Below are 56,017 nucleotides of genomic sequence, written 5' to 3'. Positions count from 1 at the left end.
ACTACAGTCGCAGCTATCTGCGTCATCTCGACCGTTGCGGCGAAATGCTGGGCGCCAGACTCAACACCCTTCACAACCTGCGTTATTTCCAGCGACTGATGAGTCGTATCCGCGAGGCCATTGAAGCGCAGGCACTCGATGAATTCACGCGGGCGTTCCATGCCATGCGTTCGGGTGTGACATAATGCGGACCTTTTAATCGAGGGAGATTACCATGGACTTCTTCATCAGCGACGCGCTTGCCCAGTCCGGCGAGCCGGCGGCCGGAATCACCGGTCTCATCTTTCCCATCGCACTCATCGTCATTTTCTATTTCCTGCTGATCCGGCCTCAGCAGAAGCGGGCGAAGGAGCATAAGAAGCTGGTGTCGAATCTCTCCAAGGGTGATGAGATTCTCACCACGGGTGGGTTCGTCGGGCGCGTGACCGATGTCGGCGATACCTACGCCAATCTCGAGCTTGCCGAGGGCATCGAGGTCCGGATGCAGAAGAGCGCGGTCGCGCAGGTTCTGCCCAAGGGCGCGATGAAGGGCAGCCTCGAGAAGGCCGAAGCGGCCGCCAAGGACGAGTCCGGCAAGGGCGGCAAGTCGAAGTAGGCATGATGAATCGGTATCCGCTCTGGAAGTACCTGCTGCTGGTGGTTGTGATTGCCGCCGGCTGTCTCTACGCGCTGCCCAATCTCTTCGGGCAGGATCCCGCGTTGCAGATCAGCACCGCCGAGGGGAGCGCGCCCTCGGAGCAGGCACGTGAGCGGATCCGTCGTCTGCTCTCTGACGAGGGAGTGACCATCCGCGGGACGGAGGTCTCGGAGGATCACCTGCTGGTCCGCCTCGCCAGCGCCGATGCGCAGGTGCGCGCTGCGGACGAGCTGGCTGTTGCTCTTGGCCGCGATTACACCGTGGCGCTCAATCTCGCGCCGGCCACACCGGGCTGGCTGCGTGATATCGGTGGCCAGCCGATGTACCTGGGGCTGGATCTGCGCGGCGGGGTGCACTTTCTGATGGAAGTGGACATCGAGGCCGTCCTCGAGCAGACCCTGGCGCGCTACCGCGACGAGTTCAGGCGGCTGCTGCGGGAGGCGGATATCCGCTACGGCGACATCACACTGCGGGAGACCGGCGTGGCCATGCAGTTCGCTGATGCGGCCCGACGCGATGCCGCCCGGGAGGCGCTCAGTCCGGATTACCTGGAGCTGGAGTTCAACGCGGCAGAGGTGAACGGAACACCGACCCTCGAGGCCACGCTCAGTGAACAGGAACTGCGCGAGGTACGGAACTTTGCCGTCGAACAGAACATGACCACGCTGCGTAATCGGGTGAATGAGCTGGGTGTCGCGGAGCCGGTCATTCAGCGTCAGGGCCTGAACCGGATTGTCGTGCAGCTGCCTGGTGTCCAGGATACGGCGCGCGCCAAGGACATCATCGGCGCGACCGCCACGCTCGAGTTCCGCATGGTCGATTCCGGGAATTTCCCTTACTTCGGTGATGGCGATGATCCGGTCCCGCCGGGGACGGAGCGTTTCCCGGAGCGGGGCGGCGGGTATGTCCTGCTCGAGCGTGAGGTCATCATCACCGGTGATGCCATCACTGATGCCTCCTCGGGCATCGATACCCAGACCGGCCAGCCGGAGGTGAACATCCGCCTGAGTGGTAGCGGCGGTAATGTCATGAACCGGATTACCGGGGACCGCGTCGGCGACCATATGGCTGTGGTCTTCAAGGAGACCGAGGTCCAGGCGCGCCGGGTCGACGGCGAGGTTGTGCGCGAGCAGGTCGAGGTGGAGGAGGTCATCAACGTCGCCCGCATCCAGGAGCAGCTGGGCAGTCGTTTTCGCATCACCGGCCTCGACAGTTCCCGGGAGGCCCGCAATCTCGCGCTGCTGCTGAGGGCGGGTTCGCTGGCGGCCCCCATGCAGATCGTCGAGGAGCGGACCATCGGGCCGAGCCTTGGCCAGGAGAACATCAACCAGGGCCTGGCCGCCGTCATCGTCGGCTTCCTTCTGGTCGTACTGTTCATGGCGGTCTACTACAAGGTCTTCGGTCTGGTGGCCAACCTGGCGCTGCTGGCCAACCTGGTGCTGATCGTCGCGGTGCTCTCACTGCTTCAGGCCACCCTGACGCTGCCGGGTATCGCCGGCATCGTGCTGACCGTGGGCATGGCGGTGGATGCCAACGTCCTGATCTATGAACGGATCCGCGAGGAGCTGCGTGCCGGCAGTAGTACACAGCAGGCCATCGAGGCGGGTTATGGCAAGGCCTTCTCAACCATCGCCGATGCCAATGTGACGACCCTGATCGCCGCCCTCGTGCTCTTCGCCTTCGGAACCGGTCCGGTGAAAGGGTTCGCGGTGACGCTGTCGATCGGCATCGTGAGCTCCATGTTCACGGCGATTCTCGGCACCCGGGCCGTCGTCAACCTGATCTATGGCGGCCGCCGCGGCGTCCGTCTGGCCATCTGAGGAGGCGCTCGTGGATTTCTTCAAACGCGAGCCGAATATCGAATTCATGGTCCATCGCGGGCGTGCCGCGGTTTTCACCGCCTTGCTCGTCGCCGCGGCCATCGCCTTTCTGCTCTTCAGAGGGCTCAACCTGGGGCTGGACTTTACCGGCGGTACCCTGGTCGAGGTCGGTTACCCGGAGGCCGTGGATCTCGCCGAGGTACGATCCACGCTGGCCGCTGGCGGCTACGATGACGCTGTCGTCCAGACGTTCGGCACATCGCGGGATATCCTGATCCGCCTGGCACCGGATGCCGGTGAGGGGGATGCCCTCAGCAACGCTGTGCTCGACACGCTGCGCGAGGCGAATCCGGCGGCTGAGTTGCGCCGGGTGGAGTTCGTCGGACCCCAGGTGGGCGAGGAACTCGCGGAGAAGGGTGGTCTGGCGCTGCTCTATGCCCTGGGCGGCATCCTGATCTACGTGGCCTTTCGCTTTGAGTACCGCTTTGCCATCGGTGCCGTTGCGGCGGTGGTGCATGATGTCGTGGTGACCGTGGGGATTTTCGCGGGTATCGGCATGGCCTTCGATCTCACCGTACTGGCGGCGCTGCTGGCGGTGATCGGTTACTCACTGAACGACACCATCGTGGTTTTCGACCGGATCCGCGAGAACTTCGTGCGCGTGCGAAAGGGAACCGCGGCGGAGATCGCCAACCGCTCAATCAACCAGATGCTGCCGCGTACGCTGGTCACCAGTCTGACCACGCTGCTCGTCCTCATCGCACTGGCTCTGCTGGGGGGCGAGCTCATCCGCGGGTTTGCGATCGCGCTGATCATCGGCGTGCTGGTGGGGACCTATTCCTCGATCTACGTGGCGAGCTCGGCGGCGCTCGCCCTCGGCGTCAGCAAGGAAGATCTGGTTCCGCCGCCGAAGGAAGGCGAGGACGCCGAGAATGAGCAGCCCTGACTCCAGTGGTGGTCACGCGGATTTCATAAACAGCTCGTATGATTCGGCAAAACATGGCCATGGGGACACCGCCATGAGTGACGTAGAGCTGCTCAAGCCGCTCCGCTACCGCAGTATCTTCATCTCCGACACGCACCTCGGTTTCAGTGGTGCGAGGGCGGATTTCCTTCTCGATTTCCTCGAATCGGTGCAATGCGACACGCTCTATCTGGTGGGCGACATCATCGACATCTGGGAGATGCGCCGGCGTGGGCTTCGCTGGCCGGACAGCCACAACGCCGTTGTCCAGAACATCCTCAAAAGGGCCCGCAATGGCACCCGGGTCATCTACATCCCGGGCAACCATGACGAAATGTTCCGTGACTATGCGGGGATGTCCATCGAGGGCGTGAGCATCGAACTGCGGGCCATCCATGAGTGCGCGGATGGGCGTCGACTCCTCGTGCTGCACGGCGACGAGTTCGATACGGTGGTGCAGTGCAGCCGGCTGGCCGCCAGGCTGGGCAGCCGCATGTACGCCTGGCTGATCCGTGCCAATCACTGGGTCAACCGAATCCGGCAGGTGTTCAACCGCCCCTACTGGTCACTGGCCGCCCACCTCAAGCACCGCACCAAGAATGTCATGCAGTACATCGCCAACTACGAGGAGGCACTCATTCACGAGGCGCGTCAGGCGGGTGTCGACGGACTGGTCTGCGGGCATATCCATCATGCCGAGATCACCGACCAGAGCGGCGTCCTCTACTGCAATGATGGCGACTGGGTGGAGAGCTGCACCGCGCTGGTTGAATCCCGCGCCGGCCATCTGGAGCTGCTCCGCTGGAGCGATGTCCGGGAGACGCTGAAATCCACTTCCGACGACGTGGCGGACGGGCGCGCCGCCTGAACGCCGATCAGGCGCGGATGCCCTCGACGCGATGCGGGGCGATCGTGCGGACCAGGTCAGCGAACAGCTTGGGGCTGCCGGCAACGATATTGCCGGTGTCGAGGTAACGGTCACCGCCCGCGAAGTCGCCCACGATGCCGCCGGCTTCGCGGATCATCAGTGCGCCCGCGGCCATGTCCCAGGGCTTGAGACCCACTTCCCAGAAGCCGTCGAGCCGTCCGCAGGCCACATAGGCCAGATCCAGGGCCGCCGAGCCGGCCCGACGGATATCGCCGGCGCGGCGGAAGACATCACCGAACATGCCCAGATAGGCATCGTGATACTCCCGCAGCCGCAGCGGGAAGCCTGTGCCGAGCAGGGCGTTATCCAGTCCCGGGCGCGCCTGCATGCGCATCCGCCGCCCCTCGAAAGTGCAGCCACCGCCGCGCCGTGCGGTCCATAGCTCCTGGCGGATCGGATCATAGATCACCCCGGCCTCCAGAGCACCCCGGTATTTGAGGGCGATCGAGACGGCGTACTGGGGAAAGCCGCGCAGGTAATTCAGCGTGCCGTCCAGCGGGTCGACCAGCCAGACGTAGTCGGCCTTCTCCTCGCCGCCACGTTCCTCTCCAACGATCGAATGATCGGGATAGGCCTGCCTCAGAATGGCGTGGATCTCATCCTCGGCCATCCGGTCGACCTCGCTGACGAAGTCGTTCTCGCCCTTTGCCTCGACATGCAGGCGATCAAGGCGATCGATGTTGCGGACAATGATATTTCCGGCGCTGCGAGCGGCGCGCACGGCAACGTTGACCATCGGGTGCATTGGCTGATCCTGAAACGGGCTGCGATCGGCGTGGTATGCCGTAGAATTCACTCTAGCCGTCCATGATAACAGTAAACCTCGGGGAGTTCGTGTTTTGGCCGACTGGCAGGGCAATGACTGTCGCTTCGTCCTGGTGGGGACATCGCATTCCGGGAACCTGGGAGCAACCGCCCGGGCCATGCTCACCATGGGGCTCGAGAAGCTCGTGCTGGTGGGGCCGGAATGCTCGATCGACGAGCAGGCCCTGGCCATGGCGGCCGGTGCCAGAGACGTGCTCGCCGTCGCTGAGCAACACGCCGGACTTGTCGACGCCGTGGGGGATGCCCAGCTCTGCCTGGGGTTGACCGCCCGGCCGCGGCGTGACGGCGTACCGTCGCTGACCCCGCGGGAGGCGGCCGGCATGATCGCCATGGAGCCCGGGCCCGTGGCCGTCCTGTTCGGTCGCGAGCGCACGGGCCTGACCAATGATGAACTGGCCTGCTGTCATCGTCTGGTGCATATCCCCGCCAATCCGGCCTACCCGGCGCTGAACCTCGCGGCCGCCGTACAGATCATGGCCTACGAGATCTTGATCGCGTCGGCGGAACAGCCGGCTGAGGACAATCTTGCCGTGCGCACGCGCAGGGCCGAGGAACGGCTGGCGACGGGTGCCCATCTGGAAGGGCTGCACCAGCAGATGGAATGGCTGGCGGACCATAGCGGCTATGCGGCACGTGCGCCCCGCGAGGTCATGCTGCGAAGGCTGCGGAATTTCATCAACCGGGCGAGACCCACCGTTGACGAGGTCGATTTGCTGCGCGGGATACTCAAGCGCGTTCTGCCGTAGCCATTCTGCTGGCTGCCGCAAGCGAGGGGTGCGTATACTTTGGTTATGTTTCAGCGTCTTCGCGAAGATGTCAGTTGTGTTTTCGACCGCGACCCGGCGGCGCGGAACCACTTTGAAGTGCTGACCAGTTATCCCGGTGTTCATGCGCTGATCCTGCATCGCATGAATCATTGGCTATGGCGCCATGGCCTGCGCTGGCTGGCCCGGTTCTTCTCGCTGATCGCCCGCTGGTTGACCGGTATCGAGATTCATCCGGGGGCGAAAATCGGGCGACGGTTTTTCATCGATCACGGCCTCGGCATCGTCATCGGCGAGACCGCGGAAGTGGGCGACGACTGCACGCTCTATCAGGGCGTGACCCTCGGCGGGACCTCCTGGGAAGGGGGCAAGCGGCATCCGACCCTGCGCGACGATGTCGTGGTGGGCGCCGGTGCCAAGGTGCTCGGCCCCATTGAGGTGGGCGAGGGCGCACGCATCGGCTCCAATGCCGTCGTCGTCAAGGACGTGCCTGAGCATGCCACGATGGTGGGCATCCCGGCCCGTGTGGCCCGTATCGCCCGGGAGGAGACGCCATGCACCGAGGCCGACCAGCGGCGCGCGGAAACGGCCCGGCGGATCGGCTTCGAGGCCTATGGTGCGACCCGGGACATGCCCGATCCGGTGGCCAATGCCATTAATGCGATCCTCGATCATGTGCACTACACCGACGCGAGACTGCAGGAGATGTGCAGCGCCCTGCGGGCGCTGGGCGCGGAGGTCAACGACAGCCGGATCCCCGATATCGAGGATTGTGGCATGCAGGATGACGGCGGACGGGATCAGGCCTCGGGTTCCGACCACTGAACGGGGAGGCTGATGACGCCCTACCTCGACTACGCGGCAACGACCCCCGTCGATCCCCGGGTCTCCCGGTTCATGGCCCGGTTCGAGGGGCCGGATGGCTTGTTCGCCAACCCCGGTAGCGACCATCCCGCCGGCCAGGGTGCGGCAGCGGCCGTTGATGACGCCGCCCAGCAGGTGCTTGGCCTTTTGGACGACCCGGGTTTTCGGGTGATCTGGACCAGCGGCGCCACCGAGGCCGACAATCTCGCCATCGGTGGCCTTGCCCGGGGGGTCGCTCGGCGGGATGGCCGGCGACGTCGATTGCTGGTCGTGGCGACCGAGCACTCGGCGGTGCTGGCAGCCGCCCGGGCGGCGGGCTCCGCGGGCATGCGGGTGCAGACATTGCCAGTATCCGGCGATGGCCTCCTCGGGTTGAGGACGCTGGAGAGCGCCCTCGACGACGATGTCGCGCTGGTGTCGATTGCGCCCGTGAACAACGAAACCGGGGTGATCCAGGACATCGAGACCCTCGCCGGAGCGATTCATGCCGTTGGTGCACGCCTTCACCTGGACGCCGCGCAGGCCGTCGGTCATCTGCCCGAGGATGGGCTTTACCGTCATGCCGATATGGTTTCGCTGTCCGCCCATAAATTCTATGGGCCGAAGGGCATCGGGGCACTCTGCTACCGGCCTGCCCTGCGGCTGGAGCCGTTGCTGCATGGTGGCGGTCAGCAGGGCGGGATGCGGCCCGGTACGCTGCCGGTGCCGCTGATCGCGGGCATGGGCGAGGCCCTGCGGATACGGGCTGATCAGGGTGAGCGGACACGCCAGCGTGGCCTCCAGCAGCGGCTGCGGCAACATCTCGAGGCGCTCGGGGGGGTCGTCATCAATGGCCATGATGATGGCTCGGCGCATGTCCTCAACGCATCATTCGCGGGTATCCAGGGCACGGCTCTGCGTGCCGCGCTGGCGGATCTGTCGGTGGGGTTCGGGTCGGCCTGCAATAGCCGGGGCGGGCCGTCCCATGTCCTCCGCGCGATGGGGCGGCCGGATGCGCTGGCCCATGCTTCGGTGCGCTTCAGCCTCGGACGCTTCACCACCGAGTCCGACATCGACAGTGTGGCGGAGCGGGTGGGCGAGCGGGTCCGACGCCTGCGGGCGATATCTCCCGTGTGGCGTGAACTTCAGGCGGCCGGGTCCATCGAAGATGTCTACGGCGTCACAACCCCGCAGAGAATGGCTTGAAACGATGGACATGACGCTGGAGCCTTGGAATGCCGAGTACCTTGGCGCACCCGGGGCGCCCACGGGTTGGGCGCACGGCGTGGCAGGGCGTGTCGCCGACGGCTGTCGTGTCGACTGCTGGCTGGCAATGGGGTCAGCCGGCATCTGCCAGGCGCGTTTCGAGGTGTTCGCGGGGCCGGACGCCATGCAGGCCGCTTCATGGCTGGCGGGCTGGCTCGTGGGTCGGTCGGTCGACGCCGCGGAGATGGTCACCGGGCTGTGGCTCGCCGAGCAGGCCGGCATGCCGGACGAGGCACGCGTTGAAGGACTTTGCATTGAGGATGCATTGCGGTCGGCGCTGACCGCAGTGGTCGCCGGAGAAGGTGGGAGCGAGATATGACGATACAGCTGACGGAACGGGCCGCCGATCACATCCGCGACGCGCTCACGCGCCACGGCAGTGGCATGGGGCTGCGTCTGGGCGTTCGTACATCCGGTTGCTCGGGTTTCATGTACACCGTGGATTACGCCGATGCCGTGGGTGACGACGATACGCTTGTCGAGCAGCACGGTGTCGCGGTGGTGATCGATCGAAAGAGCCTGCCGTTCCTCGAAGGCATGGAAGTGGACTTTGTCAGAGAGGGGCTCAACGAGCGTTTCAGTTTCCGCAACCCCAATGTCACGGCCGAGTGTGGTTGCGGCGAGAGCTTCTCGGTGCAGTGATTGCCGGCGTTCCGGTGGCTGGGTAGACTAGCGGGCGATTTTTCGGGCCCACTGCGCCATGGCGGGTGGGTTTTGTATTTTCGGGCCGGCGCTGGCGCCGGTTCCCCAGCAGGAGCTGATCAATGGCCGTTGAGCGAACGCTTTCCATTGTCAAACCGGATGCCGTCGCCGGCAACCACATCGGCGATATCTACAATCGCTTCGAGACCGCGGGTCTGCAGATCATTGCCGCACGGATGCTGCATCTGAGCCAGGACCAGGCCGAGGGTTTCTACGCGGTGCACCGGGAGCGTCCGTTCTTCGGCGATCTGGTGAAGTTCATGACCTCCGGACCGGTGATGGTGCAGGTGCTCGAGGGGGAAGACGCGATCCGCAAGAATCGCGAGATCATGGGCGCCACCAACCCCGCCGAGGCGGCGGCGGGCACCATCCGTCACGACCTTGCCGAGACCCTCGACGCGAACGCGGTCCACGGTTCCGATGCACCGGAGACGGCGCGCGAGGAAATCGCCTTCTTCTTTGGTGATGATGAGCTCCACAGCCGCGGCTGAAGACCGCCCGCTGACCCGCTCCGGTCGGGTCAGCCTGCTCGGTCTGGACGAGGCGGGCCTGCATGCCCTGCTTCAGGAGCTTGACGAGAAGCCCTTCCGCAGCAAGCAGCTGCGGCAGTGGCTTCACCAGCGGCGCGTGTTCGACTTCGATGCCATGACGGATCTGGCCAAGGGCTTCAGGGGGAAGCTGGCGGATCTATCGGAGTTGCGCGTGCCGCAGGCGGTTTTCGATCGCGAGTCCGGGGACGGCACCCGTAAGTGGCTGCTGGCGCTGGAGAGTGGCCAGGCGGTGGAGACCGTCTATATCCCGGAGCGCGGGCGGGGGACGCTATGCGTGTCCTCCCAGGTGGGTTGCGCCCTTGACTGCGGGTTCTGTTCCACCGGCAAACAGGGCTTCAATCGGAATCTGACCGCGGCGGAGATCATCGGACAGCTGCATTTCGCGACCCGGGCCCTGGAGCAGGAGGGCCGTGACCGCCGCGTAACCAACGTGGTCATGATGGGCATGGGTGAGCCGCTGGCGAATTTCCGCAACGTGGTGGCTGCCACCAACCTGATGGTGGATCCCTATGCGTGGGCGCTGTCGCGGCGGCGGGTCACACTGTCCACCGTCGGTCTGGTGCCGGCGCTCTACCGGCTGGCGGATGTCAGCAACATCAGCCTCGCCGTCTCACTGCATGCCCCCAATGACGCGCTGCGGGACGAGATCGTGCCCATCAACCGGAAGTACCCGCTGCGGGAACTGCTGCCGGCCTGCGAACACTACATTGGCAACACGCCCCATCACTGCATCTATTGGGAGTACGTGATGCTGGATGGCGTGAATGACAGCCAGGGACATGCACGGCAGCTGATCGACCTGCTGGGCAATATTCCCTCCAAGATCAACCTCATCCCGTTCAATCCGTTTCCGGGCACCCACTACGCGGCATCGCCGAGGGAGCGCATCCAGCGCTTCGCCGATACGCTTCAGCGTGCCGGCTTCATCACTACGATCCGACGCACGCGGGGCCAGGATATCGATGGGGCCTGCGGCCAGCTGGTGGGTCAGGTCATCAACCGTCGCAACCAGGGCAAACGCGGGACAACCACGGCATCCGCCTGATGCGCACCCGCGTGATGATCCTCGCCGCTGTGCTGATGGCCGGATGCGCGGTCAGGCAGGATGCACCCCTCAGCGACGAGGATTCCGCCCGGGCGGCCCGGGCCAACACCGATATCGCCACCCATCACCTGCGCAATGGTGCGCTCGGTCCCGCCCTGGAGAAGATTGAGAGGGCCCTGGATCAGAATCCAGAGCTGATCGATGCGCATCTGGTGGCGGCGGAAGTGCGGGCGAGACTCGATGAGCCGGCGGCCGCGGAGTCGCACTTTGACAAGGCGTTGTCCCTGGATGGTGACAACGGCCCCGCGCTCAACAACTATGCCGCCTTTCTGTGCGGTCGAGGCCATGTCCGTCGAGCCCTTGATCTATGGGACATGGCGGCGGCCAATCCGCTCTATTCACGCCGTGTGATGGCGTTGAGCAACGCGGCCCTCTGCCTGAGTGACGCCGATCGGGGGGTCGAGGCGGCGTCGTACTGGCGTCGTGCGCTATCGCTGCGACCCGAGTACCCGCCCGCGCTGCGGGGCATGACCGAATGGAGCCTCGCGCAGGACCGGGTCGATGCCGCACAACATTGGTTTTCGCGCTACACTGCGGTGGCAGAGGAAACGCCATCGCTGCTCTGGCTGGGGGTGCGGGTCGCCAGAGCCGCTGATGATGCGGACCGTCACGGGCAGTTTGCCCGGCGGCTCAGGGAACGATATCCCGCATCCGAGCAGGCCGCACGCTTGACGGAGTGATATCTCGATGACAGAGCAACAGCGCAGCGGCGATACCAGTAACGCCGGCAGACAGTTGGCCGGACCGGGTCGGCTGGTCCGGGATGCGCGTCTGCGGCGGGATATGACCGTTGACCAGGTCGCCGAGGCCCTGCATCTCGACCGCCGCACGGTGGAGCAACTGGAGGCCGACGACTTCGATGCGCTTCCGCCGCTCACCTTCGTGCGCGGATACCTGCGCGCATACTGCCACCTGCTGGAGCTCGATCCGGAGCCGGTGATCGGCCGCCTCGCCGATGTCGGGGTTACCGACACCGAAAGCCCACTCAGGCCGCATGCCGGCGCCCAGGCAGGTAATGCGCGTACCCCGCGCCCGGTGGGTCGCGGCCCCGGCATCCTCGGATTGGCGCTCGGGCTTGCGCTGTTGATCGCCGGTGTGGTCGCAGCGGGCTGGTGGCTGTCGCGCGCGGAGATCTCCATCCCGTTCATGGAAGCGGCGGACCCGTCGACCGAGGCGACCGGATCGGCCGAGTCGATCGAACCGGTACCCGACGATCGTGTCTCGCAGAACGCTTCGTCATCGGATACCGCGGTGACGCAGGCGCCAGCGGACGTGTCAGCCAGGGAGACAGGCGCATCCGAACCCACCGCCGAGGCGATGGACACCAGCCCCGAACCGGCGAACAACGTGGTCGCCGCACCCGAAACCGAGCCGGCGCCATCCATGGAAGAAACGACGGACAGCGGGGGCGCGGTGGACACGAGCGGGACGACAGCGGGCGTATCCGGCAACGAGGCCACCATGGATCCGTCGGTCGCGACGCCGGCGGCGCCCGACGCTCCGGCCGCAACGGTCGACGCGCCGCCGGCCGAGCCGGATGAACTGGTCTTCCGCTTCAGCGGTGATTCCTGGATGGAAGTCACCGATGACCGCGGCGAACGGCTGCTCTTCGGAATGGCCGAGCCGGGAGAGGAGCGCCTGACGGGCAGGGCACCTTTCGATATCGTCATCGGCAACACGCGCAATGTCACGCTCGAGTATGGCGACCGGGAAGTCGACCTCGATCAGTATGCGCGGGGTAATGTGGCCCGTTTCACGCTGGGTGGTTCCTGACGGAGCCGCCTGGTCATCGTTTCAATCGAACGGGGATAGCTTGGGTACCTCGATACAGAATATCCGCGGGTTCAGTGACGTCCTGCCTGATGAGGGTCCGATCTGGCGGTTTGTTGAAGACACCTTCCGTCACGAGCTCGAGCGGTACGGTTACGCCGAGATACGGTTGCCGATCGTCGAGAAGACGGAACTCTTCTCGCGGTCCATCGGCGAGGTTACCGATATCGTCGAGAAAGAGATGTATACCTTCACCGACCGCAATGGCGACAGCCTGACGCTGCGACCGGAGGGAACGGCCGGCTGTGTCCGGGCCGCCCTGCAGCGGGGGCTGCTGCACAACGCGCGCCCCCGGCTCTGGTATGCGGGGCCCATGTTCCGTCACGAGCGTCCCCAGAAAGGGCGTTACCGGCAGTTTCACCAGGTCGGTGCTGAAGCGTTCGGTGTCTCCGGCCCGGAGCTGGATGCCGAGCTCATCCTTCTCTCGGGGCGTATCCTCCGCGCCCTTGGCATCGACGGGCTTCGGCTGGAGCTCAACAATCTGGGTACGATCGAGGCGCGACGGCGCTATCGGGCCGCACTGATCGAGCATCTCCAGGCGCATGAGGGCTGGCTCGATGACGATGCCCGGCGCCGACTGCATACCAATCCGCTGCGTATTCTCGACACCAAGAACCCGCAGATGGCCGAGGTAATCCGGACCGCGCCGGATCTCGGGGACTACCTCGACGAGACTTCCCGACAGCATTTCCATGACCTGCGCGCCATGCTCGATGCGGCCGGTCAGCCCTACACGGCCAACAGCCGTCTGGTGCGCGGACTCGACTACTACGGCGGTACCGTGTTCGAGTGGATCAGCGACAGTCTCGGGGCGCAGGGAACCGTGCTGGCCGGGGGACGGTATGACATCCTGGTGGAGATGATGGGCGGACGCCCGACTCCGGCCATCGGCTTCGCGGCGGGCCTGGAGCGCCTGGTGGCGCTGGTGGAGGCGGCGGGCAGTGCGCCTGCCGCGCCGTCGGTTCATGCGGCACTGGTGGCGGTGGATGAGGATCTGCAGGCTGACACCGTGGCCCTGGCGGAAAGCCTTCGGGACCGGCTGCCCTGGCTTCGGCTTCAGTTGCCGATCGGTGGCGGGTCGATGAAAAGCCAGCTACGCCGCGCCGACCGGAGTGGGGCCGCGCTGGCGCTGATCCGGGGCGCCGAGGAATCCGCGGCCGGAGAGATCATCATCAAGGACTTGCGTGGCGACGCGGAGCAGTATGCAGTGGCGATCGAGCGGCTGCCGGAGATACTCTCCCCGCTGGAATCAACCTGAGCAGGACGACATCAATCCGTGGCATACGACGACCAAGAACAACTCGAGGCCATTCGCGCCTGGTGGCGGCAGCACGGCCGCACGGTAATCCTCACCGTGGGTGTCGCGCTGGCCGTGGTCATTGGCTGGCAGCAGTGGGGGGCCTGGCAGGACCGGCAGATGGCCGAGGCGGCGTCGGACTATGCCGCCATACTGGAGTCGCTCAATGCCGGCGATCGTGAGGCGGCGGGCAACCGCCTGCAGGTCCTTCGCGAGGGGCACCCGGACAGTCCTTATGCGGCAATGGCAACGCTCGCGGTGGCGACTGCGGCATTCTCCGCGGACGACGCTGGCTCAGCAGCGGACAGCCTTGGCTGGATTCCGGCCAATCAACCCGGGAGCCCGCTGGCGGTGGTCGCGCGGCTGCGCCAGGCCGAGGCACTGAGTGCGGCGGGCGATGATCAGTCGGCCCTGATGGTCCTTGAACCGCCACCCGAGGGCCCCCTGCGCCCCCGATACCTCGAACTGCAGGGTGATCTGGAGGCTGCTCTGGGCAACACCGATGCCGCGATCGATGCGTACCGCCAGGCGCTGGATGAGACTGGCGGTCAACGCCGCTCGCTCCTGGAGATCAAGCTCTTCGAGCTCGGTGGAGCGCCGGCATCATGAAAGGGCGCGTAACAGCGAAAGCCATCGTTACTGCGGCCACACTGGTCATTGCCGGTTGTGGCGGCAACTCGCTCATCCGGGCCGGCGATCCGCCGGCACTGGATTCGCCCGTGCCCGAAGCACAGGTCACTGAACACTGGCAGGCGCAGATCGGCCCCGCTTCCGTGCCCTATCACCGCCTCGAACTCGCTGCGCTCGACGACCGACTCTTCGCGGCCTCCTCGGATGGGGAAGTGGCGGCCTTCGACGCCGGGAGCGGTGAAACCCTGTGGCGTCAGGCGTTTGATGTGGAGATCGCCGGTGCGGTGGGTGCCGGGGAAGACGCCGTGGCCGTGGGTACCGCCAATGCCGATGTGCTGTTCCTGAATGCCGAGACCGGGGAGCTCGACTGGCGGACCCGCGTCAGCAGTGAGGTGCTTGCTCCGCCCGCGGTCGGTCAGGGCAGCGTCGTTGTGCGAACCGGCGACGGCGGCGTGTTCGCGCTGGATGCCGCGAGCGGAGACCAGCGTTGGCTGTACCGACGAAATGTCCCGGCACTCAGTCTGCGCGGTCATTCGGCGCCGGTGCTCGTCAACGGCGGCGTCGTGGCCGGATTCGACAACGGAAGGCTGAGCGCGCTCGATCTGGCGACGGGCAATCCCGTGTGGGAGGCGACGGTCGCCGTCCCGGAGGGCAGAACCGACCTCGAGCGCATGATCGATCTCGACGCCGACCCGGTGGTGAGCGGCCGTGAACTGTTCGCGGGCACCTATCAGGGTCGGCTCACTGGCATGGCCCTCGCCAATGGACAGGTGGCCTGGGCCCGGGATGTCTCCGTACTCGGCGGGCTGAGCGTGGATGAAAGCAACATCTACGCGACCGACGCGCAGGGTCGTATCTGGGCTTTTGACCGTCGCAACGGCGCATCGGTCTGGCGGGTCGATGCACTGTCCGGGATCAGACTGACCGCGCCGGTCCGGTATGGCGATCAGCTGGTCGTCGCCGGTTCCGACGGCTGGCTCTACTGGATTGATATTCGTGATGGCAGACTGACCGCCCGTTACGAGGTTGGCAGGAATGGCATCGCGGCGGCACCGCTGGTCGAGGAAGACAGGCTGTATGTCCTGGACCTGGGCGGTAGACTGCGCGCCCTGACCATTGAGCAAGGCAACTAGGAGGAGAGCCATGCGCATGATACTTCTGGGCCCGCCCGGGGCCGGCAAGGGAACCCAGGCCGCCGGGCTCTGCGAAGCCTACGGCATCCCGCAGATTTCCACCGGCGACATGCTGAGGGCAGCGGTCAAGGCGGGGACCGAGCTCGGCAGGGCGGCCAAGGCCGTCATGGATGCCGGCGAACTGGTCTCGGATGACATCATCATCGGCCTGGTCAAGGAGCGTATTGAGCAGGCCGACTGCGCCAATGGCTTCCTCTTCGACGGGTTTCCGCGCACCATCGCCCAGGCGGACGCGCTCCAGGAGGCGGGTGTGCCCATCGATGCCGTCGTCGAGATCAGGGTCGATGACGAGGCCATTGTCTCGCGCATGGCCGGGCGCCGGGTCCATCCCGATTCCGGGCGCGTCTATCATCTGGAAAACGCCCCACCCAGGGAAGATGGCAAGGATGACGTCACCGGTGAGCCACTGGTGCAGCGCGAGGATGACCAGCCCGATACGGTCCGCCAGCGCCTGGCGGTCTATCACGAGCAGACCAGCCCGCTGGTGGAGTACTACCAGTCGCTCGCCGAGAACGGTGGCCCCGATGCGCCCAGATACGTCTGCGTCGATGGCGAGGGCGATATTGACGTCGTCCGGCAGCGCATCATCAACGCCCTGGAGGGCTGATTCGGGAACCTGCTCACCGGGCCTGCGATCTGACAGGCATGATGCGCGGGTTGCTTTTTCTGGTGCTATCACTGGCGGTGACCGGCGCCAGCGGCCAGACGGTCCATCGCCTCACGGTTGACGGGGCGATCGGGCCAGCGACGGCGCAGTACGTCGTCCAGGGGATTGAGGCGGCCGAGGCGGAGTCCGCGTCGGCCGTCATCCTGCAGATGGATACGCCGGGCGGACTCGACCGGTCCATGCGCGACATCATCAAGGCGGTGCTTGCCTCTCCCGTGCCTGTCATCGGCTATGTCGCGCCATCAGGCGCCCGCGCAGCCAGCGCCGGGACGTACATACTCTATGCCACTCACTGGGCTGCCATGGCACCAGGCACGAATCTCGGTGCTGCGACGCCTGTGCAGGTCGGCGGTATGCCCGGGAATCCCGATCGTGGCGGACGCGATCCGGATGGAGGCGCCGCCGAATCCGGTGAGGCCCCCGCGGATCAATCCGGTGGCGGTGCCTCAGCCACGGAGCGCAAACGGATCAACGATGCCGTCGCGTATATCCGGGCACTGGCCGAACTCCGAGGACGGAATGCCGAGTGGGCGGAACGCGCCGTTCGGGAATCCGTGAGCCTGTCCGCGGAGGCCGCCTACCGCGAGGGGGTCATTGATCAGGTGGCAATGAACACCCGGGCGTTGCTGGATGCCGTCGACGGGCTCCGTCTGATACCGGACGACGGGGAGCCCCTCCGCCTTGCCGATGCGATGATCGACGAGCGCGCTCCGGACTGGCGGCATGAATTGCTGGCTGTCATCACCAACCCGAACGTCGCCTATATTCTCCTGCTGGTCGGGATCTATGGACTGATCTTCGAACTGGCCAATCCGGGTACACTGGTGCCGGGAGTCATCGGGGGCATTTCCCTGCTCCTGGCGCTGTTCGCCCTGCAGGCGCTGCCCGTGAACTATGCCGGGCTCGGTCTGATCGCCTTGGGCGTGCTGTTCATGCTGGGTGAGGCCCTCGCGCCCTCCTTCGGGGCGTTGGGCGTCGGGGGTGTGCTCGCCTTCGGGCTTGGTTCGCTGCTGCTTTTCGATACCGAGGGGCCGGGGTTTGAGCTCTCGATGCTGCTTGTGGCCGGTGTGACAGCAGCCAGTCTGATGATCCTCATGGGCACGGCGATGCTCGCGCTGCGGGCCTTCCGGCGACGCGGCGTCGCAGGGCGGGCCCACCTGCAGGGCGAGCAGGGAGAAGTGATTACAACCCGCCCGGCGCTTCGGGTCCGGGTGGAGGGCGAGCGCTGGCGGGCAAGGTGTAACATGCCGCTGGATGCGGGAGACCGGGTGCGGGTCACCGCAGTCGACGGCCTGACGCTGACGGTTGAGCCGATGGACACAGGGGAGACGAATGACGATGGGGCAGTATGAAACCGCGGTCGCCCGCTTCAGGGAGTGGCTGGATCTCGCGCGGGAGACCGAGGGCATTCTGGAGCCGACGGCGATGACGCTTGCCACGGCAACGGCGAGCGGGAGGCCGAGTGCGCGCACGGTATTGCTCAAGCAGGTGGATGAGGATGGTTTCGTTTTCTACACCAACAGCCTCAGTCGGAAGGGGCGCCAGCTTGCCGCGAACGCGCGGGCGGCGCTGACTTTCTTCTGGGCTCCGCTGATGCGCCAGGTCATGATCGAGGGCACGGTGCAGCCGGTGAGCGACGTCGAGGCGGATGCCTACTTCGCCAGCCGCCCGCGCCTCAGCCAGATTGGTGCGTGGGCCTCGCAGCAGTCCGAGCCGCTGGCCGGGCGGGAGGCCTTCGATGCAAGCGTAGCCGAAGTCGAGGCCCGGTTCGCCGACATGGCGGTGACGCGGCCTCCGCACTGGACGGGCTACCGAGTCCGCCCCGACATGATCGAATTCTGGCAGGGCCGTGAAGGCCGGCTGCACGACCGGGAGCGGTACTATCGCGGTGAGAACGGCACCTGGGAGTGGACGCTGCTCAATCCCTGATCAGGCCCGGCCCTGGTAATCGAGCCAGGGCTGGAGCTGCGCGGGTTCGCCACCGGCGATCACGCGGCCCGGACGCTCAACCTGCCAGGCGGCGCCCAGCGAGTCGGCATGCCCGGCCCAGTGATCGAGAATGGCCTGCATGCCATCCGGATGGACCGGATAGTCATGGGCCAGGGTCAGGAGCTGACCATCCGCCGCCTGGACCAGTGCCGTATAGGCCACCGGACCAAGTTCCGGGGTGGCCTGTTCCGTGACCGTGACGACCGCCGCCGAGGTCACGCCCTGCTGGTCGATGATGGACTGTCGATACCATGGCCGGTCGGCCTCGATTGCATGCGCCTGGGCGATGGAAAGGGCGACCTCCGGATCGGCGGCCGCCGTACCTTTCGCCGGTGCCGTGGCCGTCACCTGAATGCCGTGGCTCTGCAGGCCAGCCATGTACTGTCTCTGCATCCGGACCCAGCGTCCGTAGCCCTCGAGGCTGGTGTCCACGTCCGCCGCATTGCGGGAAGCCCACTCATCGAACGTCATCCAGGGTGTCCAGACCGCCCCGGCACTGCCCATGAAACGGTTGCCCGGTTCGAGCTCGATCCGCTCGACGCTGTCCGGGCGGTACAGGGCAGCCTCGATCAATTGCCACAGCCCGCCGAATTCGGCGTGTTCGAGCTGTACCTTGAGCAATGCCGAGAGATCGTGGAATGTCGCATAGCTCAGATGGACCGGCTCAACACCCATTAACTGCCGCAATGCGCGGTCGGTGGCGAGGCCCGCCCGGCCTTTTTCCAAGAGGGTGCTCTCCAGTTTTCGGCGTAGCGGATCGAGCTGCTCGCCGGGCGCTACCAGCGCGAATGGAATGGCCAGCAGCGGGCCGGAACCGGGCCGGCGGAGCGGAGCGAGCGCGGATTCCGGGAAGCGCCCCCCACTGCTGCCGAGAGAGAGCAGCTGCGGCTGGAAAGGCCCCCCGCGCAGGCTGCCCCGATAGATATCCAGCAACGCCTCGACCATAGGCAGTCCCGGCCGGAGTATTTCCGTTAGGTCGTACAGTGCGGCCGGCATGACCAGGCCCGCTTCGGCGATTTCCTCGCCAATGATCCGCCGCAGGTCATCGGCGATCGGTGCGGCCAGTAATTCGGCACTATCGCGGCTCAACGGCTCCGGGGGGCGTGTCTGCATTATGCCCGCGGGATCCAGTTCAACGGTCAGCACGGCTGGTGTTGCAGAGAGGGCGGACGGCATTGCGTGGCCTCTTATTCAAAAGTCTTAATTATATCATTCCTTCGTGATTAACAGACGCCCGAGAAACCCTTTAGATATCAAGAGATGTAGTAAATGGGGCTGTTTTCTCTTGAGTGATGGATTATATTGGTGGATGTGAAAAGGCGATCATTGAGTATTTGAAGAGGAAACTATGGATCTTTCCAATTACACGACCGAAGAGCTGAATCAGCTAAAGAAAGATATCGACCGTGAAGTGCAGGGGCGTCGCAAGGAAGATGCCCGGAAAGCGCAGCAGGAACTCAAGCAGGTTGCGGAGCGGTATGGTTTTACCCTGAGCGATCTTGTCGGCGGTCAGCCTGCCAAGGCACGGGCCAAAGGCAAGGTCCGCTTCCAGCACCCCAGCGACTCGGGCAAGACCTGGTCGGGTCGTGGCCGCAAGCCGGGCTGGGTGAAGGAGTGGGAGGCGAGTGGCCGGTCCCTGGAGGAACTCCGGGTCGACTGAATACCTCGTCCCTGGCGGTCCGCCGCGGTTCTAGTGGCGGGCCGCCAGCTCGGTCCGCAGGCGCTTGAGTCCCTCCGAGAGCCTCACCGGGTATTGAGCGGGCTTCCTTAGCGCGCAGACATCCGGCGGAAGCAGGGACAGCTGCCTGGCACAGCGGTCTCTGGCCTGCTCCAGATCAGTGGCGCCGGCATCGCCGGTTCGCCGCCCCGCCGCCATCACCTCCTTGAGCAAGGGCGCTCCACGGAGTGATTCGCTCGTCAGGCCAAGGGTATCCCCGGCCATCGCACCGGCGGAGTCGAATTGCCGGAAGACCTGTTTGCGCCCGGGCAGATCCGTCTTGCCCTTCGAATGCTTGCCCCGCGGCTTGTCCCGGAAGTAATGCAGTTTGTAGGCGGAATCGAGAAAAGGGACGTCTGCCGAGGTATCGACGTTGGATCCGACGCCCACGCCATCAATGGGTACATCCCCGGAAAGCAGGGATTCGATGCGGTATTCATCAAGTCCGCCACTGACGATGATCCGCGTGTCCGCGAGTCCGCCTTGATCGAGGATCTCCCGTGTCATGCGGGCGTTGGCGGCGAGGTCGCCGCTGTCGATGCGTACGCCATGGACCGGGATGCCCTCGTCGGCCAGACGGCCGGCGACTTCCACCACCCGTTCGGCGCCGCGACGCACGTCATAGGTATCGATCAGCAGCACCACGTTATCCGGGTGGCTGCGCGCAAAGCGCTCGAACGCCTCGATCTCGCTGTCGTGGGCCAGCACGAACGCATGCGCCATTGTTCCGGTGGGCGGGATCCCGTAGCGCGCACTGCCCAGGCACGTGGCGGTGGCGGCAAAGCCGGCCATATAGCAGGCACGGGCGGCCCAGGTGCCGGCCTCCCCGCCATGGGCCCGGCGCATGCCGAAATCGATGACCGGCGTGTCGCCGGCGGCAAGCCGACAGCGGGCGGCCTTGCTGGCGATCAGCGTCTGGTAGTGGAGGATGTTCATCAACCGCGATTCGATGAACTGCGCCTCCGGCAGGGGGGCGACGATCTGCACGAGTGGCTCCTCCGCGAAGAACACCGAGCCCTCGTCAAGCGCGAGTACCCGCCCGGTAAAGCGGAAGTCCGCCATGCAATCGACGAACGTGTCCGAGAACAGTCCGGTCTCTCGCATCCACTCGAGCTCCTGCGGCTTGAACCGCATCTGCTCCAGCCAGTCCAGGCCCTGCTGCAGTCCCGCGGCGACGAAAAATCCGCGCTGCGGCGACTCCCGCATGAAGAGCTCAAACACCGCCTCTTCCGTCATCCCATGCTCGTAATACGTCTGGAGCATGGTGAGTTCGTAGAGGTCGGTCAGAAGCGGTGTACGTTCCAGGTTCATTCTTGTTGCTCTGTCAGCTGCGGAGCCCGGTCCCGCGGCGCAGCAGCCAGAGGCTGAGTGCCGTACCGGCGGCGATGAAGCCAAGGATCAGCGTATAGGCTGTCGCGAGAGGTATGTCCGAGCTGCCGAGGATGCCATAACGGAAGGCATTGACCATATACAGGATCGGGTTTGCCATCGACAGTGTCTGCCAGAAGTCGGGCAGCATGGAGATGGAGTAGAACACTCCCCCGAGATAGGTCAGCGGCGTGAGTATGAAGGTGGGGACGATGGCGATGTCGTCGAACTTCTTCGCGAAGACGCCATTGATAAAGCCGCCGATGGAGAACAGAACCGCGGTCAGGAAAACCACTGAAATGGTCACGGGGATGTTGTGGATGTGCAGATCGGCGAAAAAGGTCGCGATGACGGTGACGATCAGGCCCGTAAAGAGCCCTCGGCCGACACCGCCGGCCACATAGCCCGCGAGAATGACGTAATTGGGGGTGGGAGAAACCAGTAATTCCTCAATATGGCGCTGGAACTTCGCGCCGAAGAAAGACGAGACGACATTCGTGTACGAGTTGGTGATCACCGACATCATGATGATGCCCGGGGCGATGTACTCCATGAAGCTGTAGCCGTCCATCGGGCCGACGCGTGAGCCGATGAGACTGCCAAAGATGATGAAATAAAGCGTCATCGTGATCGCTGGCGGCACCAGCGTCTGCACCCAGATCCGCAGGTAACGGTGGGTCTCCTTCCAGGCCAGCGTCTGGAGGGCGGTCAGGGTCTGCCGTGGGTAGGCGGGATAGAGTGCTGCCATGTCATGCGGTCTCTGGCTGGGCGTCGTGCCTGCGATCGCCGAGCATGCGGACGAAGAGCTCCTCGAGGCGGTTGGACTTGTTCTTCATGCTGGTGACCTGGACGCCGGTCGCATTCAGTTGGGTGAACAGGTCGGTCAGGGTCTGGTCGCCACGCACCTCCACCTCGAGGGTGCGCTCATCGACCGGGACGACATAGAAGTCCCGGAAATCCGGCAGGCTGCCCACCGGCGAGGCGATGTCGAGCAGGAAGCTCTGGCTCTTGAGTTTGGCGAGCAGCGAGCGGACGTCCGTATTCTCGATGATCCGCCCGCCATCGATAATGCCGATGCTGCGGCACAGGGACTCGGCCTCTTCGAGATAATGCGTGGTGAGGATGATGGTGGTGCCCCGCTCGTTCATCTGCCGCAGGAATGCCCACATGGAGCGCCGGAGCTCGATATCGACGCCGGCCGTGGGCTCGTCGAGGATCAGCAGCCGTGGTTCGTGGATGAGGGCGCGGGCGATCATCAGGCGCCGCTTCATGCCACCGGAGAGCGAGCGTGACGTGGCGTTGCGCTTGCCCCAGAGGTCGAGTTCGCGCAGATACCGCTCCGCTCGTTCATGAGCGGTATGGCGGTCGATGCCGTAATAGCCGGCCTGGTTGATCACGATCTGGCTGACGGTCTCGAACTGATTGAAGTTGAACTCCTGCGGGACGAGGCCGATGTTCGACTTCGCTTCCCATGGGTCGGCGATGATGTCGTGACCGAAGACACTGACATGGCCGGCGCTGGGGCGGACGAGCGACGAGACGATGCCGATGATGGTGGTCTTGCCGGCGCCGTTGGGTCCGAGCAGGCCGAAGAAGTCGCCGGGCATCACTTCCAGATTGATGTCCTGCAACGCGGTGACGCCGCCAGGATACGTCTTGTTCAACTGGCGCAGGGAAAGCGCATTCATTTCGTGTAAACCGGATTGATGGATCGCCGGACAGCGATCAAAAACGACAACGTTAGCCCCTTTGACCTCGGCCGCGCAAGGGACCGCGCGGGTGCGCCCCGTTCGCCCATCCAGTGGACACTAGAACGCGCTCGGGCGTAGAATTCCGCGGTTGAGACAGCCGACGGGAGGGCTTCTGCGGAACCCTCCCGTTTTTGCGAGCAGATGGGGTGAATGCGTGACCGACACGGCAATTCTGGCACTCGAGGATGGTTCGGTTTTCAGGGGGCGGGCACTCGGTGCCAATGGCCAGACAGCCGGTGAAGTCTGCTTCAACACGGCGATGACCGGATATCAGGAAATCTGTACCGATCCGTCCTATTTCGGGCAGATGGTCACGCTGACCTATCCGCACATCGGCAATACCGGGGCCAACCGGCTCGACGAAGAGTCTGACGGGCCGAAGCTCTCCGGGTTGATCATCCGGGACGCGCCGATCCGCATGAGCAACTGGCGTGCCCAGGAGACGCTGCCCGACTATCTGGCGCGTCACGGCATCGTCGGGATCTGCGATATCGATACCCGGCGGCTGACCCGGCTGCTCCGCGAGAAGGGTGCCCAGAACGGCTGCATCATTGCCGGACGGCATCCGGATGCCGACGAGGCGGTGGCGGTCGCCCGCGCTCATCCGGCGCTGACCGGCCGCGACCTCGTCCAGGAGGTGTCCACGCCCGAGTCGTACGAGTGGCGTCTGGGAACCTGGGCGCTGGAGCGCGGCGAGCAGGAGGGGGAGCCACGGTCGGATGCGGCTCTGCGCTGGCATGTGGTGGCCTACGATTTCGGGGTCAAGCGCAACATCCTGCGGATGCTGGTCGACAGCGGCTGCCATGTGACCGTCGTGCCGGCCCGGACGCCAGCCGAGGACGTGCTGGCGATGCGGCCGGATGGCGTGTTCCTCTCCAATGGCCCGGGGGATCCCGAACCACTCAGCTACGCCATTGAGGCAACACAGCGCCTGCTGGCAGAGGCGGTGCCCGTATTCGGCATCTGCCTGGGACATCAGCTGCTCGGGCTCGCCGCCGGGGCGGGCAGCCTGAAAATGAAGTTCGGCCATCATGGCGCCAATCATCCGGTGCTCGATCTCGACAGCGGTCGGGTGATGATCTCGAGCCAGAATCATGGGTTCGCCATCGATGCCGACACGCTCCCGCGGAATGTCCGGGTCATGAACCGGTCGCTGTTCGACGGCACGCTCCAGGGCATCCACCTCACGGATGCGCCGGCATTCAGTTTCCAGGGACACCCGGAAGCCAGTCCGGGGCCGCATGACGTCGCTCCGCTGTTCTCTCGCTTCGTCGATTTGATGGCCGCCCGTCAGTAGGCGGCCTGACTCACCAGGTGGTTTTACCAACATGCCCAAGCGCACCGACATCCAGAGCATCCTGATCATCGGCGCCGGGCCGATCGTCATCGGCCAGGCCTGCGAGTTCGACTACTCCGGCGCACAGGCCTGCAAGGCCCTGCGCGAGGAGGGTTATCGGGTCATCCTGGTCAACTCCAACCCGGCCACCATCATGACCGATCCGGAGATGGCCGACGCGGTCTACATCGAGCCGATCCAGTGGCAGACGGTGGCCAGCATCATCGAGCGCGAGCGGCCTGACGTCGTGCTGCCCACCATGGGCGGGCAGACCGCGCTCAACTGCGCCCTCGATCTCGACCGTCACGGTGTCCTCGAGCGGTACGGCGTCGAGATGATCGGTGCGACCAAGGCGGCCATCGACATGGCGGAAGACCGCGAGGCGTTCCGTCAGGCCATGGCGCGTATCGGACTGGATACGCCGGCCGCGCGCATCGCGCACAGCATGGAGGAGGCCAACGCCGCGCAGCGGGAAATCGGTTTCCCCACGATCATCCGGCCGTCTTTCACGCTGGGTGGCAGCGGCGGCGGCATCGCCTACAACGCCGAGGAATTCGCCGAGATCTGTGAGCGTGGTCTCGATCTCTCGCCCACCAACGAGCTGCTGATCGAGGAGTCGGTGCTCGGCTGGAAGGAATTCGAGATGGAAGTGGTGCGCGATCGGGCCGACAACTCGATCATCATCTGCGCCATCGAGAACCTGGATCCGATGGGCGTGCACACCGGGGATTCCATTACGGTGGCGCCGGCCCAGACGCTCACGGACAAGGAATACCAGATCATGCGCGATGCCTCGCTGGCGGTCCTGCGCGAGATCGGGGTGGAGACGGGCGGCTCCAATGTGCAGTTCGCCGTCAACCCGGATAACGGACGGCTGGTGGTCATCGAGATGAACCCGCGGGTGTCGCGCTCCTCGGCGCTGGCCTCCAAGGCCACCGGCTTCCCGATCGCCAAGGTCGCCGCCAAGCTGGCGGTTGGCTATACCCTGGACGAGCTGCGTAACGAGATAACCGGCGGGCGTACACCGGCCTCCTTCGAGCCGAGTATCGACTACGTCGTCACCAAGATCCCGCGCTTCACCTTCGAGAAGTTCATGCGCACCAAACCGGTGCTGACCACGCAGATGAAGTCCGTTGGCGAGGTGATGGCCATTGGCCGGAACTTCCAGGAATCCCTCCAGAAAGCGCTACGTGGCCTGGAGAACGGGCTCGAGGGGCTCGATCCTCGAGTGGCGCCGGGTCCGGAGGCGCTGGAGCGGGTGGTGCAGGAGCTGCGTCAGCCCGGCCCCGAGCGGTTGCTCTGGGTGGCGGACGGGTTCCGTGCCGGCCTCGACCTCGACAGTCTGTTCGGCCACACCTGGATAGATCCCTGGTTCCTGGCGCAGATCGGCGATCTGGTGGAGCGCGAGCAGGCGCTTGCCGGGGCGGCGCTTGAGGACCTCGACGCCGGGCGCCTGCGTGAGCTCAAACGCAGCGGGTTCTCCGATGCGCGACTGGCGCGTCTGCTCGGGGTGGATGAGCATGCCGTGCGGAGGCGGCGACATGCCGAGGCCATCCGCCCGGTCTACAAGCGCGTCGACTCCTGTGCGGCGGAGTTCGCGACGGCCACGGCCTACATGTACTCCACCTACGACGAAGAGGACGAGGCCGAGCCGACGGATCGCCGGAAGATCATGATCCTCGGTGGCGGTCCGAACCGTATCGGCCAGGGCATCGAATTCGACTACTGCTGCGTCCATGCCGCCCTCGCGCTGCGCGATGACGGCTATGAGACCATCATGGTCAACTGTAATCCGGAGACGGTTTCCACCGACTACGACACCTCGGACCGGCTCTACTTCGAGCCCCTGACGCTGGAAGACGTCCTCGAGATCGTCAGCACGGAGCGGCCTGATGGCATCGTCATCCAGTATGGTGGGCAGACACCCCTCAAGCTGGCCCGGAATCTCGAGGCTTTTGGCGCGCCCATCATCGGGACGACGCCCGACTCCATCGACCTTGCCGAGGATCGCCAGCGGTTCCAGGGGCTGATCAACGATGCCGGTCTGCAGCAGCCGCCGAATCGCACGGCGAGCAGCGCCGACGAGGCCTTCCGTCTGGCCGGCGAGATCGGCTATCCGCTGGTGGTGCGGCCATCCTACGTGCTCGGTGGCCGGGCGATGGAGATCGTCTACCAGGAATCGGAGCTCGCCCAGTACATGAACGAGGCGGTGAAGGTGTCCAACGAGTCCCCCGTCCTGCTCGATCGATTCCTTGACGACGCCATTGAGGTGGACGTGGACGCCATATGTGATGGCCGGGATGTGCTGATCGGCGGGATCATGGAGCATATCGAACAGGCCGGTGTGCATTCGGGCGATTCCGCCTGTTCGCTGCCGCCCTACAGCCTGGCTCCCCAGGTCGGTGATCGCCTGCGCGACCAGATGCGCGAGATGGCGCTGCGTCTGGGCGTAGTAGGACTGATGAACGCACAGTTCGCGATCAAAGGGGATGAGATCTTCGTTCTCGAGGTCAATCCCCGTGCCTCGCGGACGGTGCCTTTCGTCTCCAAGGCGACTGGTCTGCCCCTGGCCAAGATCGCCGCACGCTGCATGGTGGGTCGGACGCTCGCGGATCAGGGCTGTACCCGCGAACGGGTGCCGCCGAGCTATTCGGTCAAGGAGGCGGTGTTTCCATTCATCAAGTTCCCGGGGGTGGACCCGATCCTGGGCCCGGAGATGAAGTCCACCGGCGAAGTCATGGGTATCGGGCCGGTCTTCGGTGAGGCGTATGCCAAGTCACAGCTCGCCGCCGGGGTCGAGCTGCCGCGCGGCGGGCGGGTTTTCATCAGTGTCCGCGATGCCGACAAGCCGGCGGTGGCGGCCATCGGGCGTGACCTGGCCCGCAAGGGCTTCGAGCTGGTGGCCACCGGTGGCACCGCTGCCGTGCTGCGCGAGGCCGGTATCGACTGCGACCTGATCAACAAGGTGGTTGAGGGCCGTCCGCATATCGTGGACGCCATCAAGAACGGCGAGATCGACCTCATCATCAATACCACGGAAGGCCGTCAGGCCATCGCTGATTCCTTCTCCATCCGCCGTGAGGCGTTGCATCACAAGATCTGCTATACGACCACGATCGCGGGTGCACGGGCGACCGGCCAGGCACTGGATTATCTCGAGTCGGAGGATGTGCGCTCGCTTCAGGATCTGCACAAGGAGGCCAGGGCATGAGCAAGACACCGTTGACCGTACGCGGGGCCGAACAGCTGCGGGACGAACTCAATCGGCTCAAGACCGAGGACCGACCGCGAGTGATCAACGCCATCGCCGAGGCGAGGGCCCACGGCGATCTCAAGGAAAACGCCGAGTATCATGCCGCCCGTGAGCAGCAGGGCTTCATTGAAGGCCGGATTGCCGAAATCGAATCCAAGCTCTCCAATGCCCAGGTCATCGATGTCACCACGCTGCCGGCGACCGGCAAGGTGGTGTTCGGCGTCACCGTGGTGCTGGCGGACGAAGAGGACGGCAGTGAAAAGACCTATCAGATCGTCGGCGAGGATGAGGCGGACATCAAGTCGGGCCGGATATCGGTTCAGTCGCCCATTGCCCGCGCCCTGATCGGCAAGGAAGAGGGGGAGGTCGTGGATGTCCAGGCCCCGGGAGGACAGCGCGCCTATGAAATCGTCGAGGTCCGGTACGAATAATCGCGGGCTTGAACGGCTGGACGCGGTCAAGATCGAGCTGGCCGTCGTCCTCGGCCTCGCCGTGGGCATGCTGCTGGTGGTCTGGCGGCTTGATGCCGGGCATTGGGTGGAACTTGGGCTGCTGGCGATGACGGGATTTGTGGCCGGCGGCTGGCTTGCCTGGCGCACGCGGGGCGTGATTCGTGGTGTCGGTGCCCGGGACGGGAGCACCGGGGCCGGGGAGGACTGAGTCATGGCCCGCAGTCGCGGCAGCCGTCGCTGGCTGGATGAACACTTCAGCGACCCGTATGTGCGCGAGGCCCAGCGTCGTGGTCTGCGATCCCGGGCGGTATTCAAGCTTGAGGAGATCGACGGGCGCGATCGTCTGCTGGCCGCCGGTCAGTGCGTCGTCGACCTGGGGGCCGCCCCCGGCGGCTGGAGTGAATATGCCGCCAGTCGCGTCGGTGAGCGTGGGCGCGTGATCGCCATTGATCTGCTGGAGATGACGCCGCCGCCTGGTGTGATCGCCCTGCAGGCGGATTTCGCGGCCGACGAGGGGCTGGCGCGGCTGGATGCCGCCCTCGAGGGGCAGGCGGTTGACCTTGTACTGTCCGACATGGCCCCCAATCTCTCCGGTCAGAAGGCGATTGATCAGCCGCGCTCGATGCTGCTCGCCGAACTGGCGCTGGATTTTTGCGGCGATCGTCTGAAACCCGGTGGCGCACTGCTGGTCAAAGTCTTCCAGGGGCAGGGTTTCGATGCGCTGCTTGGTGAGATGCGCCGGCGCTTCGATCGGGTGCAGAGCCGCAAGCCCCGCGCTTCCCGCGACAGGAGTCGCGAAGTCTACCTGCTGGCCCGTGGCTTTCGGGCAGTGTAGGGTGCACAGTCAAACGACGATTTGAGGTAAGCCGTCTTGAACGACATGGCCAAGAACCTGATTCTCTGGGTGGTCATCGCCGTCGTGCTGATGTCCGTTTTCAGCAACTTCCAGAACCAGGGCACTACGGCCCAGGAAGTGCCGTATTCACAGTTCCTGAGTGAGGTCGACAGCGGCCGGATCGACTCGGTCACCATGAAGGGCCCGGTGATCAGAGGGACGCGCTCCGACGGGTCGAATTTCAGCACCTACAGCCCGGAGACGGACAATAACGCGCTGATCGGTCAGCTCATGGACAACGGTGTCCAGATTCGTGCCGAGGAGCCGGAAGGCCGCAGCATGCTGCTGCAGATCCTCATCTCCTGGTTCCCGTTCCTGCTGCTCATCGGCGTGTGGATCTACTTCATGCGCCAGATGCAGGGTGGCGGCGGCGGCCGCGGCGCGATGTCCTTCGGCAAGAGCCGGGCCAAGATGATGTCCGACGAACAGGTCAAGGTGACTTTCAAGGACGTCGCCGGCGTCGAGGAGGCCAAGCAGGACGTCGTCGAGCTGGTGGAATTTCTGCGTGACCCGTCCAAGTTCCAGCGGCTGGGCGGCACCATTCCGCGTGGCGTGCTCATGGTCGGCCCGCCCGGAACGGGTAAGACGCTGCTGGCGAAGGCCATCGCCGGCGAGGCGCGCGTGCCTTTCTTCAGTATCTCCGGTTCCGATTTCGTCGAGATGTTCGTCGGTGTGGGCGCGTCCCGCGTGCGGGACATGTTCGCCCAGGCCAAGAAACAGGCGCCCTGCATCATCTTCATCGATGAGCTCGACGCCGTCGGCCGCCAGCGTGGCGCCGGACTCGGGGGTGGTCACGACGAGCGCGAGCAGACGCTCAACCAGATGCTGGTCGAGATGGACGGCTTCGAGGGCAGCGAGGGCATCATCGTCATCGCTGCCACCAACCGACCCGACGTGCTCGATCCCGCCCTGCTGCGTCCGGGACGTTTCGACCGCCAGGTGGTGGTGCCGCTGCCTGACGTCCGCGGCCGCGAGCAGATCCTGCGGGTGCATATGAACAAGACCCCGCTCGCCGACGATGTCGACGCCAGGATCATCGCCCGCGGTTGTCCCGGCTTCTCCGGTGCGGACCTGGCGAATCTCGTGAACGAGGCGGCCCTGTTCGCGGCACGGCGGAACAAGCGCGTCGTCGATCAGCGTGACTTCGAGGATGCCAAGGACAAGATCCTCATGGGCGCCGAGCGCAAGTCCATGGTCATGACCGAGGACGAGAAGCGTCTGACCGCCTACCACGAGGCGGGGCATGCCATCGTCGGTCTGAAGGTCCCGGAGCATGATCCGGTGCATAAGGTCACGATCATCCCGCGGGGCCGTGCCCTGGGTGTCACCATGTTCCTGCCGGAAGAGGACCGCTACAGCTATACGAAGCAGCGCCTGAACAGCTCCATCTGCGGGTTGTTTGGCGGGCGGATCGCGGAAGAAATGATCTTCGGCGCCGAGCGGGTCACGACCGGTGCCCAGAACGACATCCAGCGCGTGACGGAGATCGCCCGCAACATGGTCACCAAGTGGGGGCTCTCCGACAGGATGGGGCCGCTGGCCTATGGCGAGGACGAGGGCGAAGTGTTCCTCGGTCACCAGGTCACCCAGCACAAGACGATCTCTGATGAAACGGCGCACTCCATCGACGAAGAGGTGCGGCGGATTGTCGAGGAGAACTACGCCGAGGCGAAGCGTGTGCTCGAGGAGAACACCGATGTCCTGCACGCCATGGCCGATGCGCTGATGAAGTTCGAGACGATCGATCGCGATCAGATCGATGACATCATGAACGGACGTCCGCCGCGGCCGCCTCAGGAGAACGGCCGGCCCTCCGGGACCGCTACGAGCGGCGAATCCGGTGCGACGGATGACGCCGCCTCGGGCGACGAGCAGGGTGGCGACATAGGCAAGCCTGCCAGCGAGCATTAGCCCCGGTATGGCAGGGATCCTGGACTGCGGGGGGCGGTCCCTGGCACTCGGCCGTCCCCAGGTCATGGGCATCCTCAATGTGACCCCTGATTCGTTCTCGGACGGGGGTCGTTTCGTTGGGGCGGATGCGGCGATCGATCATGCCCGTTCCATGGTCGCCGATGGCGCCGCCGTGATCGATGTCGGGGGCGAATCCACCCGGCCGGGATCGCGGGGCGTTTCCGTGGAAGAAGAGCTGGACCGCGTGATTCCGGTGCTTGAGGCACTGCGTGACGAGGTTTCCGTACCGCTCTCTGTGGATACCTCCAAGCCCGAGGTGATGGAAGCGGCCGCGGCCGCGGGCGCCGGGCTGATCAATGATGTCATGGCCCTGCGCCGGCCCGGGGCGCTGGAGGCCGCCCGATGCACGGGGCTGCCGGTATGTCTCATGCACATGCAGGGCGTGCCGGAGACCATGCAGGATGACCCGCGGTATGACTCGGTCGTGACGGAGGTCCGGGATTTCCTTGCCGGGCGCATGGCGGACGCCGAGGCCAATGGCATCCCGCGTGAACGAATCATCCTCGATCCGGGCTTCGGCTTCGGGAAAACCGATCCGCACAATGCGCGTCTGCTCGCCGGCCTGGCGGAGATCTGCGATCTGGGTGTCCCGGTGCTGGCCGGACTGTCCCGCAAGTCGCTGGTGGGCAGAGTGCTCGGACGCGCGCTGCCGGATCGTCTTGCCGGGAGCGTGGCGGCCGCGGCGATCGCCACCTGGAACGGCGCGCGAATCATCCGCGCGCATGATGTGGCGGAGACGGTGGATGCCGTACGCTTGGCCGAGTACGTGCAGGCAGGAGGGATTGAGGCATGACCAGGCGCTATTTCGGGACCGACGGGATTCGGGGACAGGTGGGTGTGCCACCGATTACGGCGGATTTCGTGCTCAAGCTTGGCTGGGCTGCCGGCCGGGTGATCGGTCATCGGGATGGTTCCGGCGAGGTCCTCATCGGCAAGGACACGCGCCTGTCCAATTACATGTTCGAATCAGCGCTTGAGGCGGGTCTCTCGGCGGCCGGTGTTGACATCCGCCTGCTCGGGCCGATGCCAACACCGGGCATCGCCTATCTCACCCGCACCCTGCGCGCCAATGCCGGGATCGTGATCAGCGCTTCCCACAACAGTCATCACGACAACGGCATCAAGTTCTTTTCCGGCGATGGTTTCAAGCTGGATGACGCGGTGGAAACGGCGATCGAGCGGGAGCTTGAGCGCCCCCTGGAGACGGTGGCCTCCGCCGCCCTGGGCAAGGCCACCCGGCTGCTGGACGCGCCCGGCCGTTATATCGAGTTCTGCAAGCATTCCCTGGGCGCGGGGCTGAGCCTCCACGGCCTTACGCTGGTCGTCGACTGCGCCAATGGCGCGGGCTATCAGGTGGCGCCCGCGGTGTTCGAGGAGCTGGGTGCCACGGTTATCCGGCGCGGGACCCAGCCGGACGGGCTGAACATCAATGTCGAATGCGGTTCCACCCACCCCGACGGGTTGCGGCAGCTGGTCCGTGAAACGGGGGCGGACGCCGGCGTCGCGCTCGATGGCGACGGTGACCGTGTGATCATGGTCGATCACCGTGGTCAGGTGCTCGATGGTGATCAGCTTCTGTGGATCATCGCCCGCCACCGTCACGAACAGGGTCTGCTGGACGGGCCGGTGGTGGGAACCCAGATGAGCAACCTCGGCCTGCAGCTGGCCCTGGAAGGCCGGGGCATCGACTTCGAGCGCGCCCGCGTCGGTGACCGGTACGTCCTTGAACTCCTGCGCGCCCGGAATGGCATGCTCGGCGGCGAGTCGTCCGGACACATCGTCTGTCTCGATCGCACGACCACCGGCGACGGGGTCGTCTCGGCGCTCCAGGCGCTGGGCGCCGCGATGGATTCGGGCCGCCCGCTGGCGGATCTCGCGGATGGCATGACGCTGCTCCCCCAGCACATGATCAACGTCCCGATCCAGCCGGGCAGCGATCCGCTCTCGGATCAGCGCATCAGCGCCGCGGTGAACGACCTGGAGGTCCGCCTCGCGGACGCCGGGCGGGTGCTTCTGCGGCCCTCCGGAACCGAGCCGGTATTGCGGGTCATGGTCGAGGGCGATGACGCCGCCCGTGTCGAGGAACTGGCCATCGAACTGGCGGAGCAGGTCCGTTCATGCTGCGGTCATGGAGCGGCGGAACCCGCGGTCAATGATTGATTCCGGCGGCGTCCATCAGTAACCTCCTCAGGCTTTGCGTGGGGAAGTAGGGATATGCGCACGCCTCTGATCGCCGGCAACTGGAAGATGAATGGCCTGAGCGCGGACGCCGTGGCGCTGGCGGATGGCGTCGTCCAGCGTGTCGCCGGGCTCGATGGCATTGAAACAGTGATCTGCCCGCCGTTCGTCCACCTTCCGGGGGTTGCCGGGCGCCTGAGTGACGGCATCCATCTCGGCGCCCAGAACTGCGCCGACGCGGGGCAGGGGGCGCGTACGGGCGAGATCGCCGCGGATATGCTGGCGGATCTCGGTGTACGCTACGTCATTCTCGGGCATTCCGAACGCCGGCAGTTCTACGGCGAGGATGATGCGACGATCGCGGCCCGTTACGCACAGGCACTCGGGGCCGGGCTGCGGCCCATCCTGTGTGTTGGCGAGACGCTTGAGGAGCGCGACGCAGGCCGGACGCAGGCGGTGGTGGCCGAGCAGATCAACGGCGTCATCGATCGACTCGGGTCGGATACCGGTCTGGGTCACGGCGTGATCGCCTACGAGCCGGTCTGGGCGATCGGGACGGGGCGCACCGCGACGGCGGAACAGGCTCAGGGCGTCCACGCCTTCATCCGGGAGATACTGGGTGAGCGCCAGCCCGGGCTGGCCGACACGATGCGTCTGCTCTACGGCGGTAGCATGAAGCCCGCCAACGCGGCGGACCTGCTTGCCCAGCCCGATGTGGATGGGGGGCTGATCGGCGGCGCCTCACTTGATGCAGAGGACTTCGCGGCCATCTGTGCCGCGGCAGCGCGGGGCTGAACCCCGCAGACAGTTAGATCGGATTTGTGATGTACACGATTGTGCTGGTTATCCACCTTGCCCTCGCGCTGGTGCTCATCGGCGTGGTTCTGCTGCAGCATGGCAAGGGCGCCGACGCCGGTGCGGCCTTCGGCAGTGGTGCGTCGAGCACGGTTTTCGGTGCCCGCGGATCGGCCTCCTTCCTGGGCCGGCTGACCGGTGTGCTGGGGATCGGCTTTTTCGTGACCAGCCTGACGCTGGCCATCATGGCGGGCACTTTCAACAGTGGCGGCAGTGTCGTCGATCAGGCGCCTCCGGCGTCCGAGTCGGTGCTCGACTCGGCGCCAGCGCCGGCGGGCGGGCAGGAGGGCGGCAGCGGTGCAGCAGCACCGGCGCCGGCCCCTGAGTAGTCCGTCGTTCAGGGCGCCGGGCGCGCAGACAGGCGTGATTTTCGTTGTCGCCAAACGGCGTCACTGTTAATATCGGACGAGTACAAGGGCTACCGTGACGCGGATGTGGTGGAACTGGTAGACACGCTGTCTTGAGGGGGCAGTGGCGCAAGCCGTGCCGGTTCGAGTCCGGCCATCCGCACCATTTCAGTCCAGATAACCGTTTCCGATTGCAGGGTGCCGTCCGCCTATGGTCGAGAGCTATCTACCGGTGCTTGTCTTCATTGTCCTGGCGATGGCGATCGGCGTCGCGCCACTGGCAGCGGGTTTCATCCTGGCGCCAAGGCGGCCGGACCATGAAAAGCTCACGCCGTACGAGTGCGGCTTCGAGGCCTTCGAGGATTCGCGCATGCAGTTCGATGTGCGCTATTACCTGGTGGCCATTCTGTTCATCATATTCGACCTGGAGATCGCCTTCCTTTTCCCCTGGGCCATCGTGCTCGACGACATCGGGCTGTTCGGCTTCGGGGCAATGGCCATATTCATCGGCGTTCTGCTGGTCGGTTTCCTCTACGAATGGAAGAAGGGGGCGCTGGAATGGGAATAGAGGGCGTTCTCGAGAAGGGCTTTGTCACCACCTCGGCTGACAAGCTGATCAACTGGGCCCGCACCGGGTCCCTTTGGCCCATGACCTTCGGTCTCGCCTGCTGTGCGGTGGAGATGATGCATGCCGGCGCGGCCCGGTACGACATGGATCGCATGGGTCTGATCTTCCGGCCGTCGCCGCGACAGTCCGACGTGATGATCGTGGCCGGGACGCTGGTCAACAAAATGGCGCCGGCCCTGCGCCGCGTCTACGACCAGATGCCGGATCCGAAATGGGTCATCTCGATGGGTTCCTGCGCCAACGGTGGGGGGTATTACCACTACTCCTACTCCGTGACCCGTGGCTGTGATCGCATCGTACCGGTCGATATCTACGTCCCGGGCTGCCCGCCCACCGCCGAAGCATTGCTCTACGGAGTCGTTCAGCTGCAGAACAAGATTCGGCGTACCAATACCATCGCTCGCTGAGGAGCTCGGCCATGGCCAGGTCGCCAGAGAAAGTCTTGGAACAGGTGCGTTCCGCCCTGGGTGAATGGATCGTCGACAGCCGTTGCGCATACGGCGAGGCCGAAGTCGAGGTGGCACCGGAGAATCTCTACCGCTCGCTGGAGCGTCTGCGCGACAGCGAGTTGGTCGCGTTTGATCAACTTCTCGACATCGCCGGGGTGGATTATGCCGCCTACGGGCAGGATGAGTGGATCACCGACGAGGCCACCAATACCGGCTTCAGCCGGGGCGTCGACGGCTTCAGCACCGGCCGGCTCGGCCTGACCGGCATTTACGGTGTCCAGCCGATCGAGGCCAGTACCGGCAGGCGTTTCGCCGCGGTCTATCATCTGCTTTCCGTCCGGCATAACCATCGGGTCCGCGTCCGCTGCTTCGCGGCCGACGACGATCTGCCGATGCTCGACTCCATCGTCCCCCTCTGGGCATCGGCGAACTGGCAGGAGCGGGAGGCATTCGATCTCTTCGGCATTCTGTTCAACGGGCATCCGGATCTGCGCCGCATACTCACCGATTACGGGTTTGTCGGGCATCCTTTCCGCAAGGATTTCCCGCTGATCGGCAATGTCGAAGTGCGATACGACGAAAACCGGGGGCGGGTGGTCTATGAGCCCGTCTCGATCGAGCCCCGCGTGCTGGTGCCGAGGGTGATCCGGGACGACAACCGCTACGCCGATCCGGCGACGCAGGAGGCATCCGATGCCTGAGATCAGTAGCTACACGGTCAACTTCGGGCCGCAGCATCCGGCAGCTCATGGTGTGCTCCGGCTGGTGCTGGAGATGGACGGTGAGGTCGTGCGGCATGCCGACCCGCATATCGGGCTCCTGCACCGCGCCACTGAGAAGCTGGCCGAGACCAAGCCGTTCAATCAGAGCATCGGCTACATGGATCGGCTCGATTACGTGTCGATGATGTGTAACGAGCACGCCTACGTGCTTGCCATCGAAAAGCTGCTCGGCATCAGGCCGCCGGAGCGCGCCCAGTACATCCGCGTGATGTTCGACGAGATCACCCGGATCCTGAACCACCTGCTGTGGATCGGCGCCCATGGTCTCGATGTCGGCGCCATGACCGTATTCCTTTACGCCTTCAAGGAGCGTGAGGAGCTGATGGACTGCTACGAGGCGGTCAGTGGCGCGCGCATGCACGCGACCTACTACCGTCCGGGTGGTGTCTATCGTGATCTGCCGGAGCGCATGCCGAAGTATCGCGAGTCGGAGTTCCGTAACGACAAGGAACTCAAGCGCATGAATGCCGACCGCGAGGGCAGCATGCTCGATTTCATTGAGGCATTCTGCGACCGCTTCGTGGGCACGATCGAGGAAATCGAGACGCTGCTCACCGACAACCGGATCTGGAAGCAGCGTCTGGTGGACGTCGCCATCGTCTCGCCCGAGCGGGCGCTCCAGCTCGGCTTTACCGGCCCCATGCTGCGTGGTTCGGGCGTTGAGTGGGATCTGCGGCGCAAGCAGCCCTACGAGGTCTACGACCGCATGGATTTCGACATCCCGGTGGGCACCAGCGGGGACTGCTACGATCGCTACCTGGTCCGCATGGAGGAGCTCCGGCAGTCCGTGCGCATCATCCGGCAGTGCATTGACTGGCTGCGCCGCAACGGCGGGCCGGTGATGCTCACAGATCATAAGGTCGTCCCGCCGAGCCGCGAGGAAATGAAGGACGACATGGAATCGCTGATCCACCACTTCAAGCTCTTCACCGAGGGTTACTGCACGCCACCGGGCGAGGTCTACGCCTCGGTCGAGGCGCCCAAGGGCGAGTTCGGGGCCTACATCGTCTCCGACGGTGCCAATAAGCCGTATCGGCTCAAACTGCGCGCTCCCGGGTTCGCCCATATGGCCGCCATGGATGAGATGGTCCGGGGACATATGCTGGCGGATGTGGTCACCGTGATGGGAACCATGGATATCGTATTCGGGGAGGTTGATCGGTGAGCAGCGCCGAAAAACAGATTGAGGCCGGACTGACGGATGCCGAGCGCGAGGAGATCGATCAGTGGCTCGGCCGCTTCCCTGATTCGCCGGAAGGGCGCCGCTCCGCGGTGATTCCCGCGCTTCATGTCGTCCAGCACAACAGTGGCGGGTGGCTGCCGCCGGCCCGGATGGATGCCGTGGCCGACTATCTCGGCATGCCGCCGGCCCGGGTCTACGAGGTGGCGACCTTCTACGGCATGTTCGACGTCAAGCCCACCGGGCGGCATAAGGTCAATATCTGCACCAATATCTCCTGCATGCTTCGCGGCGCCGACGAGATCGTTGAGCATGTCGAGAAGAAGCTGGGGATCGGCCTCGGTGAGACCACGGCGGACGGCCGCATCACCCTCAAGCGCGAGGAGGAATGCCTGGCGGCTTGTGCCGGTGCGCCCATGATGCTCGTGGACGAGGAGTACTACACCGACCTCACACCCGAGAAAATCGACCGAATTCTCGACGAGCTGGAGTAGCCATGACCAACGTCTGCTACACGACCCTTCAATTCGACGAGCCCTGGACCCTGGAGAACTATCGGGCCACCGGGGGTTACCAGGCACTCGAAAAAGTCCTCCGGGATGGCATGAGCCAGGAGGACATCATTGAGACGGTGAAATCGGCGAACCTGCGCGGGCGCGGCGGCGCCGGCTTCCCGGCGGGAATGAAATGGAGCTTCATGCCGCGCAATGCGCCGGGTCCGAAGTATCTGCTGTGCAACTCCGATGAGTCGGAGCCGGGGACCTGCAAGGACCGCGACATCCTGCGCTACAACCCGCACGCACTGGTCGAGGGGATGATCATCGCCGGTTACGCGATGGGCGCCACCACCGGCTTCAACTACATGCGCGGCGAGTTCATGAAAGAGCCGTTCTCCCGCATGGAGCAGGCTGTCCGGGAGGCGCGCGAGGCCGGGTATCTGGGCAAGGACATCCTGGGATCCGGCTTTGATTACGAAATCCAGAACTATATCGGTGCCGGCGCCTACATCTGTGGCGAGGAATCGGCGCTGATGGAGTCCCTTGAGGGCAAGAAGGGCATGCCGCGCAACAAGCCGCCATTCCCGGCCCAGGCGGGCGTCTACGGGCGGCCGACGACGATCAACAACACCGAGACCATCGCCTCGGTGCCAGCGATCATCCGCAACGGCGCGGACTGGTTCCTGGAACTCGGCAAGCCGAACAACGGCGGGATGAAGATCTTCTCCGTCTCGGGGCATGTGGAGAAACCCGGCAATTTCGAGATTCCGCTGGGAACGCCGTTCCGAGACCTGCTGGAGATGGCCGGCGGTGTCTGGAAGGGCCGTCGGCTCAAAGCGGTGATCCCCGGCGGTTCATCGATGCCGATGATCCCCGGCGATCAGATGATGGAGCTCACCATGGACTACGACGCGCTCATGGAAGCGGGGTCCGCGCTCGGTTCGGGCGGCGTCGTGGTGATGGACGAGACCACCGACATGGTCCGGGCGCTGCTGCGCATCAGCCGTTTCTACTACGCCGAGTCCTGCGGGCAGTGCACGCCCTGCCGTGAAGGCACCGGCTGGATGTACCGCGTGATCAAGCGCATCTACGAAGGGCATGGCCGGCCGGAAGATCTCGAGCTGCTGGATTCCGCGGCGGGCCAGATCGCCGGTCACACCATCTGCGCGTTCGGGGAGGCGGCGGCATGGCCGGTGCAGGGTGTGCTCAAGCACTGGCGCCACGAGTTCGAGTATTACATCGAGCATAAGCGATCCATCGTCGAGGCAGCGGCATGAGTGCAGAAGTCGAGACACAGAATCCGGAGACGGTCAGCGTCACCATCGACGGCCAGGAGATCGAGGCCCGCAAGGGCGCGGCCCTGATTGCCGTCGCCGACGAGCATGGCATCGATATCCCGCGGTTCTGTTATCACAGCAAACTCTCCGCGCCGGCCAACTGCCGCATGTGTCTGGTGGATGTCGAGATGAACGGCCGTCCGGCGCCAAAGCCGCTGCCTGCCTGCATCACGACGGTCGCCGACGGGATGGTGGTACGGACCACGTCGGAGCGTGCCCTGAAGGCCCAGCGCGGCGTCATGGAATTCCTGCTCATCAACCATCCGCTCGACTGCCCGATCTGCGACCAGGGTGGCGAGTGCGAACTGCAGGACCTTGCCCTGGGATACGGACGGAGCGTCTCGCGCTTCGTCGAGCGCAAGCGGGTGGTGAAGGATGAGAACCTGGGCCCGCTGGTGGCCACCGAGATGACCCGCTGCATTCACTGCACGCGCTGCGTCCGGTTCCTGGACGAGATCGCGGGCACCTCGGAACTCGGCGCCATGTATCGTGGTGAACACACCGAGATCAGTACGCTGGTGGGCAGTGGGGTGCACTCCGAACTCTCCGGCAACATCATCGACCTGTGTCCGGTGGGCGCGCTGACCTCACGGCCCTATCGCTTCACGGCCCGGGCCTGGGAGATGCTCAGCCATGCGAGCATCGCCCCACATGACTGCCTGGGCTCCAACATCGACCTCCACCAGGTCCGGGGCACCATCAAGCGGGTCGTGCCACGGGACAACGAGGGGGTCAACGAGTGCTGGATCAGCGACCGCGACCGCTTTTCCTACGAAGGCGTCTACAGTGCGGAGCGTCTGCTCTCCCCACAGATCCGGGAAAACGGTGAGTGGCATAGCGTCGACTGGCAGACCGCCATCGAGACGGTCGCCAACGCACTGCGCCGGGTGGTCGACGAGCATGGCCCGGAGGCCCTGGGGACACTGCTCTCCCCGTCTTCGACGCTGGAGGAGATGTATCTCCTTGCCCGGATTACGCGCGCGCTCGGCAGCGACAACATCGACAGCCGCCTGCGTCGCGCTGACTTCCGCGACGGTGTGGAGTCCTCGGGATACCCCGGACTGCAGATGCCGGTGGCTGACCTCGAGGCCCTCGACACGGCACTTGTCGTTGGCGGATACCCGCGCCATGAGCAGCCGCTGATCAACCACCGGCTGCGCAAGGCGGCCAAGTCGGGCGGGCGGATCATGGCCCTCAACCCCCGCGGCTTCGACTGGAACATCGATCTGGCGGTCGAACGGGTGGTGGCGGCAGCGCAGATGCCGGCGGCGCTCGCGGCCGTCGTGCGGGCCGTCGCCCGACTCAAGGGGGTGGATGAGCCTGACGGAATGAGCGAGTGGCTTGGCGATGAGGCGCCGGGTGCCGAGGCGGAAGCGATCGCCGCGAACCTCTGTGCGGAGGGGCAGGGCGCCGTGTTGCTCGGCGGGCTGGCTGAAGCGCACCCCGCGGGGGCCGAACTGCGCCATCTGGCGGCCCTGATCTCGCAAATGACCGGAGCCGCCTACGGCGAACTCACCAATGGTGCCAATGCCGCTGGCGCATGGATTGCCGGGGCATTGCCCGGACGACGTGCGGATGGTGGCCACACGGCCGGGCTGGACGCGGGCGTCATGCTGGCGGAAGCGCGCAAGGGCTATGTGCTCATGGGCATGGAGCCGGAGCACGACCTGGTCGATGCGGCGGCTGCCACGGAGGCATTGCGGCAGGCTGAGACGGTCGTCGCACTCGTCACCCATGATTCCGCGGTGCTGCGCGAAACCGCCGATGTCCTCCTGCCCATCGCGGCGCTGGGCGAGACCGCGGGGACGCTGGTCAACGCTGAGGGACGGTGGCAGACCTTCGCCGGGGTGGGTCAGCCTCAGGGCGAAGCGAGACCCGCCTGGCGGTTACTCCGGGTCCTGGCCAACGTCCTTGAGCTGGATGGCTTCGAGTATCAGGCACCGGACGAGATTCACCATGAGATCCAGGCCATCGCCGGTGAGGTGGGTGTCGGTCGACCCACGAAGCCGGTAGCCGTCGCTGCGACAGCCGGAACGGGTCTGATGCGGATCGGTCAGGCGGCCATGTTCGGGGTCGACCCGCTCACCCGGCATGCGGACTCTTTGCAGCAGACGGATCATGCAGCGCCCGTCACGGCAACCATGAATCCGGCGGATGCGGCGTCCCTGGGGCTGGGTGCAGTCGACGAGGTGCGTGTGACCCAGCGCGGCGTGACCCGCGCCATGCCGCTTGTGCTCAGTGAGGCGGTGCCGGCGGGCAGCGTCTGGATTCCCGCGGGCGTTGCCGGCAGCGAGGGGCTTGGTGCGCTGATCGGGCCGGTGGAAGTCAGCGCGTCCGGAGACAGTGCATGAGCGCATTGATCGAACTCAGCTGGATCGTGGCCAAGATCGTGGCACTGGTGGTGCCACTGTTCGTGGCGGTCGCCTATATGACCTACGCGGAGCGCAAGGTCATCAGCTCTATGCAGCTGCGCCGCGGCCCCAACCGGGTTGGTTGGCATGGTCTGCTGCAGCCGATCGCCGACGCGCTGAAGCTGCTGATGAAGGAAGTCGTTCTGCCGCAGAACGCCAACCGTTTCCTCTTCGTACTGGCGCCCATGCTCTCGATCATGCCGGCGCTCGCCGCATGGGCGGTCCTGCCGGTGGGCGATGGGCTGGTGATCGCGGATATCAACGCCGGGCTGCTCTACGTGCTGGCGATGACGTCGATGGGGGTCTACGGGATCATCCTTGCGGGCTGGGCGTCCAACTCGAAATACGCGCTGCTGGGCGCGCTCCGGGCGGGCGCGCAGGTGGTGTCCTACGAGATTGCCATGGGATTCGCGCTGGTGGGCGTTCTGATGGCCGCTGGCAGCCTTAATATGGGTGAAATCGTGCGGGCCCAGGAAGGACCGATCTGGAACTGGTTCTGGCTGCCCCTCCTGCCGCTGTTCATCGTCTACTGGATCTCCGGTGTGGCCGAGACCAACCGGTTGCCATTCGATGTCGCGGAAGGCGAATCCGAGATCGTCGCCGGCTTCCACGTCGAATACTCCGGCATGGCGTTCGCCATCTTTTTCCTGGCCGAGTACGCGAACATGATCCTGATCTCCGGTCTGGCGGCGATCATGTTCCTGGGCGGCTGGTATTCGCCCTTTCACGGCATCCCGCTGCTGGGCCCGCTGTTCAGCTGGGTTCCGGGGATCGTGTGGTTCGCGCTCAAGGTCTGTTTCTTCCTTTTCCTCTACATCTGGTTCCGGGGGACCTTCCCTCGATATCGCTACGACCAGATCATGCGCCTCGGCTGGAAGGTGCTGATCCCCGTCACGGTGGTATGGCTGGTTGTCGTGGCAGGCATGATTCTGGCCGAAATCGGACCATGGTTTTCATGAGCAGGTGATTGACGATGCAGGCAGTTAAGGAATTCTTCGGCACGTTCATGCTCACCGAGCTGCTCAAGGGGATGCGGCTCACCGGGCGACACCTGTTCGAGTCCAAGTACACGCTTGAATACCCGGAAGAGAAGGCGCCACAGTCGCCGCGCTTCCGCGGGCTGCATGCGCTGCGGCGTTACCCCAATGGTGAGGAGCGCTGCATCGCCTGCAAACTCTGTGAGGCGGTCTGTCCGGCGCTGGCCATCACCATCGAGTCGGAGCCGCGCGAGGACGGCACCCGGCGCACCACGCGATACGACATCGATCTGTTCAAGTGCATCTACTGTGGGTTCTGCGAGGAATCCTGCCCGGTGGATTCGATCGTCGAGACGAGAATTCACGAATATCACTTCGAGCGGCGTGGCGAGCAGGTCATCCACAAGGATGAGCTCCTGGCGATGGGCGAGAAGTACGAGGCGCAGCTGGCCGAGGACCGGGCAGCGGACGCGCCGTACCGGTAAGCGCAGGGGGGCTGGGGGCAGCACGTGATTGAAAAAGTCATCTTCTATGTTTTCGCCGCGATTCTGCTACTCGCGGCGACGCTGGTGATCACCTCGCGAAATCCCGTGCACTCGGCGCTGGCGCTGGTGCTGGCGTTTTTCACCAGCGCCGCGCTATGGCTGCTGGCCGAGGCGGAATTCCTGGGGATCGCGCTGATCCTGGTCTACGTCGGCGCGGTGATGGTGCTGTTCCTTTTCGTGGTGATGATGCTGGATATCAACCTCTCCGTCATGCGGGAGGGGTTCGCGCGCTATCTGCCCATCGGCGCGCTGGTTGGCGTTGTGATGGTCCTCGAGATGCTGCTGGTGATCGGGGCCGGTGTGGTCGATATCGGCGGGCCGCCGGCGGAAGCGGCCGGAGCTGCCGCCGAGCCGAACAACATCCGGATGCTGGGCAGCGTGCTGTATACCGTCTATGTCTATCCGTTCGAGCTCGCGGCGATCGTGCTGCTGTTGGCCATCATCGCCGCGATCATGCTGACGCATCGCCGGCGGGGCGGAACCAAGCACCAGGACATCTCGGCACAGGTCCGCACCCGCAAGGCCGACCGCCTGCGCGTGGTGCAGATGCCGAGCGAACGCGAAACCGACTCATAACAACAACCGGGGCATTCATGTTAGCGCTCTCCGACTATCTGGTTCTCAGCGCACTGCTGTTTTCCATCGGCATGGCGGGCATTTTCCTCAACCGGAAGAATGCGATCGTCCTGCTCATGTCCATCGAGCTGATCCTCCTCGCGGTGAACTTCAACTTCATCGCCTTCTCGCATTTCCTCGGCGACATCCATGGTCAGGTTTTCGTGTTCTTCATACTCACGGTTGCCGCGGCTGAATCGGCCATCGGTCTCGCCATTCTCGTGGTGCTGTTCCGCAACCGGAACACCATCAATGTCGGCGACCTGGACAGCATGCGGGGATAGGAGATGAAGACGATTTACCTGCTCATTGTCCTTGCCCCCCTGTTTGGCGCCGCCGTATCGGGCCTTGCCGGCGCGCGCATCGGGCGCACGAACGCCCATCGCATCACGGTCGGGGCGGTCGCCCTGTCGGCGCTGCTATCCCTCTGGGTCTTCTACCAGCACCTCTGGGGCGGCGTCGGGCCCTACAACGAGACGGTGTACCAGTGGGCCGTCGTCGGTGGACTGAATATGGAGGTCGGCTTCCTGGTCGACCGACTGACCGCACTGATGATGGTGGTTGTCACCAGCGTGTCGCTGGCGGTGCATGTCTACACCATCGGTTACATGCATGATGACGCCGGCTACCAGCGCTTCTTCAGCTACCTCAACCTGTTCACCTTCTCGATGCTGATGCTGGTGATGGCCAACAACTTCCTGCAGCTGTTCTTCGGCTGGGAAGCGGTGGGCCTGGTCTCATACCTGCTGATCGGTTTCTGGTACCGGAAGGAAACCGCCATCTTCGCCAACCTCAAGGCCTTCCTGGTCAATCGGGTGGGCGACTTCGGTTTCCTGCTGGGCATCGCCGCGGTGCTGATGTACTACGGGAGCCTGGACTACACGGAGGTCTTCTCGGCCGCCGCGGCGGCACCCGACCAGACCATGACGCTGTTCGGCACCGAGGCGCTGGTGGCGACGGTGGCAGCGATCCTCCTGTTCATCGGCGCCATGGGTAAATCGGCGCAGGTCCCGCTGCATGTCTGGCTGCCGGACTCCATGGAGGGCCCGACCCCCATCTCCGCGCTGATCCACGCCGCCACCATGGTGACCGCGGGTATCTTCCTGGTGGCCCGCATGTCGCCGCTGTTCGAGCTGTCCGATACTGCCCTGTCGGTGGTGCTCGTGCTGGGCGCGGTGACCGCGTTTTTCATGGGACTGGTGGGCCTGGTCCAGAACGACATCAAGCGGGTGATCGCCTACTCAACGCTATCTCAGCTCGGTTACATGTTCGTCGGCCTGGGTGCCTCGGCGTATGCGGCGGGTGTGTTCCATGTGATGACCCACGCCTTTTTCAAGGCGCTGCTGTTCCTCGGCGCAGGGGCCATCATCGTAGCGCTGCACCATGAGCAGGATATGCGGCGGATGGGCAACATGCGGCGCTACATGCCGATCACCCATATCACCATGCTGCTGGCGACCCTTTCTCTGGTCGGAACGCCCTTCTTCTCCGGCTATTACTCCAAGGACGCTATCATCGAGGCGGTGCACCTCTCCGATCGGGCCGGTGCGGTCTTCGCCTACTGGGCCGTCCTGCTCAGCGTGTTCGTGACCGCGCTCTACAGCTTCCGGCTCTACTTCATGGTCTTCTGGGGCGAAGAGCGCATCGATCCGCATGCCAAGGAGCATATGAAGCATCTGCCCCGCTATGTCCTACCGGTCATGGAATGGCCGCTGGTGGCGCTGGCGGTGCCGGCGGCGCTGATCGGCTACTTCACCATCCAGCCGCTCCTCTTCGGCGGGTTCTTTGCCGAATCCATTCAGGTGGCGCCAGCCAACGATGTCCTCGCGAAGCTGGCGGAGAAGTTCCACGGACCATTCGCCTTCGGCCTTCATGCGGCGGTGAATCCGGCCTTCTGGCTCGCCGTGGCCGGTGCCGTGACCGCCTGGTTCCTCTATCTCCGTCGCCCGGATCTGCTGCCCGCCATCAACGCGCGTCTCGCGGTGGTGGTCCGGGTGCTGCAGCGCAAGTACGGTTTCGATGACCTGTACAACACCGTCTTTGCCGGTGGCGGCCGACTGCTCGGCCGGATCCTCTGGCGTGGCGGTGACCAGGGCATCATCGACGGCGTGCTTGTCAATGGGACGGCGCGCACCATCGGCCGTATCGCGGCCGTGCTGCGCGGCGCCCAGTCCGGATATCTGTATCACTATGCCTTTGCGATGATCGTCGGCCTCCTGCTGCTGCTGACGGTGTTCGTGGGTAGCTGGCGGGGATGGTTCTGAACATGTTTGAAGGTTGGCCCTTACTGAGCCTGTTGATCTGGTTGCCGATTGTCGGCGGAGCGGGTGTGCTCGCCGTCGGCAGGGCGGATGCCGATCGTGCCCGCTGGTCGGCACTGGCGGTGGCGGCGCTGGTCTTCGTGCTTGCCCTCGGCCTCTGGGTCGGCTTCGAGGTCGGTTTCGCAGGGATGCAGTTCGTCGAGCGTATCCCCTGGATCCAGGCTTTCGGAATCGACTACTACCTCGGCGTCGACGGCATTTCCATGCCGCTGGTCGTCCTGACCGCGTTCGCCACACTGCTGGTGGTGGTGGCGGCGTGGGAGGTCGTGCGCTACAAGCCGGCACAGTACCTGGCGGCGTTCCTGATCATGGAAGGCATCATGATCGGCGTATTCAGCGCGCTGGATGCCATCCTGTTCTATGTATTCTTCGAGGCGATGCTGATCCCGATGTTCCTGATCATCGGGATCTGGGGTGGTCCCAACCGGATCTACGCCACCCTCAAGTTCTTCCTCTACACCTTCCTCGGTTCGGTCATGATGCTGGTTGCGCTGATCTACCTGCGCACCGAGGCGGGCAGCTTCGCGATCCAGGATTTCTATGGGCTGCGGCTGCCGCTGGCGACCCAGATGCTGATCTTCCTCGCGTTCCTGGCGGCTTTTGCCGTCAAGGTGCCGATGTTCCCGGTGCATACCTGGCTGCCGGACGCCCACGTCGAGGCGCCGACCGGGGGGTCCGTCATCCTCGCGGCGATCACCCTGAAGATCGGCGGCTACGGTTTCCTCCGCTTCAGCCTGCCGATCACGCCCGAGGCAAGCATGGCGCTGGACTGGCTGCTGATCGGCCTGTCCCTCATCGCCGTGGTCTACATCGGGCTGGTGGCGATGGTGCAGGAGGATCTCAAGAAGCTCATCGCCTATTCATCCATCGCTCACATGGGCTTCGTCACCCTGGCGTTTTTCCTGATCTTCCGCATTCTCGCCGGCAGCGGCAGCCGTGACGGTGCCCTCATGGCGCTGGAGGGCGGAATGGTCCAGATGATCTCACATGGTTTCGTCTCGGCGGCGATGTTCCTGTGTGTGGGTGTGCTCTACGACCGCATGCATACCCGGCGGATCGCCGATTATGGCGGTGTCGCCAATCGCATGCCGGTATTCGCCGGGTTCTTCGTGCTCTTCGCCATGGCCAATGCAGGCCTGCCGGGCACCTCCGGTTTCGTCGGCGAGTTCATGGTGATCCTGGCGAGCTTCCAGGCCGGCTTCTGGTATGCCGCCATCGCGGGTCTGACCCTCATTCTGGGTGCGGCCTACAGCCTGTGGATGATCAAGCGCGTCGTCTACGGCGAGGTCAAGAGCGAAGCGGTCGAGGAGCTTCAGGACGTGAGCGCCCGTGAGCGCCTTCTGCTGGGAGGTCTCGCCGCGGTGGTGCTTTTCTTCGGCATCTATCCGGCACCCCTGATCGATGTCATGGCCCCGTCGCTGGATGCGCTGTTCCGCATCGTGGTGCCGACCCTCTAGTACCCTGGCCCGAGGACGATGATGAATTTCGAGATGCCCCAATTCGCACTCGCCGCCCCCGAAATCTGGCTCGGGGTCATGGTCTGTGTCGTGCTCATTGCGGATCTTTTCGATCGCAGCCAGGAGGGCCGGATCGCCTTCTTCCTGACCCAGGTCACGCTTCTGGTGGCGATCTGGCTGGCGATATCAACGCATTGGGGCGGCGACCGCGAGATTACCTTCAACGGCATGTACGTCAGTGACAGCCTGGCGGCCGTCCTGAAAGTGGCGATCGCCGGTCTGGCCGCCGTGACGCTCGGTTACAGCCGGGACTACCTGCGCCAGCGCGAGCTGCTCAAGGGCGAGTTCTACATGCTTACCCTGATCGCCACGCTGGGGATGTTCGTCATGGCGTCCGCGAGCAGCCTGCTCGTGCTCTACGTGGGCCTCGAGCTGCTGTCGCTGAGTCTCTACGCGATGGTCGCCTTCGATCGCGACAGTCGGATCGGTGCCGAAGCGGCGATGAAGTACTTCGTTCTCGGCGCGCTGTCCTCCGGCATGCTCCTCTATGGGATGTCCATGATCTATGGCGCCTCCGGCAGCCTGCTGATCGATGACATCGCGGCCAGAGCGGCCGCCGGCGATAACCTGCTGCTCATGGCGTTCGGGATGACCTTTGCGCTGGTCGGCATCGCCTTCAAGTTCGGCGCCGCCCCGTTCCATATGTGGATTCCGGACGTCTATCAGGGAGCACCTACCGCGGTGACCGCCTTTCTGGGCAGCGCGCCGAAGATTGCGGCGCTTGCCCTGTTCCTGCGGCTACTGGCCGACGGCCTGGGACAGCTGCATGATCAGTGGCAGGTGATGGCGATCATTCTCGCGGTGGGTTCGCTGGCTGTGGGCAATCTCTTCGCGCTGGTGCAGACCAACTTCAAGCGGATGCTGGCCTACTCCACCATCTCGCATATCGGCTTTCTGTTCCTCGGCCTGATCGCGGGCACCGACGAGGGATACGCCGCGGCGCTGTTCTACGCGATCAGCTACGGCATCATGGCCGCTGGTGGATTCGGAATGATCATCCTGCTCTCCCGAAAGGGTTTCGAGGCTGAGATGATCGACGATATGCGCGGGCTGAACGACCGGCACAGCGGCTACGCGCTGGTCATGCTGCTCCTGATGTTCTCCATGACCGGCATCCCCGGCACTGTCGGCTTCTATGCCAAGTGGCTGGTGCTGCAGGCGCTCGTGGATGCGGGCATGGTCTGGCTCGCGGTGATCGCGGTGATCTTCGCCGTCATCGGCGCGTTCTACTATCTCCGCGTCCTCAAGGCGGTCTACTTTGACCGGGTGGAGTCACCCGCGCCGCTTGAGGCGCCAATGGGGCCACGGGTGGTGGTGGCGGCCAATGGTGGACTCGTGCTGTTGCTGGGGCTCTTCCCCGATACGCTGATCGCGATCTGCCGGGCCGCCTTCGGGCTATGAGCCGACGATGACCACCGGGGTCGCGATTATTGTCCTCCTGCTGATCGCCGTGCTGGCGGCCAATCTGCCCTGGACGAGCGAGCGGATTGCCTTCGTCTGGCCGGCGCCGGCCCGCGGCAAGCCGGAGTGGGTGCGGCTTCTGGAATGGCTGGTGCTCTTTTTCGTCGTGGGGCTCGTCGGTGCCGGTATGGAATACCGCACCCAGGGGCAGCTACAGATCCAGGGCTGGGAGTTCTGGGTCATTGCGCTGTCGCTCTTCGCCACTTTTGCCCTGCCCGGTTTCATTTACCGTCATGACCTGCGCCGACGGCTGTTGAAGCGTCAGCGTCGATAAAGCCCTTGAAATACGCGGGTCCGATCCCTATCCTATGCGGTGTCGGTTGCGGGGTGGAGCAGTCCGGTAGCTCGTCGGGCTCATAACCCGAAGGTCGCAGGTTCAAATCCTGCCCCCGCTACCAAACAGGCATCTTCGAGAAGGCCGCTTGCGGCCTTTTTTTTTGCTGGTGCCGCTCGGCGGCAGCTGGCGATGGAAATGGGCCATGGGCCCATTTTTTGTTCCGGGCAGGGCCGGACACGAAAGACATGAAAGCGCCTGAACGCGTCACGAATCTGCTGGAGCCCGTTGTCGAAGGCCTCGGATACGAGTTCGTCGGAGTGGAATACCACCCGGGGCGGCAACAGGGCGTACTGCGCGTGTTCATCGATCGCCCCGACGGAATTGATGTCGACGACTGCGCCCGCGTCAGTCACCAGGTCAGCGGTGTGCTTGATGTGGAAGACCCGATTGCCGGCGACTATCTCCTGGAAGTTTCCTCGCCCGGCTTGGATCGTCCCATCTTCAAGACCTCGGATTACGAGCGTTTCGCCGGCGAGTGGGTCCGCATCCGCCTGCGCACGATGGTGGACGGGCGGCGCAGATTCCATGGCCGGCTGGTTGGCCTGAAGGGTGACAGCGTGGTGGTGGACGAGTCGGGTGAGCGGACCCTGGTGTCGCTGGCGGACATTGATCGCGCGCACGTCGAGCTGGAGCCTTGAGCGCCAGCGAATTGCAATCGGAGAACGGTAGAAGATGAGCAAGGAAATTCTGCTGGTAGTAGACGCCATCGCCAACGAGAAGGGTGTCGAACAGGAGGTGATCTTCGAGGCGATCGAAGCGGCTCTGGCGTCGGCGACGCAGAAGCGGCATGAAGGCGAGATCGCCGCGCGTGTTGCGGTGGATCGCCGCACCGGCGACTACGAAACCTTCCGGCGCTGGGAAGTGGTCGAAGACGAGGATGAGCTGGAGTTTCCAGACCAGCAGATCCCGATCAGTCAGGCCCGTGAGACGGATCCGACGACCGAGGTCGGGGGGTTCATCGAAGAGCCGATGGAATCGGTGGATTTCGGCCGCATCGCGGCGCAGACCGCCAAGCAGGTCATCGTCCAGAAGGTCCGTGATGCCGAACGCGCCCAGGTGGTGGAGGCCTATCGGGATCGCGTCGGAGAGCTCATTACCGGGATCGTCAAGCGCGTCGAGCGCGGCAATGTGTTCCTTGATCTTGGCGGGAACGCCGAGGCATTCATACCGCGCGAGGACATGATTCCGCGGGAGGCCGTCCGCCCCGGGGACCGCCTTCGGGCCTGGCTGCGCGAGGTGCGCGAGGAATCCCGTGGGCCGCAGCTGTTTTCCAGCCGCTCCGCCCCGGAATTCCTGGTGGAGCTGTTCAAGCTCGAGGTGCCGGAAGTGGGGCAGGATCTGCTGGAGATCCTGGGCGCGGCCCGTGACCCGGGCCTGCGTGCGAAGATCGCGGTCAATGCACTGGATAGTCGCATCGACCCGGTGGGGGCCTGTGTCGGCATGCGTGGCTCAAGGGTTCAGGCGGTCTCCAACGAGCTCTCCGGGGAGCGCATCGACATCATTCTCTGGAACGAGAATCCGGCCCAATTCGTGATTAACGCCATGGCCCCGGCCGAGGTGGAATCCATCGTGGTCGATGAGGATCGGCACAGCATGGACATCGCAGTGGGTGAAGAGCAGCTCTCGCAGGCCATCGGCCGGGGCGGCCAGAATGTGCGCCTGGCAAGCGAGCTGACCGGCTGGGAGCTCAACGTCATGACCGCCGCCGAGGCGGAGGCGAAGAGCGAGGCCGAGGCGGCCGAGCTGGTTGACATGTTCGTCCGCGAGCTCGACGTCGACGAGGACCTGGCCGGGCTGCTGGTCGAGGAGGGGTTTTCCAGCCTCGAGGAAGTGGCCTATGTGCCGGTGGTCGAGCTGCTGGAGATTGAGGGATTCGACGAGGATCTTGTCAACGCCCTGCGTCAGCGTGCGCGGGACGTGCTGGCCGAGCGCGAGGCCGAAGCGGCCGCCGCGGAGGCGCCTGCCGAGGATCTGCTCGCCATGGAGGGCATGGACGAGAGCCTCGCCGCGAATCTGGCTGCCCAGGGTATCCGCACCATGGAGGATCTCGCGGAGCAGTCGGTGGATGATCTGGTTGAAATCGAGGGTCTTGATGCAGAGCGCGCGGGCGCGCTGATCATGAAGGCTCGAGAGCCCTGGTTCGCCGAGGAGGGCGAGGGCCAGGACTAAGCCCGGACGAACCGGGACGGAGGATATTGAATATGGCGCAGAGCACGGTCAGAGATTTTGCGGAGCAGACCGGAGTGCCCCTGGACCGGCTGATGATTCAGCTGCGAGAGGCGGGGCTGTCCTGCGAGGATCCGGATGCGGAGTTTGCCGAGTCGGACAAGACGGCTCTGCTCGACCATATCCGGTCGACCCACGGTCGCAAGGAAGAGGCCGACGAGGAAGGACCATCGCAGATCACGCTCAAGCGGCGCAGTCACAGCCAGTTGCGCATGCCCTCGGGCGGTGGCGCCGAGCGCCGGAGTGCGCGGGGCAGTCGGGCCGCGACGGGCCGGACGGTCAATGTCGAGGTCCGCAAGAAGCGCACCTACGTCAAGCGCAGCGTGGTGGAAGCAGAGGCTGCGGAGCAGGATGCCCAGGTGCTTGAGCGGGCATTGCAGCGGGATCTGAAGGCTGCCGAGGAAAGCCGTCGCCAGGAGGCTGAGGCGGAGACCGAGCGTCAGCGCCAGGAAGCCGCGGAAGCGGCCGCCCGGGAGGCAGAGGCTGCGGCGGCCGCCGAGGCCGGGGCGTCGCGTGCGGAATCCGCTGCCGAAGCGTCAGCACCGGAAGAGCCGGAGGCCGAAGCGGAGCAGACAGTCGCCGACATCGAGGCCGAACAGCAGAAGGCCGAATCCGAGGCGGCACGCAAGAAGGAAATCGAGGACGAAAAAGAGCGCAAGCGCCTTGAGGCCGAGGCCAAGCGCGAGCGTGAGGCCGAGGAGCGCGCCGCCCGCAAGGCCGCGCGTGGCAAGGGCAAGGCACGCAAGAAGGCCGAGGCCGGTGGTCGTCAGGGGCGCCGCCGGGGCGCCGCCGGCGCCGCCAGCTCCGCTCTGCAGCAGGAGTTCGAGAAGCCGACGGCGCCGGTGGTGCGCGATGTGCAGGTGCCGGAAACCATCACGGTTGGCGAGCTCGCGCAGCGCATGAGCGTGAAGGCGGCGGACCTCATCAAGGAGATGATGAAGCAGGGCGTGATGGCCACCATCAACCAGGCCATCGATCAGGACACCGCCGTGCTGCTTGTCGAGGAGATGGGCCATCGCCCGCACATCGTGCGCGAGGACGATCTCGAGGAGGCGGTGCTCGGTCAGGCCGCAGAGCCAGTGGGCGAGGAAGTGTCGCGTTCCCCCGTGGTGACCATCATGGGCCATGTCGACCACGGCAAGACCACACTGCTGGATTTCATCCGCCGCGCGAAGGTGGCTTCCGGTGAGGCGGGCGGCATCACGCAGCACATTGGTGCTTACCGTGTGAATACGGACCGGGGCGATCTGACGTTCCTTGATACGCCCGGCCATGAGGCCTTCACCGCGATGCGGGCGCGTGGCGCGCAGGTCACCGATGTCGTGATCCTTGTGGTGGCTGCCGATGATGGCGTCATGCCGCAGACCGAAGAGGCGGTGAAGCATGCGCGTGCCGCCGGGGTGCCCATCGTGGTGGCCGTGAACAAGATCGACCGCGAGGATGCCGATCCGGACCGGGTCAAGAACGAGCTTGCCGCCCGCGAGGTGATTCCTGAGGAATGGGGCGGGGATACCCAGTTCATCTCCTGCTCGGCACTGACCGGCCAGGGCGTGGAAGAACTCCTGGAAGCGGTGGCGCTGCAGGCAGAGCTCCTGGAGCTGAAGGCGGTCCGCGAGTGTCCGGCCTCAGGCATCGTCGTCGAGTCGAGTCTCGACCGCGGCCGTGGACCGGTCGCGACCATTCTCGTGCAGAACGGTGTCCTTCAGCAGGGCGATATGATCATCTCCGGCACGGAATACGGGCGTGTCCGGGCACTCCTCGACGAGCGTGGCGAGCGGGTGAAATCCGCCGGGCCGTCGACGCCTGTCGTGGTGCTGGGCCTGTCCGGGCTGCCCGAGGCCGGTGACGAGGTGCTGGTGGTCGAGGATGAGCGCAAGGCCCGTGAACTGGCCGACCACCGCCGCGAGAAGAGTCGCGACAAGCGACTCCAGGCGCAGAAGGCGGCGCGGATGGACGAGCTCTTCTCTCAGATGCAGGACCAGGAGGTGAAGACGGTCAATCTGGTCATCAAGGGTGACGTCCAGGGCTCGGTGGAAGCGCTGACCCAGTCCCTCACCAACCTCTCCAACGAGGAGGTCCGGATTACCCCGGTCGCCACCGGTGTTGGCGCGATCAATGAGTCCGATGTCAATCTGGCGCTCGCATCGGAGGCCCTGTTGATCGGATTCAACGTGCGTGCCGACGCCAAGGCACGGCGGCTTGCCCAGGAAAACGAGGTCGAGCTGCATTACTACAGCATCATCTATGATGCGATCGACCAGCTCCGGAGCGCCATCAGCGGTATGCTGGAGCCCGAGACGCAGGAGCAGATCATCGGCACCGCAGAGGTGCGCGATGTCTTCCGGTCCTCGCAGCTGGGCCAGATCGCCGGCTGCCTGGTGGTGGATGGCGTGGTCCGGCGGCGTAACCCGATCCGTGTGCTGCGTGACAACGTGGTCGTGTTCGAGGGCGATCTGGAGTCTTTGCGTCGATTCAAGGACGACGTCAACGAGGTTCAGTCGGGTACGGAGTGTGGTATCGGCGTGCGCAACTACAACGACGTTCGAGTAGGCGACCAGATCGAGTGCTACGAGCGTGTGACCATCGAGCGGTCACTGTAGGCGATGCCGAGGGATTTCTCGCGCGCCCGCCGGGTCGGGGATCAGATCCAGCAGGAGCTGGCCGAGCTGATCCGTGACGAGATCCGCGACCCGAGGGTCGGCTCGGTGACCGTCTCCGAAGTGCGGGCGAGTCGTGACTTCGCCCATGCCGAGGTCTTCGTGACGGGGCTGGGTATGGAGGAAGCGGCGTCCATGGAAATGGTGAAGGCGCTGAATGGCGCGGCCGGTTTCCTCCGCCGCCAACTCGCCCGCCGGCTCTCGCTCAGGACAGTGCCGGCCCTGCGATTCCACTACGATCCGGTCTTCGACCGCGGTGCCCGGCTCAATCGACTGATCGACGAGGTGCGCCCCGAAGACGGGACATCCGGGCAGGATGCTGACTGACTGGACGACATGGCGCGCAAGAGTGGCCGCTACGTAGACGGCATCCTCCTTCTTGATAAGCCCTCGGGCATGACCTCCAACCGGGCCCTGCGTCGGGTGAGTCGCTGTCTGGATGCCCGCAAGGCCGGACATACCGGGAGCCTCGATCCGCTGGCCACCGGGCTGCTGGTGCTGTGCTTCGGCGAAGCGACCAAGGTCAGCGGCTGGCTGCTGGATGCGGATAAGCAGTACCTGACGACCGCGCGTCTGGGGGTGACCACGGACAGCGCGGATGCGGACGGCACCGTCGTCGAGGCGCGGCGCGTCCCTGATCTGGATGACCCCGAACTGGAGTCTGTTCTGGCATGCTTCCGGGGCGAAATCGAGCAGGTTCCGCCGATGTTCTCCGCGCTCAAGCATCAGGGCCGCCGATTGCATGAGCTCGCCCGCGAAGGCGTTGTCGTTGACCGGGAACCGCGCCGGGTGACCATCCACGGTCTCTCCGGCCGAATGACCGCGCCGGATCGACTGGAACTCCGCGTGGACTGTACCAAGGGCACCTACATCCGCAGCCTGGTCGCCGATTTAGGCGAGCGGCTGGGTTGCGGGGCCCATGTGGAATCGCTGCGGCGGACGGCCCTCGGCCCCTTCCGAGATCCGGTCATGTGGAGACTGGAGGATCTTGAGGAGTGTGCATCGGGTGGGCCGGAGGCGCTGGACGCGTGTCTGTTGCCCCCGGATCAGGCACTCACCGGCCATCCGGCGGTGACGCTGGCGTCCGGGCAGGCGCCGGCATTCTGCCAGGGGCAGGCCGCCGCACCCGCGACGGCGCTCCCCGCGGAGGCCCGGGGCGCGGGTCCCCTACGGGTATACAGCGAGTTCGGGGCGTTCCTCGGTATCGGTCGGGCAGACGACGGCGGCAGCGTGGCGCCGAGGCGATTGCTTGTTCAGCGAAGCAGCGGGGGCTAGAATGCCCCATTCTGTTAAATCAGCGAGTTAACCAGGAGTCATTGATGTCACTCAGCGCTCAGCAGAAGCAGGAGATCGTCCGTGATTACGGACGCTCCGACGGGGATACGGGGTCCCCGGAGGTTCAGATCGCCCTTCTGACCGCCCGCATCCAGCACCTCACCGAACATTTCGCCACCCACAAGCAGGACCACCATTCCCGCCGCGGTCTTCTGAAGCTGGTCAATCAGCGCCGGCAGCTGCTGGACTACCTGCATCGCAAGAGCCTTGAGCGTTACCAGTCCGTCATCGAACGACTCGGCCTGCGCAAGTAAGGCGAACAGAAACCGACCAGGGGTGTATTTGCAGTGACTCCAACCGCCGTCAAGAAGTCCTTCCAGTTCGGTGAACAGACCGTAACGCTCGAAACGGGCAAGATCGCCCGCCAGGCCACCGGTGCCGTGCTCGTCAACATGGCCGACACCGTCGTGCTGGTCACCGTGGTTGGCAAGCGTGAGGAGGTGCCCGGGCGCAGCTTCCTGCCGCTCACGGTCAACTACCAGGAGCGTACCTACGCGGCTGGCAAGATCCCCGGTGGGTTTTTCAAGCGCGAGGGGCGGCCATCCGAGAAGGAGACGCTCGTCTCGCGGCTCATCGACCGGCCGATCCGGCCGCTCTTTCCCGCTGGA

General features: G+C 64.8%; 58 protein-coding genes and 2 tRNA genes (2 of these 60 cut by a window edge). 55 read left to right on the top strand and 5 right to left on the bottom strand.

What is annotated here, in order from left to right; genetic code table 11:
• The 5 genes from tgt to V6X63_RS02245 form a co-directional block, all read left to right on the top strand.
• A protein-coding gene (gene tgt / locus V6X63_RS02265) for a tRNA guanosine(34) transglycosylase Tgt (RefSeq protein WP_367966976.1) crosses the window boundary here: on the top strand, positions 1-185 show its 3' portion. The gene continues 925 nt to the left of window position 1, outside the view; 185 of the gene's 1,110 nt are visible here — the last part of the coding sequence; its start codon lies beyond the left edge, outside the window; the stop codon is at positions 183-185.
• A gap of 29 nt (positions 186-214) precedes the next feature.
• Complete coding sequence (gene yajC, locus V6X63_RS02260) at positions 215-595, top strand: preprotein translocase subunit YajC (RefSeq protein WP_367966975.1); 381 nt, start codon at positions 215-217, stop codon at positions 593-595.
• 5 nt (positions 596-600) lie between these two features.
• Positions 601-2,457 (top strand): protein translocase subunit SecD, encoded by a 1,857-nt coding sequence (gene secD, locus V6X63_RS02255; RefSeq protein WP_367967845.1) that lies wholly within the window; start codon positions 601-603, stop codon positions 2,455-2,457.
• Between the two features lie 10 nt (positions 2,458-2,467).
• Positions 2,468-3,403, top strand: a complete 936-nt coding sequence (gene secF / locus V6X63_RS02250) for a protein translocase subunit SecF (RefSeq protein ID WP_367966974.1) — start codon at positions 2,468-2,470, stop codon at positions 3,401-3,403.
• A 73-nt stretch (positions 3,404-3,476) separates the two neighbouring features.
• Positions 3,477-4,289, top strand: coding sequence for a UDP-2,3-diacylglucosamine diphosphatase (locus tag V6X63_RS02245; protein ID WP_367966973.1), 813 nt, complete (start codon positions 3,477-3,479; stop codon positions 4,287-4,289).
• A gap of 7 nt (positions 4,290-4,296) precedes the next feature.
• Here the strand turns inward: V6X63_RS02245 and V6X63_RS02240 are convergent, their stop codons facing one another.
• Positions 4,297-5,094 carry an inositol monophosphatase family protein gene (locus V6X63_RS02240; RefSeq protein ID WP_367966972.1) on the bottom strand — a complete coding sequence of 266 codons (798 nt, stop codon included), beginning with the start codon at positions 5,092-5,094 and terminating at the stop codon, positions 4,297-4,299.
• Between the two features lie 94 nt (positions 5,095-5,188).
• Between V6X63_RS02240 and V6X63_RS02235 the strand changes: the two genes are divergently transcribed.
• The 15 genes from V6X63_RS02235 to pdxH all read left to right on the top strand — a co-directional run bounded on the left by V6X63_RS02235 (position 5,189) and on the right by pdxH (position 17,951).
• Positions 5,189-5,920 (top strand): RNA methyltransferase, encoded by a 732-nt coding sequence (locus V6X63_RS02235; protein ID WP_367966971.1) that lies wholly within the window; start codon positions 5,189-5,191, stop codon positions 5,918-5,920.
• 45 nt (positions 5,921-5,965) lie between these two features.
• Positions 5,966-6,763, top strand: coding sequence for a serine O-acetyltransferase (cysE, locus tag V6X63_RS02230; protein WP_367966970.1), 798 nt, complete (start codon positions 5,966-5,968; stop codon positions 6,761-6,763).
• Between the two features lie 12 nt (positions 6,764-6,775).
• Positions 6,776-7,987 (top strand): cysteine desulfurase family protein, encoded by a 1,212-nt coding sequence (locus V6X63_RS02225; protein ID WP_367966969.1) that lies wholly within the window; start codon positions 6,776-6,778, stop codon positions 7,985-7,987.
• Between the two features lie 4 nt (positions 7,988-7,991).
• Positions 7,992-8,366 (top strand): hypothetical protein, encoded by a 375-nt coding sequence (locus V6X63_RS02220; protein WP_367966968.1) that lies wholly within the window; start codon positions 7,992-7,994, stop codon positions 8,364-8,366.
• A complete protein-coding gene (locus tag V6X63_RS02215) occupies positions 8,363-8,689 on the top strand; it encodes a HesB/IscA family protein (protein ID WP_367966967.1) in 327 nt (108 codons plus the stop codon). The genes V6X63_RS02220 and V6X63_RS02215 overlap by 4 nt, the downstream gene beginning before the upstream one ends.
• Before the next feature lie 122 nt (positions 8,690-8,811).
• Positions 8,812-9,240, top strand: a complete 429-nt coding sequence (gene ndk, locus V6X63_RS02210; RefSeq protein ID WP_367966966.1) for a nucleoside-diphosphate kinase — start codon at positions 8,812-8,814, stop codon at positions 9,238-9,240.
• Positions 9,218-10,345 (top strand): 23S rRNA (adenine(2503)-C(2))-methyltransferase RlmN, encoded by a 1,128-nt coding sequence (rlmN, locus tag V6X63_RS02205; protein WP_367978111.1) that lies wholly within the window; start codon positions 9,218-9,220, stop codon positions 10,343-10,345. The genes ndk and rlmN overlap by 23 nt, the downstream gene beginning before the upstream one ends.
• Positions 10,345-11,085, top strand: a complete 741-nt coding sequence (pilW, locus tag V6X63_RS02200) for a type IV pilus biogenesis/stability protein PilW (RefSeq protein ID WP_367978001.1) — start codon at positions 10,345-10,347, stop codon at positions 11,083-11,085. The genes rlmN and pilW overlap by 1 nt, the downstream gene beginning before the upstream one ends.
• 7 nt (positions 11,086-11,092) lie before the next feature.
• Positions 11,093-12,178: a helix-turn-helix domain-containing protein gene (locus V6X63_RS02195; RefSeq protein WP_367966964.1), complete on the top strand. Its 1,086-nt coding sequence runs from the start codon at positions 11,093-11,095 to the stop codon at positions 12,176-12,178.
• Between the two features lie 40 nt (positions 12,179-12,218).
• Positions 12,219-13,493: a histidine--tRNA ligase gene (gene hisS, locus V6X63_RS02190; RefSeq protein WP_367966963.1), complete on the top strand. Its 1,275-nt coding sequence runs from the start codon at positions 12,219-12,221 to the stop codon at positions 13,491-13,493.
• 18 nt (positions 13,494-13,511) lie between these two features.
• Positions 13,512-14,141, top strand: a complete 630-nt coding sequence (locus tag V6X63_RS02185; protein WP_367966962.1) for a YfgM family protein — start codon at positions 13,512-13,514, stop codon at positions 14,139-14,141.
• On the top strand, positions 14,138-15,295 hold the full coding sequence (gene bamB, locus V6X63_RS02180) for an outer membrane protein assembly factor BamB (RefSeq protein ID WP_367966961.1): 1,158 nt from the start codon (positions 14,138-14,140) through the stop codon (positions 15,293-15,295). Before V6X63_RS02185 ends, bamB begins: the two co-directional genes overlap by 4 nt.
• Positions 15,296-15,305: 10 nt before the next feature.
• Positions 15,306-15,962, top strand: a complete 657-nt coding sequence (gene adk, locus V6X63_RS02175; protein WP_367966960.1) for an adenylate kinase — start codon at positions 15,306-15,308, stop codon at positions 15,960-15,962.
• A gap of 38 nt (positions 15,963-16,000) precedes the next feature.
• Positions 16,001-17,374 (top strand): NfeD family protein, encoded by a 1,374-nt coding sequence (locus tag V6X63_RS02170; RefSeq protein WP_367978000.1) that lies wholly within the window; start codon positions 16,001-16,003, stop codon positions 17,372-17,374.
• Complete coding sequence (pdxH, locus tag V6X63_RS02165; RefSeq protein WP_367977999.1) at positions 17,361-17,951, top strand: pyridoxamine 5'-phosphate oxidase; 591 nt, start codon at positions 17,361-17,363, stop codon at positions 17,949-17,951. Before V6X63_RS02170 ends, pdxH begins: the two co-directional genes overlap by 14 nt.
• On the opposite strand, the gene V6X63_RS02160 is transcribed toward pdxH, so the two are convergent.
• Entirely contained in the window at positions 17,952-19,124 is a 1,173-nt protein-coding gene (locus V6X63_RS02160) for a hypothetical protein (RefSeq protein WP_367977998.1), read from the bottom strand.
• 235 nt (positions 19,125-19,359) lie between these two features.
• Between V6X63_RS02160 and V6X63_RS02155 the strand changes: the two genes are divergently transcribed.
• Positions 19,360-19,671, top strand: coding sequence for an H-NS histone family protein (locus tag V6X63_RS02155; RefSeq protein ID WP_367966956.1), 312 nt, complete (start codon positions 19,360-19,362; stop codon positions 19,669-19,671).
• Between the two features lie 30 nt (positions 19,672-19,701).
• Here V6X63_RS02155 and V6X63_RS02150 read toward each other — a convergent pair whose 3' ends face one another.
• Genes V6X63_RS02150 through V6X63_RS02140 form a run of 3 tightly spaced genes read right to left on the bottom strand, consistent with a single transcriptional unit; the run spans position 19,702 to position 22,784 of the window.
• Positions 19,702-21,039: a nicotinate phosphoribosyltransferase gene (locus tag V6X63_RS02150; RefSeq protein ID WP_367966955.1), complete on the bottom strand. Its 1,338-nt coding sequence runs from the start codon at positions 21,037-21,039 to the stop codon at positions 19,702-19,704.
• 13 nt (positions 21,040-21,052) lie between these two features.
• Positions 21,053-21,844, bottom strand: a complete 792-nt coding sequence (locus V6X63_RS02145; RefSeq protein WP_367966954.1) for an ABC transporter permease — start codon at positions 21,842-21,844, stop codon at positions 21,053-21,055.
• Between the two features lies 1 nt (position 21,845).
• A complete protein-coding gene (locus V6X63_RS02140) occupies positions 21,846-22,784 on the bottom strand; it encodes an ABC transporter ATP-binding protein (RefSeq protein WP_367966953.1) in 939 nt (312 codons plus the stop codon).
• A 217-nt stretch (positions 22,785-23,001) separates the two neighbouring features.
• Here V6X63_RS02140 and carA point away from each other — a divergent pair, with 217 nt between their 5' ends.
• The 34 genes from carA to pnp all read left to right on the top strand — a co-directional run.
• The gene (carA, locus tag V6X63_RS02135; RefSeq protein ID WP_367977997.1) at positions 23,002-24,144 is read left to right on the top strand and encodes a glutamine-hydrolyzing carbamoyl-phosphate synthase small subunit; all 1,143 of its coding nucleotides are present in this window, start codon (positions 23,002-23,004) and stop codon (positions 24,142-24,144) included.
• A 31-nt stretch (positions 24,145-24,175) separates the two neighbouring features.
• A complete protein-coding gene (gene carB, locus V6X63_RS02130) occupies positions 24,176-27,394 on the top strand; it encodes a carbamoyl-phosphate synthase large subunit (RefSeq protein WP_367966951.1) in 3,219 nt (1,072 codons plus the stop codon).
• On the top strand, positions 27,391-27,867 hold the full coding sequence (gene greA, locus V6X63_RS02125; RefSeq protein ID WP_367966950.1) for a transcription elongation factor GreA: 477 nt from the start codon (positions 27,391-27,393) through the stop codon (positions 27,865-27,867). The genes carB and greA overlap by 4 nt, the downstream gene beginning before the upstream one ends.
• Complete coding sequence (locus tag V6X63_RS02120; RefSeq protein WP_367966949.1) at positions 27,839-28,096, top strand: hypothetical protein; 258 nt, start codon at positions 27,839-27,841, stop codon at positions 28,094-28,096. The genes greA and V6X63_RS02120 overlap by 29 nt, the downstream gene beginning before the upstream one ends.
• A 3-nt stretch (positions 28,097-28,099) precedes the next feature.
• On the top strand, positions 28,100-28,723 hold the full coding sequence (gene rlmE, locus V6X63_RS02115; protein WP_367977996.1) for a 23S rRNA (uridine(2552)-2'-O)-methyltransferase RlmE: 624 nt from the start codon (positions 28,100-28,102) through the stop codon (positions 28,721-28,723).
• A gap of 45 nt (positions 28,724-28,768) precedes the next feature.
• On the top strand, positions 28,769-30,694 hold the full coding sequence (ftsH, locus tag V6X63_RS02110; RefSeq protein ID WP_367966947.1) for an ATP-dependent zinc metalloprotease FtsH: 1,926 nt from the start codon (positions 28,769-28,771) through the stop codon (positions 30,692-30,694).
• A gap of 7 nt (positions 30,695-30,701) precedes the next feature.
• Positions 30,702-31,547: a dihydropteroate synthase gene (folP, locus tag V6X63_RS02105; protein WP_367966946.1), complete on the top strand. Its 846-nt coding sequence runs from the start codon at positions 30,702-30,704 to the stop codon at positions 31,545-31,547.
• Positions 31,544-32,914: a phosphoglucosamine mutase gene (glmM, locus tag V6X63_RS02100; protein ID WP_367977995.1), complete on the top strand. Its 1,371-nt coding sequence runs from the start codon at positions 31,544-31,546 to the stop codon at positions 32,912-32,914. Before folP ends, glmM begins: the two co-directional genes overlap by 4 nt.
• Positions 32,915-32,968: 54 nt before the next feature.
• Positions 32,969-33,727: a triose-phosphate isomerase gene (gene tpiA, locus V6X63_RS02095; protein ID WP_367977994.1), complete on the top strand. Its 759-nt coding sequence runs from the start codon at positions 32,969-32,971 to the stop codon at positions 33,725-33,727.
• Positions 33,728-33,753: 26 nt separating this feature from the next.
• Positions 33,754-34,116, top strand: coding sequence for a preprotein translocase subunit SecG (gene secG / locus V6X63_RS02090; protein WP_407826364.1), 363 nt, complete (start codon positions 33,754-33,756; stop codon positions 34,114-34,116).
• 99 nt (positions 34,117-34,215) lie between these two features.
• Positions 34,216-34,300, top strand: a tRNA-Leu gene (locus V6X63_RS02085).
• Between the two features lie 45 nt (positions 34,301-34,345).
• On the top strand, positions 34,346-34,702 hold the full coding sequence (locus V6X63_RS02080; RefSeq protein WP_367966942.1) for an NADH-quinone oxidoreductase subunit A: 357 nt from the start codon (positions 34,346-34,348) through the stop codon (positions 34,700-34,702).
• Positions 34,693-35,169: a NuoB/complex I 20 kDa subunit family protein gene (locus V6X63_RS02075; protein WP_367966941.1), complete on the top strand. Its 477-nt coding sequence runs from the start codon at positions 34,693-34,695 to the stop codon at positions 35,167-35,169. Before V6X63_RS02080 ends, V6X63_RS02075 begins: the two co-directional genes overlap by 10 nt.
• A gap of 11 nt (positions 35,170-35,180) precedes the next feature.
• Positions 35,181-35,912 (top strand): NADH-quinone oxidoreductase subunit C, encoded by a 732-nt coding sequence (locus V6X63_RS02070; RefSeq protein ID WP_367966940.1) that lies wholly within the window; start codon positions 35,181-35,183, stop codon positions 35,910-35,912.
• Positions 35,905-37,158 (top strand): NADH-quinone oxidoreductase subunit D, encoded by a 1,254-nt coding sequence (locus V6X63_RS02065; RefSeq protein WP_367966939.1) that lies wholly within the window; start codon positions 35,905-35,907, stop codon positions 37,156-37,158. The genes V6X63_RS02070 and V6X63_RS02065 overlap by 8 nt, the downstream gene beginning before the upstream one ends.
• Positions 37,155-37,667, top strand: a complete 513-nt coding sequence (gene nuoE, locus V6X63_RS02060) for an NADH-quinone oxidoreductase subunit NuoE (protein ID WP_367966938.1) — start codon at positions 37,155-37,157, stop codon at positions 37,665-37,667. The genes V6X63_RS02065 and nuoE overlap by 4 nt, the downstream gene beginning before the upstream one ends.
• Positions 37,668-37,669: 2 nt before the next feature.
• Positions 37,670-38,947: an NADH-quinone oxidoreductase subunit NuoF gene (nuoF, locus tag V6X63_RS02055; protein ID WP_367966937.1), complete on the top strand. Its 1,278-nt coding sequence runs from the start codon at positions 37,670-37,672 to the stop codon at positions 38,945-38,947.
• Complete coding sequence (nuoG, locus tag V6X63_RS02050; RefSeq protein WP_367977993.1) at positions 38,944-41,358, top strand: NADH-quinone oxidoreductase subunit NuoG; 2,415 nt, start codon at positions 38,944-38,946, stop codon at positions 41,356-41,358. The genes nuoF and nuoG overlap by 4 nt, the downstream gene beginning before the upstream one ends.
• Complete coding sequence (gene nuoH, locus V6X63_RS02045) at positions 41,355-42,377, top strand: NADH-quinone oxidoreductase subunit NuoH (RefSeq protein ID WP_367966935.1); 1,023 nt, start codon at positions 41,355-41,357, stop codon at positions 42,375-42,377. Before nuoG ends, nuoH begins: the two co-directional genes overlap by 4 nt.
• Before the next feature lie 14 nt (positions 42,378-42,391).
• Complete coding sequence (nuoI, locus tag V6X63_RS02040; RefSeq protein ID WP_367966934.1) at positions 42,392-42,880, top strand: NADH-quinone oxidoreductase subunit NuoI; 489 nt, start codon at positions 42,392-42,394, stop codon at positions 42,878-42,880.
• 27 nt (positions 42,881-42,907) lie between these two features.
• Positions 42,908-43,516: an NADH-quinone oxidoreductase subunit J gene (locus V6X63_RS02035; protein ID WP_367967842.1), complete on the top strand. Its 609-nt coding sequence runs from the start codon at positions 42,908-42,910 to the stop codon at positions 43,514-43,516.
• A gap of 17 nt (positions 43,517-43,533) precedes the next feature.
• On the top strand, positions 43,534-43,839 hold the full coding sequence (nuoK, locus tag V6X63_RS02030; RefSeq protein WP_367966933.1) for an NADH-quinone oxidoreductase subunit NuoK: 306 nt from the start codon (positions 43,534-43,536) through the stop codon (positions 43,837-43,839).
• A 3-nt stretch (positions 43,840-43,842) separates the two neighbouring features.
• Positions 43,843-45,819, top strand: a complete 1,977-nt coding sequence (gene nuoL / locus V6X63_RS02025) for an NADH-quinone oxidoreductase subunit L (protein ID WP_367966932.1) — start codon at positions 43,843-43,845, stop codon at positions 45,817-45,819.
• Between the two features lie 2 nt (positions 45,820-45,821).
• Positions 45,822-47,333 carry an NADH-quinone oxidoreductase subunit M gene (locus tag V6X63_RS02020; RefSeq protein ID WP_367966931.1) on the top strand — a complete coding sequence of 504 codons (1,512 nt, stop codon included), beginning with the start codon at positions 45,822-45,824 and terminating at the stop codon, positions 47,331-47,333.
• Between the two features lie 21 nt (positions 47,334-47,354).
• The gene (gene nuoN, locus V6X63_RS02015) at positions 47,355-48,794 is read left to right on the top strand and encodes an NADH-quinone oxidoreductase subunit NuoN (protein WP_367967841.1); all 1,440 of its coding nucleotides are present in this window, start codon (positions 47,355-47,357) and stop codon (positions 48,792-48,794) included.
• A gap of 7 nt (positions 48,795-48,801) precedes the next feature.
• Positions 48,802-49,128, top strand: a complete 327-nt coding sequence (locus V6X63_RS02010) for a DUF2818 family protein (RefSeq protein ID WP_367966930.1) — start codon at positions 48,802-48,804, stop codon at positions 49,126-49,128.
• A 47-nt stretch (positions 49,129-49,175) separates the two neighbouring features.
• A tRNA-Met gene (locus tag V6X63_RS02005) sits at positions 49,176-49,252 on the top strand.
• A 124-nt stretch (positions 49,253-49,376) separates the two neighbouring features.
• Positions 49,377-49,829: a ribosome maturation factor RimP gene (gene rimP / locus V6X63_RS02000; RefSeq protein WP_367966929.1), complete on the top strand. Its 453-nt coding sequence runs from the start codon at positions 49,377-49,379 to the stop codon at positions 49,827-49,829.
• Positions 49,830-49,863: 34 nt separating this feature from the next.
• On the top strand, positions 49,864-51,360 hold the full coding sequence (gene nusA / locus V6X63_RS01995) for a transcription termination factor NusA (RefSeq protein ID WP_367977992.1): 1,497 nt from the start codon (positions 49,864-49,866) through the stop codon (positions 51,358-51,360).
• A 32-nt stretch (positions 51,361-51,392) separates the two neighbouring features.
• Positions 51,393-54,017 carry a translation initiation factor IF-2 gene (infB, locus tag V6X63_RS01990; RefSeq protein WP_367977991.1) on the top strand — a complete coding sequence of 875 codons (2,625 nt, stop codon included), beginning with the start codon at positions 51,393-51,395 and terminating at the stop codon, positions 54,015-54,017.
• Positions 54,018-54,020: 3 nt separating this feature from the next.
• Complete coding sequence (gene rbfA / locus V6X63_RS01985) at positions 54,021-54,401, top strand: 30S ribosome-binding factor RbfA (protein WP_367966926.1); 381 nt, start codon at positions 54,021-54,023, stop codon at positions 54,399-54,401.
• 9 nt (positions 54,402-54,410) lie between these two features.
• Positions 54,411-55,349 carry a tRNA pseudouridine(55) synthase TruB gene (gene truB, locus V6X63_RS01980; RefSeq protein WP_367966925.1) on the top strand — a complete coding sequence of 313 codons (939 nt, stop codon included), beginning with the start codon at positions 54,411-54,413 and terminating at the stop codon, positions 55,347-55,349.
• Positions 55,350-55,393: 44 nt separating this feature from the next.
• The gene (gene rpsO / locus V6X63_RS01975) at positions 55,394-55,663 is read left to right on the top strand and encodes a 30S ribosomal protein S15 (RefSeq protein WP_367966924.1); all 270 of its coding nucleotides are present in this window, start codon (positions 55,394-55,396) and stop codon (positions 55,661-55,663) included.
• 33 nt (positions 55,664-55,696) lie between these two features.
• A protein-coding gene (gene pnp / locus V6X63_RS01970) for a polyribonucleotide nucleotidyltransferase (protein ID WP_367966923.1) crosses the window boundary here: on the top strand, positions 55,697-56,017 show its beginning. Its footprint extends 1,791 nt past the window's final position; 321 of the gene's 2,112 nt are visible here — the first part of the coding sequence; its start codon is at positions 55,697-55,699; its stop codon lies beyond the right edge, outside the window.

Origin of the sequence: Spiribacter onubensis (assembly GCF_040838425.1) — a bacterium.
Taxonomy (GTDB): domain Bacteria; phylum Pseudomonadota; class Gammaproteobacteria; order Nitrococcales; family Nitrococcaceae; genus Spiribacter; species Spiribacter onubensis.
The sequence above is the reverse complement of the archived record's forward strand: the minus strand, read 5'-3'. Positions and strand labels throughout refer to the sequence as shown.

What these genes read in the sequence shown, in the direction of transcription:
- V6X63_RS02010 (WP_367966930.1), top strand. Translation starts at nt 48,802, where the DNA reads ATGACCACCGGGGTCGCGATTATTGTCCTCCTGCTGATCGCCGTGCTG.
- secD (WP_367967845.1), top strand. Translation starts at nt 601, where the DNA reads ATGAATCGGTATCCGCTCTGGAAGTACCTGCTGCTGGTGGTTGTGATT.
- ndk (WP_367966966.1), top strand. Translation starts at nt 8,812, where the DNA reads ATGGCCGTTGAGCGAACGCTTTCCATTGTCAAACCGGATGCCGTCGCC.
- ftsH (WP_367966947.1), top strand. Translation starts at nt 28,769, where the DNA reads ATGGCCAAGAACCTGATTCTCTGGGTGGTCATCGCCGTCGTGCTGATG.
- V6X63_RS02075 (WP_367966941.1), top strand. Translation starts at nt 34,693, where the DNA reads ATGGGAATAGAGGGCGTTCTCGAGAAGGGCTTTGTCACCACCTCGGCT.
- rlmN (WP_367978111.1), top strand. Translation starts at nt 9,218, where the DNA reads ATGAGCTCCACAGCCGCGGCTGAAGACCGCCCGCTGACCCGCTCCGGT.
- greA (WP_367966950.1), top strand. Translation starts at nt 27,391, where the DNA reads ATGAGCAAGACACCGTTGACCGTACGCGGGGCCGAACAGCTGCGGGAC.
- V6X63_RS02080 (WP_367966942.1), top strand. Translation starts at nt 34,346, where the DNA reads ATGGTCGAGAGCTATCTACCGGTGCTTGTCTTCATTGTCCTGGCGATG.
- folP (WP_367966946.1), top strand. Translation starts at nt 30,702, where the DNA reads ATGGCAGGGATCCTGGACTGCGGGGGGCGGTCCCTGGCACTCGGCCGT.
- V6X63_RS02150 (WP_367966955.1), bottom strand. Translation starts at nt 21,039, where the DNA reads ATGAACCTGGAACGTACACCGCTTCTGACCGACCTCTACGAACTCACC.
- tpiA (WP_367977994.1), top strand. Translation starts at nt 32,969, where the DNA reads ATGCGCACGCCTCTGATCGCCGGCAACTGGAAGATGAATGGCCTGAGC.
- pilW (WP_367978001.1), top strand. Translation starts at nt 10,345, where the DNA reads ATGCGCACCCGCGTGATGATCCTCGCCGCTGTGCTGATGGCCGGATGC.
- bamB (WP_367966961.1), top strand. Translation starts at nt 14,138, where the DNA reads ATGAAAGGGCGCGTAACAGCGAAAGCCATCGTTACTGCGGCCACACTG.
- adk (WP_367966960.1), top strand. Translation starts at nt 15,306, where the DNA reads ATGCGCATGATACTTCTGGGCCCGCCCGGGGCCGGCAAGGGAACCCAG.
- infB (WP_367977991.1), top strand. Translation starts at nt 51,393, where the DNA reads ATGGCGCAGAGCACGGTCAGAGATTTTGCGGAGCAGACCGGAGTGCCC.
- V6X63_RS02145 (WP_367966954.1), bottom strand. Translation starts at nt 21,844, where the DNA reads ATGGCAGCACTCTATCCCGCCTACCCACGGCAGACCCTGACCGCCCTC.
- V6X63_RS02160 (WP_367977998.1), bottom strand. Translation starts at nt 19,124, where the DNA reads ATGCAGACACGCCCCCCGGAGCCGTTGAGCCGCGATAGTGCCGAATTA.
- carB (WP_367966951.1), top strand. Translation starts at nt 24,176, where the DNA reads ATGCCCAAGCGCACCGACATCCAGAGCATCCTGATCATCGGCGCCGGG.
- nuoN (WP_367967841.1), top strand. Translation starts at nt 47,355, where the DNA reads ATGAATTTCGAGATGCCCCAATTCGCACTCGCCGCCCCCGAAATCTGG.
- nuoI (WP_367966934.1), top strand. Translation starts at nt 42,392, where the DNA reads ATGCAGGCAGTTAAGGAATTCTTCGGCACGTTCATGCTCACCGAGCTG.
- rimP (WP_367966929.1), top strand. Translation starts at nt 49,377, where the DNA reads ATGAAAGCGCCTGAACGCGTCACGAATCTGCTGGAGCCCGTTGTCGAA.
- cysE (WP_367966970.1), top strand. Translation starts at nt 5,966, where the DNA reads ATGTTTCAGCGTCTTCGCGAAGATGTCAGTTGTGTTTTCGACCGCGAC.
- nuoK (WP_367966933.1), top strand. Translation starts at nt 43,534, where the DNA reads ATGTTAGCGCTCTCCGACTATCTGGTTCTCAGCGCACTGCTGTTTTCC.
- yajC (WP_367966975.1), top strand. Translation starts at nt 215, where the DNA reads ATGGACTTCTTCATCAGCGACGCGCTTGCCCAGTCCGGCGAGCCGGCG.
- V6X63_RS02170 (WP_367978000.1), top strand. Translation starts at nt 16,001, where the DNA reads ATGATGCGCGGGTTGCTTTTTCTGGTGCTATCACTGGCGGTGACCGGC.
- V6X63_RS02215 (WP_367966967.1), top strand. Translation starts at nt 8,363, where the DNA reads ATGACGATACAGCTGACGGAACGGGCCGCCGATCACATCCGCGACGCG.
- rpsO (WP_367966924.1), top strand. Translation starts at nt 55,394, where the DNA reads ATGTCACTCAGCGCTCAGCAGAAGCAGGAGATCGTCCGTGATTACGGA.
- nuoL (WP_367966932.1), top strand. Translation starts at nt 43,843, where the DNA reads ATGAAGACGATTTACCTGCTCATTGTCCTTGCCCCCCTGTTTGGCGCC.
- V6X63_RS02065 (WP_367966939.1), top strand. Translation starts at nt 35,905, where the DNA reads ATGCCTGAGATCAGTAGCTACACGGTCAACTTCGGGCCGCAGCATCCG.
- glmM (WP_367977995.1), top strand. Translation starts at nt 31,544, where the DNA reads ATGACCAGGCGCTATTTCGGGACCGACGGGATTCGGGGACAGGTGGGT.
- nuoH (WP_367966935.1), top strand. Translation starts at nt 41,355, where the DNA reads ATGAGCGCATTGATCGAACTCAGCTGGATCGTGGCCAAGATCGTGGCA.
- nusA (WP_367977992.1), top strand. Translation starts at nt 49,864, where the DNA reads ATGAGCAAGGAAATTCTGCTGGTAGTAGACGCCATCGCCAACGAGAAG.
- V6X63_RS02140 (WP_367966953.1), bottom strand. Translation starts at nt 22,784, where the DNA reads ATGAATGCGCTTTCCCTGCGCCAGTTGAACAAGACGTATCCTGGCGGC.
- V6X63_RS02195 (WP_367966964.1), top strand. Translation starts at nt 11,093, where the DNA reads ATGACAGAGCAACAGCGCAGCGGCGATACCAGTAACGCCGGCAGACAG.
- V6X63_RS02120 (WP_367966949.1), top strand. Translation starts at nt 27,839, where the DNA reads ATGAAATCGTCGAGGTCCGGTACGAATAATCGCGGGCTTGAACGGCTG.
- rlmE (WP_367977996.1), top strand. Translation starts at nt 28,100, where the DNA reads ATGGCCCGCAGTCGCGGCAGCCGTCGCTGGCTGGATGAACACTTCAGC.
- V6X63_RS02070 (WP_367966940.1), top strand. Translation starts at nt 35,181, where the DNA reads ATGGCCAGGTCGCCAGAGAAAGTCTTGGAACAGGTGCGTTCCGCCCTG.
- V6X63_RS02020 (WP_367966931.1), top strand. Translation starts at nt 45,822, where the DNA reads ATGTTTGAAGGTTGGCCCTTACTGAGCCTGTTGATCTGGTTGCCGATT.
- truB (WP_367966925.1), top strand. Translation starts at nt 54,411, where the DNA reads ATGGCGCGCAAGAGTGGCCGCTACGTAGACGGCATCCTCCTTCTTGAT.
- V6X63_RS02225 (WP_367966969.1), top strand. Translation starts at nt 6,776, where the DNA reads ATGACGCCCTACCTCGACTACGCGGCAACGACCCCCGTCGATCCCCGG.
- nuoF (WP_367966937.1), top strand. Translation starts at nt 37,670, where the DNA reads ATGACCAACGTCTGCTACACGACCCTTCAATTCGACGAGCCCTGGACC.
- pdxH (WP_367977999.1), top strand. Translation starts at nt 17,361, where the DNA reads ATGGGGCAGTATGAAACCGCGGTCGCCCGCTTCAGGGAGTGGCTGGAT.
- rbfA (WP_367966926.1), top strand. Translation starts at nt 54,021, where the DNA reads ATGCCGAGGGATTTCTCGCGCGCCCGCCGGGTCGGGGATCAGATCCAG.
- V6X63_RS02155 (WP_367966956.1), top strand. Translation starts at nt 19,360, where the DNA reads ATGGATCTTTCCAATTACACGACCGAAGAGCTGAATCAGCTAAAGAAA.
- nuoG (WP_367977993.1), top strand. Translation starts at nt 38,944, where the DNA reads ATGAGTGCAGAAGTCGAGACACAGAATCCGGAGACGGTCAGCGTCACC.
- V6X63_RS02245 (WP_367966973.1), top strand. Translation starts at nt 3,477, where the DNA reads ATGAGTGACGTAGAGCTGCTCAAGCCGCTCCGCTACCGCAGTATCTTC.
- V6X63_RS02240 (WP_367966972.1), bottom strand. Translation starts at nt 5,094, where the DNA reads ATGCACCCGATGGTCAACGTTGCCGTGCGCGCCGCTCGCAGCGCCGGA.
- V6X63_RS02220 (WP_367966968.1), top strand. Translation starts at nt 7,992, where the DNA reads ATGGACATGACGCTGGAGCCTTGGAATGCCGAGTACCTTGGCGCACCC.